This window comes from Mesorhizobium sp. ES1-1, assembly GCF_020164785.1.
GTDB lineage: Bacteria > Pseudomonadota > Alphaproteobacteria > Rhizobiales > Rhizobiaceae > Mesorhizobium.
In genome coordinates this window covers 115344-173014 of sequence record NZ_JAIUGX010000012.1, presented here as the reverse complement: position 1 = coordinate 173014, position 57671 = coordinate 115344, and the positions used below count along the sequence as shown (strand labels likewise).

Sequence of the window (57671 nt, the reverse complement as noted above, 5' to 3'; positions counted from 1 at the left end):
GCGGTTGGCGCGCGCCAGCAGGTCCTGCCGCCGCTCCGCCGACAGCGGCACCATGGTCGGGCAATGATGGCTGGGCGTGACGAACACGAAGCCGGAATCATTGGGAATTGAAGCAGTTACGATGCCGGACTGGTCGACCGGCACCGGCTGGATCTCGGCGCCGGCGAGGCGGAAGATCGAGCGCGCGTCGGGATAGCCCGGGTCCTCCATCGCAACCTTGGAGCCCTTGGTCATCAGCAGGCTGGCCAGCATGTAGAGCGCGTTCTGTGCGCCAAGCGTGACGATGATCTCGTCGGGATTGGCGAAGATGCCGCGCCGGGGCAGAAGCCGCGCCTGGATCTGCTCGATCAGCAGCGGATCGTCGCGGTCGACCATGTCGGACGCCCAGTTGCGGATTTCGAGCACCGCCAGCGCCATGCGATTGCACTCGCGCCACTCGGCGGTCGGGAACAGCGCCGGGTCGAACTGGCCGTAGACGAAGGGGTAGGAGGACTTGATCCAGTTCTCGTGCTTGGCTGGCGGCGGCATGTCGCTGGCCGCGATCTGCCGGCGTGCCTTCCAGTCGATCTCATTGGCCTGGTCGGGCGCCTTCTGGTGTGGCTTGGCCGGTGTCGCCAGCACGTCGGGATTGACGAAATGGCCACGCCGCTCGCGAGCCACGAGGAAACCCTGGTCGACGAGTTGCTGGAACGCCAGCACCACGGTTCCTCGCGCCACGCCCAATTTCTCGGCCAGGATTCGGCACGAGGGAAGCGGCATCGAGGCGGCGATCTGGCGGTCGAGGATAGCGGCAACGATGGCCTGGCGGATCTGCGCCTGCAGGGTCTGGCCGGATTCGGCCGAGATCCGGAACAGGCCGGACCATATCGCCGTGTCGTTACGCTGTGGCATGAAGGATGTCCTCGATGGCCAGCTTTTTTCGTTTGGCTGGACCAGTCGAATGTAACGGTGGCACAAGGGTTTGCGCCAATCAATTTTTCTGATCGCTGGGATTTATGCCAGTGATCCTTCCACCCAAGTGAGGCGCTGCCAGCGCGTCGGCGAGACATTTTATCATCGCATCGTGATGCGATGCGTCATCGCCGCGTATTGACCGGATTGAATTCGGCTCAATAGTGGTGGCGCGACGACACGTGCCGGAAACATCCGGTCTGATATGGTGTGCCGAAAACTCCAGGAGTCCCCCGCCAGTGGATCAGCCAGCCTTCCAGAAACAGCTCGCCGCCCTGCGAGAACATCGAGCCGCGGCGCCCTCCAGCATGCGTCAGGCTTTTGCCTCTGACCCAAGCCGGTTCGAGACGTTTTCCGCCCAGGACGACGATATGCTGCTCGACTGGTCCAAATGCGCCGTCGACACGACCACCATGGAGCTGCTCGAGAAGCTTGCCGAGGCGGCGGACCTCGACGGACGCCGCGCGGCTATGTTTGCCGGCAAGAAGATCAACGTCACCGAGAACCGCGCCGTTCTGCATACCGCGCTGCGCGACCTGACCGGCGAGGGCGTCACCGTCGACGGTCAGGACGTCAAGGCTGATGTCGTCGCCGTGCTCGACGCCATGGGCGCCTTTGCCGATGCCGTGCGCTCCGGCAAGGCGGCCGGCGCCACCGGCAAGGCGATCACCGACATCGTCAATATCGGCATCGGCGGTTCGGATTTGGGGCCGGCAATGGCCACCCTGGCTTTGGCGCCGTACCACGATGGACCGCGCGCGCACTACGTCTCGAACATAGACGGCGCCCATATCCACGACACGTTGAAGGGCCTCTCCGCAGAGACGACCCTGTTCATCATCGCTTCGAAAACCTTCACTACCGTCGAGACCATGACCAATGCCGCGACCGCGCGCAAATGGGTTCAGGATGCTCTGGGCAAGGAAGCCATTGGCAAGCACTTCGCCGCGGTCTCGACCGCACTCGACCTGGTGGCGAAATTCGGCATCGAAGCCGATCGTGTCTTCGGTTTCTGGGACTGGGTTGGCGGCCGCTATTCGCTCTGGGGCGCGATCGGCCTGCCCGTGATGATCGCCGTGGGACCGAGGAATTTTCGTGCTTTCCTCGATGGCGCGCATGAAATGGATGAGCATTTTCGCACCGCGCCGGTGCGGCAAAATCTGCCCGCGCTCCTTGGTCTGGTCGGCTGGTGGCACAGGGTGATCTGCCACTATCCCGCGCGAGCGGTCATCCCTTACGACCAGCGCCTGTCCAGGTTGCCAGCCTATCTGCAGCAGCTCGACATGGAATCGAACGGCAAGAGCGTCACGCTTGAAGGCGCGGCGGTGACGACGCCTACCGGGCCCCTGGTCTGGGGGGAGCCCGGCACCAATGGCCAGCACGCCTTCTTCCAGCTGCTGCACCAGGGCACGGATTTCATACCCGTCGAATTCCTTGCCGCGGCCGAAGGACATGAGCCGCAGCTCAAGCATCAGCATGACCTGCTGCTCGCCAACTGCCTGGCGCAATCGGAAGCCCTGATGAAGGGCCGCACCCTGGAGGAGGCGCGCGCGCAGATGCTGGCCAAGGGCGTCCAGCCTGCCGAGATCGACAAGATCGCGCCGCACCGGGTCTTTTCCGGAAACCGCCCGTCGCTGACCATCCTCTACCGGAAGCTCGACCCTCGCACGCTTGGCCGGCTGATCGCGCTTTATGAGCACCGCGTCTTCGTCGAGGGAACGCTCTTCAACATCAACTCCTTCGACCAATGGGGCGTCGAGCTCGGCAAGGAACTCGCCACCGGCCTCCTGCCTGTCGTCGAGGGCACGGAAAGTGCCGCTGGGCGCGACGCCTCGACCGCTGGGCTCGTGGCACACATCCACCATTTGCTGAAGGCGGAGTGAAAAGCTTGGCGGATATCAAGGGCATCCTGTTCGACAAGGACGGAACGCTGGTCGACTTCAACGCCACCTGGCTCGGGGTGGCCGACTTCATGGCCATGGACGCGGCCGAAGGCGACCGCTGGAAGGCCGACAGGCTGCTGGCGGCGGCGGGTTTCGATTTCGCTGCGAAGCGCTTCAAGCCGGATTCGATCTTTGCGTCGGGCACCAATCTCGATGTCGTGGAACTGTGGTTTCCGCGGCTTTCCGATGAAGACCAGATGCTTGCCGTCAAGCGGTTCAACGCGATCACCTCGGTGCAGGGGTCGGCCATGGCGGTGGCGCTGCCGGGGATCGTCGAGACGCTCAGCGTCCTGCACAGGAAATCCTACCGGCTTGGCGTCGCCACCAATGATTCGACCAGTGGCGCAGAGAAGACGTTGGTCACGTTGGGCGTCGCGCAATTGTTCGACGCCGCCTATGGCTATGACGCCGTCGCCAACCCCAAGCCGGCGCCCGATACGATCATGGCCTTCTGCGACCTGACCGGCCTCAAGCCGTCGGCCATCGCCATGGTCGGCGACAACAGACACGATCTGGAAATGGCGCGGGCCGGCGGCTGCGGACTGGCGATCGGCGTGCTCTCCGGCACGGGCACGCGTGAGTCCCTCGGCGAGATCGCCGACATCATCCTGGATTCGGTTGCGGACCTGCCGGACTTCCTGTCGGCCCGGGTTGGGGAGACGGTTTGACGGGCCGGTGCTAGCAGTCTTCTTGCGCAAACGAGAAGACGCCGCTCGGCAGACCCTTCGCGTGGCCGAAATCCGGCACCTGATATTCCGCCAGCAAGCGCAGCCGGGGCAGCGGAAGGTCGCTGCGGCGGGGATCGCCGACAAGCACCTCGATGCCGGCTGCCAGGCACCGATCGAGGAAAGGCATCATTCGTCTGGCAACATCGGGGTCGTAGAACACGTCGCCTGCGAGCACCAGATCGACGGCTGGCGGCGGATCCACAGTGATGTCCTTATCGACGATGGTGATCCCGACGCCGTTCGCCGCCGCATTGAGGCCGATCGCCGCGACGCCGTTAGGGTCGATTTCGGCGGCGATCACCGTGCGCGCGCCAGCCCTCGCCGCTGCGATGCCGACAAGGCCGGAGCCAGCCCCGAGGTCCAGCACGCGGCGGCCAGCAACGGTTTGCGGATAGTCGAGTATGTAGCGTGAGAGCACCGTTCCACCGGCCCAGGCATAGGCCCAATAGGGCGGCCGCGGCTCGATTCCATCCTCCGTCTGCGTGTCGTCGTCCGCGTCGCGCGGATCGACCAGCCGCCCGAGGCCGCTCGCCGGATGTGGGGTATAAAGCCTTATCTCCGGAAGCGACGGGATGGCGACAAGATTCATGTTCGCTCTGATGAAATCCACCGGATCCGGGCGCGAGCCGGGGTCCGGCCTGTCCATGCAGACAGGATCGCCGGCCACTATTCGCGTAGCGCCCGGCGCAGGATCTTGCCGACCGGGGTCTTCGGCAGTTCGGTCCTGAACTCGATGAATTTGGGCCGCTTGTAACCAGTCAGGTTCTCGCGGCAATAGGCGGTGACGGCTTCGACGGTCAGCGCCGGATCTTTCTTGACGATGAACAGCTTCGGCACTTCGCCGGAATGCTCGTCCGGTACGCCGATCGCGGCCACTTCGAGCACGCCCGGATGCTGGGCAACAACCTCTTCCAGTTCGTTGGGATAGACGTTGAACCCGGAGACGAGGATCATGTCCTTCTTGCGGTCGACGATCTTGGTGTAGCCGCGCTCGTCCATGAACCCCATGTCGCCGGACTTGAAATAGCCGTCCCTGGTCATGACCTTGGCGGTCTCGTCAGGCCGGTTCCAGTAGCCCGCCATAACCTGCGGTCCCCGGATGCAGATCTCGCCCACCTCGCCGAGCGGCAGGTCGTTGCCATCATCATCGCGGATGGCAATTTCCGTCGACGGCAGCGGCAGGCCGATCGTGCCGGTGAAGCCGCCGCCGCTGAATTTGTTGGCGGTGGCCACCGGCGAGGTCTCTGAGAGACCGTAGCCTTCCGTGACCGGACAGCCGGTCAGCGCTTTCCAGCGCTCGGCAACCCCTTTCTGAACCGCCATGCCGCCGCCCAGCGTCAGGATCAGCGGCTTGAAGTCGAGCTTGCGGAAATCCTCATTGTTGAGCAGCGCGTTGAACAGCGTGTTCAAGCCCGGAAAGATGTGGACCGGGTATTTCGACAGTTCCTTGGCGAAACCCGGAATATCACGCGGGTTGGGAATGAGCACGTTGCGGGCGCCTTGCTGCATGCCCATCAGTGCGTTCACCGTCAGCGCGAAAATATGGTAGAGCGGCAGCGCGCATACAAAATTTGGATGCGCCGGCTTCGGCTTGACCGTGTAGGCGTCCTCCATCCACTGCGCATTTTGCACGACGTTGGCCAGCACGTTGCGGTGCAGCAGCGTGGCTCCCTTCGACACACCCGTGGTGCCGCCCGTATACTGCAGGAAGGCGACGTCGTCGGCCGTCACCTTGGTGGGCTTGAACCCCAGGCCGGCTCCGGCCTTCACCGCCGCGTTGAACTTGACGTGGCCGGGCAGGGACCAGGCCGGCACCATCTTCTTCACGCGGCGCACGACGAGATTGACGAGCGTGCCCTTCAGCCCGCCCAGCATGTCGCCCATGGCGGCGACCACGACATGCTTGATCGGGGTCCGGGCAATCACCGCCTGCAAGGTGCTGGCGAAGTTCTCCAGAATGACGATGGCCTGTGCGCCGGAGTCCTTCAACTGGTGCTCCAGCTCGCGCGGCGTGTACAGCGGATTGACGTTGACCACGGCGTATCCGGCGCGCAGGACCGCCATCATCGCCACGGGATATTGCAGCACGTTCGGCATCATCAGCGCGACACGCGCGCCCTTCTCCAGGCCTTTCGATTGCAGGTAAGCGCCGAATGCCGCCGACAGCCGTTCGACATCGGCGTAGCTGATCGACTTGTCCATGCAGGTGAAGGCGGGCTGGGCGGAAAACTGCTTGCAGGCGGCGACGAGGAAATCGCCGATGGAGCTGTAGGGCAAGTCCCCGATTTCAGCCGGCACGTTCTTGGGGTAGCTCTTCAGCCATGGCTTTTCCGGCAGGCCGGCGGCCAGCGCCGTCAGCGCTTTCGGCAGTCGCTTCTCAGCGGCGGGCTTTGTCGCCAGCGCGGCCTTTGTCGGCGCAGGCCCGGTCGGTTCGGACTTGGTCGGTTCAGACTTGGCCGGTTCAGACTTGGCCGGTGCGGCCTTGGCGGTGCGCTTTACAACCGCGGATTTAACAGTGGAGGCCGTCTTGGTTGGCGCGGACTTGTCCCGCGCCTTGACCGAAGGCTTTGCACTTGCCTCCGGCACGGCCTTTTTCACGATGGCTGCTTTCGGCTTGGCGGCTTGCGGCTCGCCGGCAGGGGCTTTGTCGGCAGAAGTGTTGGCAAGTTGTGCTTTGGCAATAGGAGGCTTGCCAGCTGATGCTTTTGCAGATGGCGCCTTGGCAACCGGCGCTTTGGTCACCGGGGTTCCGGCCGCCGCTTCTGCAGGGGCTTTCGACGGCGCTTTCGACGGCGCGGTCGTCTTTGATGCTTTTGCCACCCGTTCCTCCTAGACAGCTCTCGTTCGACCGCGCGCCTCTGGTGACAGAGACATCCCCCGCTACTGGCCGGCTTCCATCTATGTATTGCCTCTATCCGCGGCGGTGCAAGTCTTGCCCCTGCGGCAAGACCCCAAAGATTGCCGCTGGAACCCGCCTCTCCGCCGGACGTCGTTGAGCATGGCAAGTCGCGTGCGGGAAAGTTCGAGCAATCCAAGGGTCAACAAGAAAATACAATCGCGAAAAATCTCGTGAAGAGAATAAACTGCTAATTCTTTTCACAATCCGGCAGAATTCTGGATTTTTGTCCCGCTTCCCGAGGGGTAAGCAAACGGGGTGTTCCAAAGCCGGGAAAACGGTGCTTATATGCGGGCTTCGCGAGCCTGATAGAGGGGCTTGGAAGAACATCAGGGAGTGCTCAATGAAAATGAAACTGACTTTTGCAGCCGCGTTGCTGGCTGCAAGCGTCCTGGGCGGCGTGGCCAACGCGAAAACTCTGGTCTATTGCGCGGAAGCATCGCCGGAGGGTTTCGACCCGGCGCCCTATACCGCCGGCCAGACGTTCGACGCGTCCTCGCGGACCGTTTTCAATCGCCTTGTCGAATTCGATCATGGCAAGACCACCGTCTCGCCGGGCCTGGCTGAAAGCTGGACGATCTCCGACGACGGCAAGGAATATGTCTTCAAGCTGCGCAAGGGTGTGAAGTTCGCACCAACCGACTATTTCACCCCGACGCGCGACCTCAACGCCGACGACGTGGTGTTTTCGTTTGAGCGTCAGGTCGACAAGAACGGCCCCTGGTTCCAGTATATCCCGGGCATTGCCTACCAGTATTATAATGATCAGTTCGGCGAAAACATCACTAAGGTCGAGAAGGTCGATGACCTGACCGTGAAGTTCACGCTCAAGGATCCGGCGATCACTTTCATCCCGACACTGGGAATGGATTTCGCCTCGATCGTCTCCAAGGAATATGCCGACAAGCTTCAGGCGGACAAGACCCCTGAACTGTTCAACCAGAAGCCGATCGGCACCGGCCCGTTCATTTTCGTCGACTACCAGACGGATGCGGCCATCCGCTACAAGGCCAACCCGGACTATTGGGGCGGCAAGCAGAAGATCGACGATCTGGTGTTCGCCATCACCACCGACCCGGCTGTCCGCGCGCAGAAGCTGAAGGCCGGCGAATGCAACATCATGTCTTACCCGGCGCCGGCTGACATTGCCGGTCTCCAGGCGGATGCCAACCTCAAGGTGGACGAGCAGGAAGGCCTTAACGTGGGCGCGCTGATGTACAACACTCAGCAGAAGCCCTTCGACGACGTACGCGTTCGCAAGGCGCTCAACATGGCCATCAACAAGAAGGCCATCATCGATGCCGTCTTCCAGGGTGCCGGCCAGGTAGCGATCAACCCGATCCCGCCGACCATGTGGTCCTACAACAAGGACGTGAAGGACGATCCGTATGATCCGGATGCGGCCAAGAAGATGCTCGAAGAGGCCGGCGTCAAGGACCTCAAGATGAACGTCTGGGCCATGCCGGTGTCGCGTCCTTATATGCCCAACGCGCGCCGCACGGCCGAGCTGATCCAGGCGGACTTCGCCAAGGTCGGCGTCACCGTCATCATCGTCAGCTACGATTGGGGTGAATATCTCAAGCGCGCCTCAGCGGTCGATCACGACGGCGCCGTCATCGTTGGCTGGACCGGCGACAATGGCGATCCGGACAACTTCCTCGGCGTGCTCCTGAGCTGCGCTTCCGTCGGTTCGAACAACCGCGCGGAATGGTGCAACAAGGACTTCGATGCGCTCATCAACAAGGCCAAGACGGTTTCGGACCAGGCTGAGCGCACCAAGCTCTACGAACAGGCACAGGTCATCTTCAAGGAACAGGCACCGTGGGCGACGCTCGCCCACTCCAAAGTGTTCATGCCGATGCAGAAGACCGTCACCGGCTTTGCCATGGATCCGCTCGGTATCCATCGCTTCGACGGCGTCGATATCGCCGAATAAGGTTCGCGAAACGGGGACGGCGCCACAGGCGCCGCCCCCACTCGCCCGCCATGCTGCGTTATATCCTCGGCAAGCTCGCCCTCATCATCCCGACCTTCATCGGGATAACCATCCTCGCCTTTGGCTTCGTGCGCATCCTGCCCGGTGATCCGGTGCTGGTGCTCGCGGGCGAACGCGGCCTGTCGCCCGAACGCCATACGGCACTGATGCATCAGTTCGGCTTCGACCTGCCGATCTGGCAACAATACCTGACCTATCTGACCAACATCCTCAGCGGCGATTTCGGCACGTCGTTCTCCACCAAGACGCCGGTGCTCAAGGACTTCCTGGTGCGGTTCCCGGCTACGGTCGAACTCGCCATCTTCGCCATGATCTTCGCCATCGTTCTGGGTGTCGCGGCCGGCATCTTCGCCGCGATCCGGCGCGGTTCCTGGTTCGACCAGCTGACCATGGGCACCGCGCTGGCGGGCTACTCCATGCCGATCTTTTGGTGGGGACTGCTGCTCATCATCGTGTTTTCGGGCACGCTGCACTGGACGCCGGTTTCCGGCCGCATCGACCTTCTCTATTTCTTCAAGCCGGTGACCGGCTTCATGACCATCGACGCCCTGATCTCGGGCCAGAAGGGCGCGTTCCGTTCGGCCCTGTCGCATCTTGTCCTGCCGACAATCGTGCTGGGCACCATTCCGCTCGCCGTCATCGCCAGGCAAACACGCTCGGCCATGCTCGAAGTGCTGGGCGAAGATTATGTCCGCACCGCCCGCGCCAAGGGCCTGAGCCCGTTCCGCGTCGTCGGCCTGCACGCTTTCCGCAACGCCCTGATCCCTGTTGTCACCACGATAGGTCTGCAGGTCGGTACGCTTTTGACCGGCGCCATCCTGACGGAGAGCATTTTCTCCTGGCCCGGCATCGGCAAATGGATGATCGACGCCATTTCCAAGCGCGACTATTTCACCGTACAAGGCGGCCTGCTTCTGATCGCGCTGATCGTCATGTCGGTCAATCTCATTGTCGACGTGCTCTACGCGGTCATCAACCCGCGCATACGGGTCAACTGACATGACCAATGAAGGCCCAGCCACCATCGAAGCCGCGACCGTCATCAAGCCGAGAGACGCCCGGCTGCAGATGTTCGGCGAGTTCTGGCACTATTTCTCCATCAACAAGGGCGCGGTGATCGGGCTCTTTGTCTTCGCCCTGCTCATCCTGGTCGCCATCTTCGCGCCGCTGCTGTCGCCGCATTCGCCCGACGACCAGTTTCGCGATTTCTTCCTGACCCCGCCTGCCTGGCAGGAGGGCGGCAACGCGCAATTCCTGCTCGGCACTGACGCCGTCGGCCGCGATATGCTGTCGCGTCTGATCTATGGCTCGCGCTTCTCGCTCGCCATCGGCTTCGTCGTCGTCACGACCGCGCTCATCTCCGGCGTCATCCTCGGCCTGCTTGCCGGCTACTGCCGGGGCTGGGTCGACACGCTGATCATGCGCGTCATGGATATCATCCTGGCCTTCCCGTCCCTGCTTCTGGCGCTTGTGCTGGTAGCCGTACTCGGGCCTGGCCTCGTCAATGCCATGATCGCCATCGCCTTCGTGCTGCAGCCGCATTTCGCCCGGCTCACCCGCGCCGCCGTAATGGCGGAAAAGAACCGGGAATACGTGATCTCGGCCAAGGTCGCCGGCGCCAGCCATCTCAGGCTGATGCTGGTCACTATCCTGCCCAACTGCATCGCCCCGCTGATCGTGCAGGCGACATTGTCCTTTTCCAACGCCATCCTGGAGGCGGCGGCGCTTGGCTTCCTCGGCATGGGCGCGCAACCGCCGACGCCTGAATGGGGCACGATGCTGGCCGAAGCACGCGAATTCATCCTGCGCGCCTGGTGGGTGGTGACGTTTCCGGGTCTCGCCATCCTGATCACTGTCTTCGCCATCAACCTGATCGGCGACGGCCTGCGCGATGCGCTCGATCCCAAGCTGAAGAGGTCGTGAGCATGCCCCTGCTCGAGATCAAGAACCTCACTGTCTCCTTCGACACCGCGGCCGGACCGTTCATGGCCGTGCAAGGCATCGACCTGTCGATCGAGCCGCGCGAGGTGCTGGCGATCGTCGGTGAATCCGGTTCTGGCAAGTCGGTGGCGATGCTGGCGGTGATGGGCCTGCTGCCCAACACGGCGACGGTCAGAGCTGACCGCATGGCTTTCGATGGCGTCGACCTTCTGAAACTCAGCCCGTCCGAGCGGCGCAAGATCGTCGGCAAGGACATCTCGATGATCTTTCAGGAGCCGATAGCCAGCCTCAACCCGTGCTTCACCGTCGGCTTCCAGATCGAGGAAGTGCTGCGCTTCCACCTGGGCATGGATCGTGCCCAGCGTCGCGCCCGGGCCATCGAACTGATGACGCTGGTGGGCATCGCCGATCCGGCGGAGCGGCTGAACTCTTTTCCGCATCAGATGTCCGGCGGACAGTGCCAGCGCGTCATGATCGCCATCGCCATTGCCTGCAACCCGAAACTGTTGATCGCCGACGAGCCGACGACCGCGCTCGACGTCACCATTCAGAAGCAGATCCTCGACCTGCTGGTCTCGCTGCAGGCCAAATACGGCATGGGGCTGATCATGATCACCCACAATATGGGCGTGGTCGCCGAGACCGCCGACCGCGTCATCGTCCAGTACAAGGGCCGCAAGATGGAAGAGGCCGACGTGCTGTCGCTGTTTGAATCGCCCAAAAGCAACTACACGCGCGCGCTGTTGTCGGCGCTGCCGGAGAACGCCGTCGGCGACCGCCTGCCGACCGTGTCCGACATGCTGTTCGAGCCCGCTCCCTCGGCCGCGGGAGCCTCGGCATGAGCACCACGGTCCTCGAGGGCAGGAACATCGTTCGCGACTATCATATCGGCGGCGGGCTATTCAGCGGACCGCGCACCGTGCACGCGGTCAAGGGCGTCTCGTTCAAGGTTGAGAAGGGCAAGACCCTCGCCATCGTCGGTGAGAGCGGTTGTGGCAAGTCGACGCTCGCCCGCATCATCACTCTTATCGATCCTGCAACGGCAGGCGATCTGTTCATCGACGGCAATAAGGTCGACATCGCCAGGGGCGGATTGACCAAGGAGATGCGCCGCAAGGTGCAGATCGTCTTCCAGAATCCCTATGGATCGCTCAACCCACGCCAGAAGATCGGTGACGTGCTGGGCGAACCGCTGTTGATCAACACCGACAAATCGGCCGCCGAACGGCGCGATCTGGCGATGAATATGCTGAAGAAGGTCGGCCTCGGCCACGAGCACTACAATCGATATCCGCATATGTTTTCCGGCGGCCAGCGCCAGCGCATCGCCATCGCCCGCGCGCTCATGCTCAACCCGAGCCTGCTGGTCCTGGACGAGCCGGTCTCGGCGCTCGACCTCTCGGTGCAGGCGCAGGTTCTCAACCTGCTTGCCGACCTCCAGGACGAGTTCCAACTGACATACGTCTTCATCAGCCACGATTTGTCGGTGGTGCGCTACATCGCCGACGATGTGATGGTGATGTACTTCGGCGAAGCCGTCGAATACGGCTCGCGCGACGAGGCCTTCTCGGACCCCAAGCACAGCTACACCAGGACGCTGTTCGCCGCGACACCACGTGCCGACGTCGCCTCGATCAAGGCAAGGCTGGCAAAGAAGAAGGCGGCTTGAGAGAGCCGCCCTTCGCCAGGGGCAGCTAGACTGTTGCCTCAGGCATCAGCGTCTTCGCCAGCAGGACATTGGCGTGGCCGCGAGGGAAGTCCTCGAGTTGCACCAGCCTCTGAAATCCATGTTTCTCATAGAAGGCCGGTGCCTGAAAGCTGAACGACGCCAGGTGGATGACATGGCAGCCGCGCCGCCGTGCCTCCTCTTCGGCGGCGGCCAGGAGGCGCGACCCCAAGCCCTTGCCGCGCTCGCTGTCGGCGATCCACAGCGTCTTGATTTCGCACACGCCTGCCCAGCTGTGCCCGTGAAGGCCGGCATAGATCGTTCCGTCCTCCCTTTTCAGGAAGATCGACAGATAGCGACCATCGTCGACGCCGGTGGCCGCGACGTTGAAGCCGTAGAGGCGATCCTCGAGCGCGACGATGTCTTCGGGATCGGGATCGCCGAGGACCACGAAAGGCGCGTCACGATCCGGTTCATCGAAGCTCACAGCGCTGGTCATCTCACGACAGCTTGGCGATGATGGCGCGCAGCGCTTCGCCGAAGCGGTGGATTTCCTCGACCGTGTTGTAATGGACCAGCGAGGCGCGAATGGCGCCGCTGGCCATCGACAGGTTGAGGCGCTTCATGAGCCGCGGCGCGTACATGTGGCCGTCGCGGATGCCGATCTGCATCTCGGCCATTTCCTCGACGATCCGCTGAGGCGAAAGCGTGCCGATGTTGAAGCAGAAGGTCGGTACCCGCTCGTTGATGCGGGCCTCGTCGGCAACGCCATAGATGGTGGCGCCGCAGCCTTTCAGCACGGCGAGCATCTCGCGCGCCAGTACCAGCTCGTAATCGCGAATGGCGCCCATGCCGGCGACGATGTTTTCGCGCCGCGAGCGGTTGTTGGAGGGCGCCAGATTGCGGCCGATCATTTCCAGATACTGCACGGCCGCTTCCATGCCGGAGACATTCTCGTAGATGAAGGTGCCGGCCTCGACCTTGTAGGGTGGTTCGTCCGGGATGAAATCCTCGCGGAAGGTCGGCAGCCGCTTCAGCGTTTCGAAGCGTCCCCACAGAAAGCCCATATGCGGCGAGAAGTTCTTGTAGCCGGAACAGACGAGGTAGTCGCAATCCCAGGCCTGCACGTCGATCAGCCCGTGCGGGCCGTAATGGACGCAGTCGAGGAACACTTCGGCGCCCGCCGCATGCGCGATCTGGGCCACGGACGCCACATCGACGATCGAACCGATCGAATGCGCCGTCACAGTGCAGGCGACGAGCCGGGTGCGGTCGGAGACGAGCGGGCGCAGATCATCGACATGCAAATTGCCGTCCTCGCGCATGCGCCACCATTTGAACTTGGCGCCGGCCTGCTCCAGCGCCAGCCAGGTAGCGATGTTGGCGTCATGGTCCATGTCGGTGATGACGATCTCGTCGCGTTCGGTCAGCATCTGGCCGATACCGAGGCTGACCAGGCGAATGAACGAGGTGGCGTTCATGCCAAAGCAGATTTCCGCCGGGCTGTAGGCATTGATCAGCAGCGCCACGCTTGTCCGGGCATCGGCGACCGACTGGTCGACGGTGACACTACGGCCATAGCGGCCGCCACGCTGGACATTGTGCGACACCAGATGGTTGGTGACCGCGTCGAGCACGCTTTGCGGGATCTGCGCGCCGGCGGCGTTGTCCAGGAAGATGAAATCCCCGGCGCGTTGCAGGGCAGGGAACATGGCGCGGATCGCGGCGACGGGGAAGCCGCCTCCGGCTTTGGTCGGGGAAGTGCTCAAAATGGTCTCCTGCGACATCTGGCGATTGGTTGGGTGGTCAGCGCGTCTTCTCGGTCTTGAAGCGGCGTTCAAGCAGGCTGACGAGACGGACCATCGGCCAGAGGAAGATGAGATAGACAAGTGCTGCGCCGATCAGCGGCGAGGGGTTGGCATAGAGCGATTGTGCGTTCGTCGCTTCCTTCAGCAGTTCCGGCAGCGCCACCGTCGAGGCCAGCGAGGTGTCCTTGAACATCGAGACGCAGTTGCTGGTCATCGGCGGGATGACGACGCGGATCGCCTGCGGCAGCACCACTTTGCGAAGGGTCAGCAGGAACGGCAGGCCAAGCGCCTGCGATGCTTCGAACTGTCCGCGTGGAATGCTCTCTATGCCGGAGCGGAACACCTCGCTCGAATAGGCCGACATGATGAAGGCGAAAGCCGTCACCGCGGATGCCCAGGACGACAGGCGTATGCCGAGGAACGGCAGCGCATAGTAGATCAGGATCAGCACGACCAGCACGGGCAGGGCTCGAAAGATATCGGTGTAGCCGACCGCCAGCCATCGAAACGGCTTCGGCGCATAGAGCCGCAGCAGGCTGATCACGAGACCCACCGGGATGCCGATACCGATGCTCAATATGCCGAGCAGCAGCGTGTTCAGGAAGCCGCGCAGCAGAGCCGGCAAGCTGGACATGATCACGTCGGGATTGAAGAAAGTGTCCAGCAGCGACATGGGAGCGTTTCCGAACCGTTTTGCGTCCCGTGACGCCAAGGCAGAGTGCCTGCTTGAGCTTATCACCGCAGCAGCAGACGTCAGGCATAGAATGGATCGTGCCGACTCTTGAATCGGCACGATCCCTCTGGATTGCCGATCAGGCCTTAGGCAGCGGCATTTCCTTCATGGTCGCCGAGTCGGCCGGCGCGTCGCTGCCGAACCATTTTTTGTGGATCGCCGCCAGCGTGCCGTCCTTCTTCATCGCGGTCAGCGCATCATTTAGTTTGCCGAGCAGCGGATGGTCCTTGGTCATCATCAGACCGTATTGTTCGCCGGTCTTGATGCGTTGCTTGACCTTCAGGTCCTTCATCTTGGTGAAGGAATATTCCATGCCCGGAATGTCGCTCACCGCGGCATCCACGCGGCCCGCGCTGAGGTCGAGCAGCAGGTTCTGCTGGGTGTCGTAACCCTTCACGTCGCTGAAGCCATCGGCCTCTTGGTGCGACTTCACCCAGGTCTCGCCGGTCGAGCCCGACAACACGCCGACGATTTTGCCCTTGAGGTCGGCCTCGGAAGCGATGGCGCTGTCTGTCTTGGTCGCGATGCCCATGTCGGAATCATAATAGGGCTGCGTGAAAGACTGGGACTTCAGCCGCTCCGGCGTGATGGTTATCGACGAGATGGCGACATCGATGCGCTTCGACGTAGTGGCTGCGAACAGCGCCTGGAATCCGAGGTCGGCGATATCGGTCGTCATGCCGATGCGCTTGGCCGCTTCATTGATGATGTCGACTTCAAAACCTTCGAAGGTGCCGCTTTCGTTCTTGTATTCGAAGGGCGGGTTGGTCGGGTAGGCGCCGACATTCAGCACGTCGGCGGCAAAGGCCGAAGCCGGTCCTGCGGCGATGCCGATCGCGGCGGCGAGAAGCATGAGATTGCGACGATTCAGTTTCATTGGTGTTCCCTCTGGGGTGTTCCCTCTGGTTGTTGATCGGGCGGAGCTGGCCCCGCACGGTTTCTTGCCGTCCCGCTCGGTGCGGAACGTCAATTCATAGCGGCGACCATGCGCGCGTGTTTGTCGATGTTCTCGGAGTGCGGGGCCTGGGCCTACCCGCAAATGCCATCGAGCGCTTAGGGAGCGCTGAACGGCGACTGGGGCAGCAAGACGACAAGGACCGAACCCTCTTTTATTCCAGCCGCTGCAGCGATAGACGGCAGCAAGCCAATGCAGCACGACCGTTACATTCGATCCTGGAATGCTTATCCAAAGTGCGAGGCTTTTCAAGGCGAAAGTTTTAAGCTTAAAAAACTTGGCCTGCCGCGCTTTGGCGGCGTGTTCCGTCAGCCGCGCTCCCCCAGGCCCAGTTCGGCGCGCGCGGCGGTATAGTTGGCTGCGGCACCAGCGCCAAGGAACATCGTGTCGCTGGCCAGAACGAAAAAGCTCACGCCGATCGCCGCCCATCGGCCCGCTGTCTGAGGGCTGGCGCAGAATATGCCTGGTATTTTGTCCTGCGCGATCGTGGCGCCGATGATTGCCCGGATCGCGTCATCCAGCCTGTCGGCGCCCTCCGGGCCGATTGCGCCGATCGATACCGATAGATCGCCGGGCCCGACGAAGATGACGTCCACGCCGTCGACGGCCGCGATCTCATCGATGTTGGCCAGACCTTGGGAAGTTTCGACCTGCACCGCGACGACGATTCTGTCGTTCGCGCCGGCGAGATATTGCGGAATGCGATAGCCATAGCCGGCTGCGCGCCCAGGCCCGACACCGCGCTCGCCTTGCGGCGGGTATCGCGATGCTGTCACGGCCGCCTGCGCTTGGGCGGCGGTCGAAACGCGTGGCACCAGCACGCCCTGCGCCCCGCTGTCTAGCGCCGCCTGGATCGCCTCTGGTCCATGGCCGGGAACGCGCACCATTGCCGGCACGCTATGCAGATCGGCCGCCCGCACCATGGTCTCGATCATGTCGCGCGAGATCTGCGCATGCTCCGAGTCGATGCACAGGAAGTCGAGACCGGACTGAGCCATGACCTCGACGGCGACAGGATGCGGAATGGCGGCAAAGGAGCCGACGAGATTCGTCTTGCCGATGCATTTCTGTCGGAACTCGCTCATGTTCACTCCTTTTCCACGGGCTCTGAATTCATATCGTCGAACCCTGGCGCGACGAAGCTCTTTCATGCTTGAAATATTTTAGCGGGACCGTAGCGTGCGTTCTTCGCCGGGAGGTCGCGACGTGAACAAACCCCATCCCATGCACGGGCAAAACAAGCTGAAGCTTGGCGTCTTTTCGACCAATGCCGATGGCGGGCTCGCCATCACGGATGTGCCGGAGCGCTGGACGGCAAGTTGGCAGGACAATCTGACGGCGGCCCAGATCGCTGATCGCGCCGGCCTTGAGTTCATGCTGCCGATCGCGCGCTGGCGCGGTTTCGGCGGCCGCAACAAGGTGCGCGAATGGTCGTTCGAGACCTTCACCTGGGCGGCCGCGCTCGGCATGGCCACCGAACGGATCGGTCTGTTCATGACCGTGCATGTCCCGTTGGTGCACCCGCTCTATGCGGCCAAGGCGCTGGCGACGGTGGACCATATCAGCCAGGGCCGCGCGGGCCTCAACATCGTTTGCGGCTGGAACCCGAAGGAATTCGGCATGTTCGGCACGCCTTTGGTCGAGAAGGGTTACGACCAGGCGGCCGAGTGGATCGAGATCCTTGAAAAACTCTATGCCTCGGCCGAGCCGCTCGACTATGAAGGCACGTATTACCGCCTCAAGGAAGCGGTCAGCCGGCCGGCCAGCCTGCAGGTCCCCCGCCCGGTGACGATGAACGCGGCTTTCGGTGGCCCGGGGCGCGACTTTGCTGCCGCGAGATGCGACTACCTGTTCACGACATTTTCGGAGATGGATGACACCGGCAAGCATGTGGCCGACATAAAGGAGCGCGCCGACAAGGCCGGCCGCGATGTCGGCGTCTACACGGTGGCCCATGTCGTCTGCCGCCCAACCATGGAGGAAGCGCAGGCCTATTATAACCGCTACGCCGTCGCCATGGCCGACCACGCGGCGGTCGATGCCCATATGGCGGGCAAGAAGGAATTCTCGCAATCGCACGACCAGCACGCCTATGACCGCTACCGCCAGCGTTTCGCCGGCGGCGCCGGCACCTACCCTCTTGTCGGCACGCCGGAAACGATCGCAGCCGACATGGCCGCCATATCGGGCCACGGCTACCAGGGCATCGCGCTGTCCTTCGTCAATTATACGCAGGAGCTGCCCTATTTCTGCGACCACGTGCTGCCGATTTTGAGGAATTGCGGGCTGCGGGAATAGTCTCGGTCAGTCCGGAATGACGGCGGTCGCCTGGATTTCCACCTTGGCGCGCTCCTCCACCAGCGCCACCACCTGCATGGCGGCCATAGCCGGGAAGTGCCGGCCGATCACCTCGCGATAGACCTCGCCGATACCCCTGAGATTGGCGAGGTATTCGGCCTTGTCGGTGAAATACCAGGTCATCGAAGTGATGTGCCGGGGCTCCGCGCCGGCCTCGGCCAGCACCGCCACGATGTTCTGCAACGTCTGTTTCACCTGGCCGACAAAGTCGTCGGTTGCGAACTGGCATTGCCCGTTCCAGCCGACCTGACCACCGATAAACACAAGCTTCCCATGCGCTGCGACGCCATTGGCGTAGCCGACAGGTTTGGCCCAGCCTTCCGGCTGCAGGATCTCATGCATTAAAAAAACCTCCCGGTCGTCCAAACCACTATTTGAAAGCGAATTCGCTCAAATTTCTACGTCACGCCGCGCCCATCACTTGCCGCGCGATCACCACCTTCTGCACGTCCGACGCTCCCTCATAGATGCGCAGTGCGCGGATCTCGCGATACAGGCTTTCGACAATATGGCCTTTGCGCACCCCGTCCCCGCCATGCAGTTGGACCGCTCTGTCGATCACTTCCTGCGCCTTGTCGGTGGCGAACAGCTTGGCCATCGCCGCTTCGCGGGTAACTCGCGCCGCGCCCATGTCCTTTGTCCACGCCGCGCGATAGACCAGCAGGGCCGCCGCATCGACGTCCAGCGCCATGTCGGCGACGTGGGCCTGGACCATCTGCAGTTCGGCCATCGGCGCGCCGAACAATTTGCGCTCGGCCACTCGCTTGATGCTTTCATCCAGCGCGCGGCGGGCAAACCCTAGTGCCGCCGCACCAACCGTCGAGCGGAACACGTCTAGTACCGACATGGCGATCCGAAAGCCGTCGCCGGGCCTGCCGATCAGAGCCGAGGCGGGAAGCCGGACCCGGTCGAAGGAGAGCCGCGCCAGCGGATGCGGCGCGATCACTTCCAGCCGTTCGGCGATGCCCAGCCCACTCGCGTCACCAGGCACCAGGAAAGCGGAGAGCCCCTTGGCGCCCGGCGCCTCTCCGGTACGGGCGAACACGACGTACATGTCGGCGATGCCGCCATTGGAAATCCAGGTCTTTTCCCCGGAAAGGATGTAGTCGCCACCGTCGCGGATCGCTGTCATCTCGGTGTTGGCGACATCCGATCCTGAGCGAGGTTCGGAAAGGGCGAAAGCGGAAATCGCCTGGCCCGCACGCGTCCTTACCAGCCACTGCTGCTGTTCCGGCGTGCCGAAAAGGCTAAGCGCTCCAGTGCCTAGCCCTTGCATGGCAAAGGCGAAGTCGGCGAGCCCGTCATGACGCGCCAGCGTCTCGCGCGTAATGCACAAGGCGCGCACGTCGAGTTGGCCTGGGTTGTCGGTGTCGATTGCCGTCGGCCTCAGCCAGCCGTCGCGGCCGAGCTTTTGCACCAGCGCGCGGCAGGCGGCATCGACGTCGTGATGGTCGACGGGGAGGTTTTTCGCACACCACGCTTCCAGGCTTTCGGCCAGTGCGCGGTGACGGTCTTCGAAGAACGGCCAGTCGAGGAAGGAGCGATCAGGCATGAAAGTGACCTTCCGCGTCTCGGTGCGAAGCACCCCCCTCTGTCCTGCCGGACATCTCCCCCGCAAGGGGGGAGATTGGCCGCCTTGCCGACGGTTTCGACCTGGAAATTCTGGAGATTGGCGAAAACAGAACGTACAACTGATCTCCCCCTTTGCGGGGGAGATGGCCGGCAGGCCAGAGGGGGGTGCCTGGGCGAAAATCGATCATCCTCAATTCCCCTCGAACACCGGCTTTTCCTTGGCCACGAAGGCCCTATAGGCACGCTCGAAGTCGCGTGTCTGCATGCAGATGGCCTGTGCCTGCGCTTCCGCTTCGATCGCCTGGTCGAGGCCCATCGACCATTCCTGGTTGAGCTGCGTCTTGGTGATGCCATGCGCGAAGGTCGGCCCGGAGACGATGCGTGCCGCCATGTCGAGCGCGTCGGCCTCGAGCGAGGCGGCGTCGATCAAACGGTTGTAGAATCCCCAGCGCTCGCCTTCCGCGGCCGTCATGGTGCGCCCGGTATAGAGGAGCTCCGCGGCGCGACCCTGGCCGATGATACGCGGCAGGATCGCGCAGGCGCCCATGTCGCAGCCGGCAAGGCCGACGCGCGTGAACAGGAACGCCGTCTTGGCTTCCGGCGTGGCGATGCGGATGTCGGAGCTCATGGCGATGATGGCGCCGGCGCCGACCGCAACGCCGTCGACCGCCGCGATGATCGGCTTGCCGCAGTTCAGCATTGCCTTGACAAAATCGCCGGTCATGCGCGTGAAGGCGAGCAATTCCTTCATGTCCATCTTGACCAGCGGGCCGATAATATCGTGGACATCGCCGCCGGAGCAGAAATTGCCGCCATTGGACAGGAAAACCACGGCGTCGACATCGTCGGCATAGACGAGGTCGCGGAACGTGTCGCGGAGTTCCGCATAGCTGTCGAAGGTCAGCGGGTTCTTGCGCTCCGGACGATCCAGCCGGACCTTTGCGATCCTGTCCTCGACCTCCCAAAGGAAATGCTTCGGCTGGAGTGCGGCCATCTTCGTCATTCGCGTCCCTCCCAGTTGCTGCGGAACGAGGTCAGCATGCCGGTCAGTCGCCGCGCGTCTTCCTCGCTGACCTTGGCCAGCAATTCACCGATCCAGCCCTCATGGGCGGCGGCGATGACGGCAAAGGACTTCGAGCCTTCCTCGGTTAGACGCACCATCGAGGTCCGGCGGTCGCCATTGCGGCGCGCGCGCGTCACCAGCCCCTCCGAAACCAGCCGATCGACAATGCCCGTGACGTTGCCGTTCGACACCAGCAGGAAGCGCGACAGATCGCTCATCAACATGCCGTCCGGCGCCCGATAAAGCGCTGCCATCACATCGAAGCGCGGCAACGTCGTGTTGAATTCCTTCTTGAGGCGCTCGCGCAGTTCCGCCTCGACCGTGCGCGACGCACGCAGCAGCCTGATCCACAGGCGCAGCCGGTCCTTGCCGGGACCCGCCGGCGCGGGCAGGAGGCCGGCTACCATGTTTCGCCTCCCGAGATGGAGATCGCCTGTCCGGTGATGGATTGCGCCGCGTCACCACACAGCCAGAGCACGGCAGCGGCGATTTCCTGCGGCTGGATGAAGCGGCCCTGCGGGTTGGTCGACGCCAGGCTCGATCGCGCCTCCTCCACCGACCGGCCGGTCTTCTCGATGATGCGCTGGATGGACTCCTCCAGCATATCGGTCTCGACGAATCCCGGGCATATGGCGTTGACGGTCACGCCCGATTTCGCGGTCTCGGCGGCGAGTGCCCGCATCAGCCCGATAACGCCATGCTTGGCCGCGACATAAGGCGCGACATAGGCATAGCCTTTCAGTCCCGCCGTGGAGGCGATGAAAACAATCCGTCCCGCCTTGCGCGCGGCCATGCCGCCCAGCGCCGGCTTCACCGTCAGGAAGGCTCCGGTCAGATTGACATCGAGCGTGCGCTGCCAGTCGGAACGCGTAGTCCTGTGCGCCGGCGCGCTGCCCGCCATGCCGGCATTTGCCACGACCATATCGAAAGGCCCGCGCGCGGCTTCGGCTTTCTGATAGAGATCGGCCATTTCGGCTTCGTTCGTGACGTCGGCGGCGAGGCCAGAGATGCGGTCATTTTTCTTCGCAACTTCGGCCAGGGCTGCTTCGCGCCGTCCGCAGATGGTGACCGCGATGCCTGCCTCCGCGAGCGCCAGAGCGATGGCTTTGCCAACGCCAGAGCCACCGCCGGTAACCAGAGCGTGCTTGCCCGCGATCATGCTCCCGTCCTCGAAGCGTGGCGCTGCCCCTCATCCGCCTGCCGGCACCTTCTCCCCGTGAAGTACGGGGAGAAGGGCAAAACTCCAGCGCTTGCAACCCCCTCTCCCCCTTCTTCACGGGGAGAGGGTAAGGGTGAGGGGCGGCGCTTACGTATGAAGGTTGAAGTACTCATACTTTCAGGCCCGCAGCCGAATCTCGCTCGGCCAGCCGGTAAAGCTGGTCGCGACCGGGCAGATAGGGATCGGGCCATTTGACGCCCCGATCGCCGAGCGTCACCGCCGCATGAAGCGTCCAATAGGGATCGGCCAGATGTGGCCGCGCCAGCGCGACAAGGTCGGCGCGACCGGCCATCAGGATCGAATTGACATGGTCGGGCTCATAGATGTTGCCCACCGCCATCGTCGCCATGCCGACCTCGTTGCGGATACGGTCGGAAAACGGCGTCTGGAACATGCGGCCATAGACCGGCTTCGCGGCCGCCGAGGTCTGCCCGGCCGAGACGTCGCATATGTCGACGCCGGCTTCATGCAGCAGCTTCGCGATCTCGACCGCGTCGGCGGGCGTCACGCCTTCGATGCCGACCCAGTCATTGGCCGAAATGCGCATCGAGATCGGCTTGCCCCCTGGCCACGCGGCGCGCACGGCGCGGAAGATTTCGAGCGGGTAGCGCATGCGGTTTTCCAGCGAGCCGCCATACGCGTCGGTGCGTCGGTTGGTGACCGGCGTGATGAAGGACGACAGGAGGTAGCCATGCGCGGCATGGATCTCGAGCATGTCGAAGCCACAACGATTGGCCATCTCTGCAGAGGCCACGAATTGCTCGCGCACCAGATCCATGTCGGCGCGGTCCATCGCCTTCGGAACCTGGTTCTGCGGTGACCACGCGACGGCAGAGGCCGCCACGACAGGCCAGTTGCCCGAGCCCAGAGGCACGTCGGTGCCTTCCCAGCCGAGCCGCGTCGAACCCTTGGCCCCGGAATGGCCGATCTGCGCACAGATCTTCGCCTCGGTCTCGGCATGCACGAAATCGACGAGCCGCTTCCACGCCACTTCATGTTCGGGCGCATAGAAGCCGGGGCAACCGGGCGTGATCCGGCCCTCCGGACTGACACAGGTCATCTCGATATAGACCAGGCCCGCGCCGCCCTTGGCGCGCTCGGCATAGTGGGCGAAATGCCAATCGGTCGGGCAGCCGTCCACGGCCTTGTACTGCGCCATGGGCGAGACGACGACGCGGTTCTCAAGCCTCATGTCGCGAAGTTGGAACGGCGCGAACATCGGCGCGCGGCGCAGGCTGTTGCCGCCGGCGCCAGCCTGCCGCTGAAACCACTCTTCCGCCTCGCCCAGCCATTCGGCATCGCGCAGCCGCAGATTCTCGTGGCTGATGCGCTGCGAGCGGGTCAGCAGCGAATAGTTGAACTGCACCGGATCGAGGCCGAGATAGCGCTCGACCTCCTCGAACCATTCCAGCGAATTGCGGGCCGCCGACTGCAGCTTCAGCACCTCCGTGCGGCGCGCGTCCTCATATTTGCGGAATGCGGCCTCGAGGTCCGGTTCGGTCTCGACATATTCGGCCAGGGCCACGGCGCTTTCCAAGGCGAGTTTGGTGCCGGAGCCGATCGAGAAATGCGCCGAGGCCGCCGCGTCGCCCATCAGTGCCAGGTTCTTGTACGACCAGCGCTCGCACAGCACGCGGGGGAAGTTGATCCAGGCCGAGCCACGGATGTGGTTGGCATTGGTCATCAGTTCGTGGCCGCCGAGATGCCTGGCGAAGATGCGCTCGCAGGTGGCGATAGATTCCTGCTGCGTCATCGCGCCGAAGCCGAAGGCTGCCCAGGTCCGTTCGCTGCACTCGACGATGAACGTCGCGGTCTCGCTGTCGAACTGGTAGGCATGCGCCCAGACCCAGCCATGCTCGGTCTTCTCGAAGATGAAGGTAAAGGCGTCGTCGAATTTCTGCCTGGTGCCGAGCCAGACGAACTTGCACTTGCGGGTGTCTATATCGGGCTTGAAGATATCGACGAAAGTGTTGCGGGCCCTGGAATTCAGGCCGTCGGCGGCAACGACCAGGTCGTGCGTCTCCATGTAGGGACGGGGGTCGGCGATGTCGGTCTCGAACATCAGCTTGACGCCGAGTTCGCGGGCGCGGCGCTGCAGCAGGATGAGCAGCCGCTTGCGGCCTATGCCGCAGAAACCGTGGCCTGACGACACCGTGCGCACACCATCATGAATGACCGCGATGTCGTCCCAATAGGCGAAGTGCTTCTTGATCCACACGGCGCTGACCGGGTCGTTCCTGGCAAGATTCTCCAGCGTCTCCGCCGATAGCACGACGCCCCAGCCGAACGTGTCGTCGGCGCGGTTGCGCTCGAAGACCGTCACATCATGTGCGGCGTCCCTGAGCTTCATCGAGATGGCGAAGTAGAGGCCGGCTGGTCCGCCGCCGAGAACCGCAACCTTCATCCGTGCGATCTCCTCTTCGCTTGCTTCCTCTCGACTATCGCCCCGCAGACCAGATATTTCAAGCTTAAAGTTTCCCGTAATTACCGGTGGTCGGGGCCGCGGGCGCGCTTGCAGATCGCCCGCAGGCGCGCCACGACGAGATCACTTTTCCGGGTTCTTCGGGCTCCACAGCACCGTATCGGCGCCCTTCTCGTAGGCCATGCCATTGGGATAGCTGATGGCTTCCAGCTGCAGGCCCCACGGGGCCTGGAAATAAAGGATGGTCTGGCCGGCGGCGGGGCCTTCCTTGACCGGCAGCGGCCCCATCCTCGTCTTGACGCCCTTGCCATCGAGATAGGCCTTGGCTGCCGCGACATCGTCGACGTAGAGGGCGATGTGGAAGCCGCCAATGTCGCTGTTCTTGGGCGTCAGGTCCTTTTGGTCCGGCGCGGTGTATTTGAACAGCTCGATATTCGATCCATAGCCGCAGCGGATCATGGTGACCTGCTCGATGACAGCCTTCGGATCGACGCCCAGCAAATCCTGCATGAAGGTTCCCTTGTCGTCGGCGAAGGGGCCGAACGACATCGCCTTCTTGCAGCCGACAATCTCCGTGAAGAAGTCGACGGCCTGCTTCATGTCGGGCACGGTGATCCCGGTGTGATCGTGCCCGCGCATGCCGGGGATCGAATCCGCCGAAGCCATGCCGGCGCTGCCAAGCATGGCGGCGGCCAGCGTTGCATTGCGAAGTGTGGTTTTCATGTCAGTCCTCTCCATTAGGCGGGACCATGTCGTTGGGGTCGCACGTCCGAGGCCCGCGTCCCGGCGCGCGTATGGGTTCATGGTGATCCTTTGTCGGCCGACGCACCGCCCAGCCAGCCCGCGTCGATCTCCGGCAAGGGAATGGCCGCGATAAGGTCGCGCGTATAGGCTTGCCGTGGAGCGTCGAACAAAGCGTCGGTGGCGCTCGCCTCGACGATCATGCCTTCACGCATGACGATGACTTGCCTGCACAGCCGCCGGATTACCGAGAGATCGTGGCTGATGAAGGCGACGGTCAGGCCCATCTCCGCCGCGAGCTTCTCCAGCAGGGTCAGGATTTGCGCCTGCGTCGATACGTCGAGCCCGGAGACGATCTCGTCGGCCAGCACGAATTTCGGCGACAGCGCTAGCGCCCGTGCGATGCCGACGCGCTGGCGTTGCCCGCCCGACAATTCGTGGCGGTAGCGGCTGGCGAAACTCTGCGGCAGGCCGACGCGCTGCAACGCCTCGGCGACGCGTGCCTTCAGATTGTCACCCAGCCCATTCTGCTTGAGAGGCGCTGCTATGATGCTGGCAATCGTGCGGCGCGGGTTTAGCGACGACATCGGATCCTGGAAGATCATCTGCAGGTTGCGCCGCAAGGGTCGCAACTCTGCCTCGGCAAGATGCGTGATGTCGCGGCCATCGAAGGTGACGGTGCCAGCGCTGGGCTCCAGCAGCCGCACGAGGGCGCGGCCAAGCGTCGACTTTCCTGACCCCGACTCGCCGACGATGCCGGTCACCGAACCCTTGGGCAGGTCGAAATCCAGACCTTTCAGGATTTCGGCCAGCGGCGCGCGGCCGATCAGCGGCTTGCGCGTCATGTCTGGCAGCGCGACCTTCAGTCCGCGCACGGAAAACAGCGGCTCAGCCATGCGGCCGCCTCCAGGCTTTATCGGCCGAAGCGATCTCGGCCGCCAGCCCGGCCAGCACAGCCTCGTCCACCGGTTTCAGCGAGGCGAAGGGATCGGTGTAGCGCGGCGTCGCCGCCATCAGCGCCCTTGTGTAGGGGTGCTGCGGCGCTGAGAACAGGGCAGCCGTGTCGGCCTCTTCCACGACCTTGCCGGCATAAAGCACCGAGACCTTCTGGCTGATCTTGGCGACGACGCCCAGATCATGGGTGACGAACAGGATTGCGGTGCCGTGCTCACGCTGCAGCTGAGCGATCAGCCGCAGGATCTGCTTCTGAACGGTGACATCGAGTGCTGTCGTTGGCTCGTCGGCGACGATCAGCCTTGGTTCGGCGACGAAAGCGCCGGCGATCAGCACGCGCTGCCGCATGCCGCCCGAGAGCTCATGCGGATAGCATCTCAGCACCCGCTCGGGGTCGCGGATCTGCACCTCGTCCAGCAATTGGCGCACCCGCTTGTCCGCCTTCTCCCCGCTCCAGCCGAGAATGCGCACCAGCCGGTCGGTCATCTGGGGCCCGATGCGGCGCGACGGGTTGAGCGCGGTCAGCGGATCCTGCGGGATCAGCGCAGTACGCGCGCCGATCAAGGTTCGCCGTGCTTTGGGATCGAGCTTGCCGAGGTCTTCGCCTTCGAGCCGCATATCGCCTTCGACGATCCGCACGCTCGACGGCAAGACGCCTAGAACCGCCTTGCCGATCATCGTCTTGCCGGCGCCGCTTTCGCCGACCAGGGCACGCACCTCGCCGGGCTGCACGGTGAGCGAGACGGATCGCAGCACGCGCTGGCCGTTGGGCAGCACGGCGCTCAGCTTGGCGATATCGAGACAGGTGTTCACCACAGCACCGGATCGAAGCGCGTCTTTAGCGCCTCGCCGAACTGGCTGAACGACAGCACGGTGAGGATTAGCGTCACCAGCGGAAACACCAGCACCCACCAGGCCTGATGGATAGACAGCCGGCCTTCGGCGATGATGCCGCCCCAGGTCGGGTCGTCGGTCGAGATCGAAAGGTTGACGAAGGACAGGATCGCCTCGACGATGATGGCGATGCCCATTTCCAGCGACAGCAAGGCCACGATAGACGGCACAACATTGGGCAGGACTTCGCGCAGCATGATGCCGACGCGGCCATAGCCGGCGATGCGGGCGTTCTCGACATAGTCCATGCGCGACTGGCCCATCGCTTCCGCACGGATCACCCGGCAAAAGCGCGTCCAGTCGATGATGGCGATCGCGAGGACCACCGAGCTCAGTCCCGTGCCCAGCACTGCGACCAGCAGGATCGCGAACAGAACCGGGGGAAACGCCATCCAGACATCGACGATGCGCGAGATGACGCGGTCGGCCCAGCCGCCGAAATAACCGGCCACGAGCCCGAGCGCCGAGCCGACCAGGCACGCGGTGCTGGCGGCGGCAAAGGCGACGATGAACGCGATGCGGCCGCCGAAGATCAGCCGCGAGAGCAGGTCGCGCCCCAGACTATCGGTTCCGAGCCAATAGCCAGGCTCGGCTCCATCGATCCAGAAGGGCGGCAGCCGCTCCAGCATCAAATCTTGGGCCAGCGGATCCTGCGGTGCGACCAATGGCGCCAGGATGGCCGCCAGCAACGCCAGCAGCAGCCAGCCGCCGGCCAGCCACAGCTTGGCGCCCGCGCGATGTCTCGAAACGCGGCCCTCATCCATGGCGCAGCCTCGGATTGAGCAGGGCGTACATCATGTCGACGGTGAGGTTGATCAGCACGAACAGCAGCGCGAAGACCAGCACGATCCCCTGGATCAGTGGCAGGTCGCGATTGATGACGGCGTCGATCGCCATATTGCCGAGGCCTTCATAGGAGAACAGCCGCTCGACGATGACCGTGCCGCCGATCAGGAAGGTGAATTGCACACCGACCAGGGTGAGCGTCGGCAAGGCCGCGTTCCTGAGGGCTTCGCGCAGGATGACCTGCGTTTCCGAAAACCCCTTCACCCGCGCCAGCACGACATAGTCGAGGTCGAGCACTTCCTTCAGCGATTGTTTCAGAAGCTGCGAGATGATCGCCGCCAGCGGCAGCGCCAGCGCGACGGCCGGCATCAGCATGTGCTTCAACAGGTCAAAGGTCAGGTCGAGGCGCAGGCGTAGAATGCTCTCGAACAAATAGAATTGGGTCACGAAGGGCAGGTCGAGCTGCGGCGAGACACGGCCGGAAATGTCGAAGATCGGCACCAGCACGCCGAACAGTAGGATCAGCACCAGGCCCCAGAGGAAGTCGGGAATTGAGAGTGCTGCCCCGCTGACGATATCGATGCCGGTCTCGACCATGGTGCCGCGCTCGCGCGCGCCGAGAACGGCCGTCGTGCCGCCCAGCACAATTGCCATGGCCAGGGCGACGACGGCGAGTTCCAGCGTCGCCGGCAGCCGGTTGAAGACGAGGCCAAGCACGTCCTGCCGCAGCGAGATCGAGGTTCCGAAATCGCCCCTGACGACGCCGGCCAGCCAGATGAAGAACTGCTGCACGACGGTCTTGTCGAGGCCGTAGAGCGTACGCAGCCGCGCAATGTCCGCATCGGTCGCGCCGGGCGGTAGCATCATCGCGATCGGATCGCCGGGCGCCACGCGGATCACGACGAAGACGACGACGGCCACGCCGAACAGCGTGACCACCATCGTCAGCAGTCGAATCAGGAATCGTTGCAGGAGCATGTAAATCTTTGCAGGAGCCCGCAGGCTCATGTGCCTGATGGAAAAATGCGCGCCGTCGCACGGACGGCGCGCGGAACGCCTCGGGCTGCTTGTCAGGCCGGGGTCATAAGGGCCGGCAGCAGCGCGCCCGAAACGTGCTGGACGACATTGACGCCCTTGGCATGCACGATGGGCTGCGCATACTGGATCAGCGGCAGCACATAGGCCTGTTCGGCGATGTATTTGTCGACCGCCTTCCAGCCGGCAATCCGCTTGGCCTCGTCCTTTTCGCCCCACAGCGGGTTGATCATGTCGATCAGGTCCTGGCTGTCCCACACCGAATGCGGGCTCGGGCCGTACATGGCGAAGCCGGTGGAGGTGGTCGGGTCGCCGATGGCATTGCCCCAATTGTAGAAGGCTGCCGGCGCCAGCTTGTCTGCGGCGCGCAATTCATAGTGCTTGGCGATCTCGTAGACTTCGATCGTCGCCTCGATGCCGACCTTGCGCCACATGCCGACGATCGCTTGGATCATCTCATAGTCCTTGGGCTTGAAGCCCTTGGTGGTCTGGATCGTGAACTTGACCGGCTTGTCCGTCGAATAGCCGGATGCGGCGAGCAATTCCTTGGCCTTTCCAGGATTGTGCTCGACCTTGATCGACGCATCATAGGCCGCGTATTCCGGTGTCTCCAGCGTGTCGATGGGCAGGCCGTAGCCGCGCAGCAGGCGGTCGACGAGCAGTTTCTTGTCGATCGCCATGACAGCCGCCTGGCGGACGTTCTTGTCCAGCATCACATCGATGTCATTGAAGAAGATCATGCCGATGTCGGAGACGTTCTTGCACGAACCGGCCAGCCCGTCCTTCGCGATCAGCCGGTCATACTCCTCATAGGGAATTTCGAGCGTGACCTGCGAGGAACCGGACTCGATCTCGGCGACGCGGCTGGCCGCGTCGGTGACGAACTTGATCGTTACATTCTCGAAGGCAGGCTTACCGCCCCAGTAGGTCGGGTTTGCCTTCAGCCTCAGGAACGCGTTGCGCTCGAACTTCTCGACCATGTAAGGCCCGGTGCCGATCGGCGCCTTTTCGAAGCCTTCGGCGCCCACTTTTTCGTAATAGGCCTTGGGCAGGATGTAGCCGGTCAGGAACGACATCCATTTGAAGTAGGTCGGGTCGAACTGCACGACGTCGGCGGTGATCTTGTTGCCGTCGATCTTGAAGTTGGTGACGTTCTTCCAGACGAACTGGATCGGGTTGCCGGTCTTTTCGTCACCCGCCCGCTGCAGCGACCAGACCACGTCTTCGGGCGTGAACGGCGAGCCGTCGTGCCAGGTCACGCCTTCGCGGACGGTCATCATCACCTTGGTGCGGTCTTCGTTCCAGCCCCATTCTGTCAGCAGGCCGGGAGTGAAGGACAGGTCCGGCTTCTGCGGAATGAACTGGTCGAACACGGACTGGTAGAGGCCCTGGATCGTCGGGTTAACGGCCGAAGGCCCCGTCGTCGGATCCCAGGACGGCAGATTGACATTGTAGGCAATGGTCAGTTCGCCCGCGGCCGCCTTGGCTATCTCCGGCAGGCCGATGGCGGCCACCCCGAGTGCCGCGGCACCGTAACCGAGCAATTCGCGTCTGTTGATTGTCATGGTCGTTCCCCTTGTTGGTCGTATTTTCTTCGCGCGCCGATGTCAGTCTATTGGTTCAGGCTCCTAGGGCAGCAGCGCCTGCCTCCTTCACCACTCAGATTTTCGGTTCCTACCTCCCGCCGAGCTGTTGTGCGAGCATGAAACCGGAAGCTGCGCCCGTTCCGGCGCCAGGCCACGTCGCAGCTCCCGTGAGATGCAGATTGCCGATGGGCGTATTCCAGCCGGCATACCCTCGCGCCGGACGATAAAGGAAATTCTGCGACAGATGGTGACTACCGCAGATCTGGTCGCCGCCGACGAGGTTGGGATTCTCGCGCTCGAGATCGACGGGTGAAAACACGGCCCGGCCAAGGATCTTGCCGCGCAGCCCGGGCGCATAGACCTCGATGATATCAAGCACGCGCTCGGCATAGATCTCCCTGATCTGATCCCAATGTGCCGGCGCGATCTTGCCGGCCGCATCGCCAAGGATCTCAGCGGGCAGCATGCGCACCTGAACCCACAGCACATGCTTGCCTTCGGGTGCGCGCGAGGGATCGATCGCCGTCGGCTGGCCGACGACCAGCACGGGCTCGTCCGGCAGCATGCCGGCCATCGCCTGCTGATAGGTGCGCGACATCGCATCGAGGGAGGGCGACAGATGCACATAGGCAAACCGCCTGAGCTCCGCGCCGGCGCGCCAGTCGGGCAGGTCGTCTAGCGCCAGATGGATCATCATCGTGCCCGGCGCGTGCTTGAACTTTCTCATCGCCGTATCGAAGCCGGCGTTTCCCGAACCATTGGGCAGCAGCTTGCCGGTCAGCGCCATCGGCGCAACGCCGGCGATGAGGGCCTTGGTGGCGGTATGGGTCTCGCCCGACGCAAGCCGTATGCCGGATGCCTTGCCGGAGGACACAGTGATCTCAGCCACTTCGGCTCCGGTGAAGCTCTGGCCGCCGGCTGATGTGATCATGCCCGAGAGCGCCCGGATGATGGTGTCGGCGCCACCCTTGCCCAGCACCATGCCAAAGCTCTGGTTGGCCATCGATTCCAGATAGAGGAACACGGCGCCGCCGGCGATATCGGGAGCGAAATCGAGATGCATGCCCCAGGTCGCGAGCGTTGCACGCACATGCGGAGATTCGAAATTCTCCTCCAGCCAGGCGCGCGGCGACGACAACAGCAGACGAATCGTGTCGAGCGCGCCGGACATGCCCTTCTTGCGCCAAAGGTTCCAGCCGGTGCCCGCCAGCGCGCGCGCGCTCATCGGCGACCCAAGCACCCGGAACAGGTGCTCGGCCTCCGAGGGGAAGGCGGCGACCAGCCGGCGCCACGCCGCGGCATCGGCGGCGGAGAAAGCGGCGATGCGCGCGGCGGTCTTTTCAAGGTCGGTGCCGACACCCAGCCAGCTTCCATCCGGGAAGGCGCTGGCGAAACAATCGGCGACCGGCGCGAACTCGAGGCCCTGCGCTTTCAATTCATTTGCATATTTCCGGTGGAAGGCCGAACCGGCGAACAGGCTCAGATTCATCGCGCCGAAATCGTGGCGGAAGCCGGGAAGCGTGAATTCACGGGTCTGAACGGCGCCTCCGATCGTGCTGTTGCGCTCGAAAACCCCGATTTTCCAGCCTTTGATCGCCAGATGCGCGGCGCACGCCAGACTGTTGTGGCCCGCCCCGATAAAGATGGCGTCGAACTCGCTCACACCCCGTTCCCATTTTCTTTATGCTTAAAGATAATTGCAGATGCATATGTTTTCGTCTAGTGCGATATTAAGGGCCGAGACGAGCCTTGATCATCACCGCGAAAGAGGGAACAAGAAAAAATGGACACCCAGGAACTCCTCGGCGAAGTCGCCGGCCAGCTGCTGTCGGGCGCCATCAAGGTGGTCGACCTTTCAGCCCCGCTTGGGCCCGACACGCCGCTGATCAAGCTGCCGCCGGAACTCGCCGTCGACACGCCGAAAGTCGAGATCCACAACATCTCGCGTTACGACAAGAACGGTCCCTGGTGGGCGTGGAACTGGCTGAAGCTCGGCGAGCATTCGGGCACGCATTTCGATGCGCCTCAGCATTGGATCAGCGGCAAGGATTATCCCGACGGCGCCACCGACACCATTCCGGCCCAGAACTTCGTCGGCCCGGTCAACGTCATCGACTGCTCCAAGGAAGCCGCGGCAGACCCCGATTTCCTGCTCACCGTCGACCATATCAAGGCCTGGGAAGCCGAGCACGGCGCCATCAATGCCGGAGAGTGGGTGGTGATGCGCACCGACTGGTACAAGCGCAACGGTTCGGAGGCCGAGTTCCTCAACGCCAATGAGACCGGCCCGCACACGCCCGGCCCGACGGCCGAAGCCATCCAGTTCCTGATCAGCAAGGACATCAAGGGCTGGGGTTCCGAGACGATCGGCACCGATGCCGGAAAGGCCGGCGGCATGGAACCGCCATTCCCGGCGCACACACTGATGCACAAGGCCAATCGCTACGGCCTCGCCAGCCTCTGCAACCTCGACCAGCTGCCGCCGAAAGGGGCGATCCTGATCGCCGCGCCGCTCAAGATCGAGCATGGCACCGGCAGCCCGATCCGCGCCCTGGCGCTGGTTTCGGGTAGATAGAGCGGAATGGGTCTTCGGGAGAAGATCATGCGGGCAGGCGATGGGTTGATGGCGGGTGAAGTGTGGCAGCCTTGCAGCGCTGGCGCTCACGCCCCTCTGTCCTGCCGGACATCTCCCCCACTTGGGGGGAGATTGGCAGCCTCCGCGACGGCTCCTTTCTTGCGACATAGAAAATTGGCGAAGGCCCAGATTGTATCCGATCTCCCCACTCGTGGGGGAGATGTCCGGCAGGACAGAGGGGGGCGCCGTAGAGGGCTGACCTCGCAAGCGTCCCCGCTGCCCAAAGGCGTCCACCAATGACCGCCCCCGATCACATCATCGTCGGCAGCGGCATCAACGCGCTTGTCTGCGCCGCGATGCTGGGCGGCAAGGGCGCGCGCGTGCTCGTCCTCGAGCGCAACGATCGCATCGGCGGCTGCATGCGTACCGAGGAGATCACGGCCCCCGGCTTCATCCATGACGTGATGGCGACGACTTTCGTGCTGTTCATCACCTCGCCTGCCTTTGCGGCTCTTGGCGGCGATCTTGCCCGCCATGGCCTGGAGTTCTGCCACACCGACACACCGACCGGCGTACTCACGCCCGACGGCAGCCATGCCATATTGCGTACCGACCGTGCCGCCAACGTCGCCGCGCTCAACGCGATCGCTTCTGGCGATGGTGATAGCCATGCACGCGATGTCGGTGGCATCGAACGCAATGCCGGCCTGCTGTTCGGCCTGCTCGGTGGTGCCCTTTGGTCATATCCGACGGCGAAGCTGCTGGCCGGCGACGCCTGGCGGCGGAGCCCGCGTGGCCTCGCGGCGTTCCTTGGCGAAGCGCTGGTGCCGGCGCGCGGCTGGCTTGAAACCACCTACCAGTCCGATACCGTCAAGGCGCTCTGGGCGCCCTGGGTGCTGCATGCAGGTCTGGGCCCGGAAGATGCGTTCTCCGGCCAGATCGCCAAGGTCATCGCCTTCGCGCTCGAAGCCGCTGGCGCGCCTATCGTAAAGGGAGGCGCGAAGAACCTGCTGGCGGCTTTCGAGGCCCTGATCCGCGAACGTGGCGGCGACATCCGCACATCAGCCGATGTTGCGTCGATCGTGCAGGGCGGCGGTCGCGCGACGGGCGTCAGGCTGGCGTCGGGCGAGACCATCTCAGCGAACAAGAGCGTCATCTGCTCGGTGACGCCGACGCAACTTTATGGCCGGCTGCTTGGCAACGACGCTCCCAGGGACGACGTCGAGGCAGCGCGGACATACCGCTACGGCAAAGGCAATTTCCAGATCCACTATGCTCTCGACAAGCCGCCGTCCTGGCGCGGTGATGGCTTGGACAAGGCGGCCCTGCTGCATCTGACGCCCGGACTGGACGGCGTGTCGAAGTCCTGCAACGAGGCCGCGCGCGGCATGCTGCCGGAAGTGCCGACCATCTGCGTCGGCCAGCCGCATGCACTCGACCCGTCGCGCTGTCCGCCCGGCAAGGCGATCCTGTGGCTGCAACTGCCCGAGGCGCCCCGCCACATCAACGGCGATGCAGCAGGCAAGCTGCAGGCACCTGCCGATGGACGTTGGACCGAAGCGTTGCGCGAGGCCTATGCCGATCGTGCCGAAGACATCCTCGCCGGTCATATCGACGACTTCAAGGACAGCGTCATCGCGCGCCGCGCCTATTCGCCGGCCGATCTCGAAGCGATGAACATCAATCTGGTCGGCGGCGACCCCTATGGCGGCTCCTCGACCATCGACCAGTCCTTCCTGTGGCGGCCGTTCAAGACCAGCCGCAACCATCAGACCGGCATCAAGGGCCTCTACCATATCGGCGCCTCTACCCATCCGGGCGCCGGCCTCGGCGGCGGCTCGGGGTTCTTGCTGGCGGGGAGACTTTGATGGAGCAAAAGCTCGCGGAAAGGCGCCAGCGCATTTCGACCCTCGGCCAAATCGGCCTGCAGCAATTCGCGCCCTATCTGATGAACCGCATCATGGGCCGCTACAACGCCACGTTGCGCAACGATTTCCGCAAGCAGGGCCTGACCATTCCTCAGGTCCGCACGCTGGCCGTGCTGTCGGTCACGGACGGGATCACCGTCAACGACCTCGCCGTCTACACCGTGATCGAACAGTCAACCTTGAGCCGCACGCTGGACACGCTCGAGGGCCAGGGCCTCGTGCGGCGCGAACAAGGCGTCACGGACAGCCGTATCCGCCATGTGTTCCTGACCGACGATGGCCGCGCCGAGTTCACGCGCGCCTGGCCGGCCATGCATGACGCGTTCGAGGCGATGTTCGAAGACATCGACGATGCCGAATATGCCACGCTCATCGCCACGCTCCTGAAGATGCTCAACAATATTCGCAAGCACGACATCTAGACCTACGCGCCGCCGGCAATTGGCGGTAACGGAAGGAAAGAAACAATGGCCGAACGGTCTTTTGCCAAGGAAGTCGAAAAGCTCCGGCTGGGCGCCGGCGAAGAGTTTTCCGGCGAAGGCATCCTCGCTATCACCAAGGCGCTCCTGCAATGCGGTGTCGGCTATGTCGGCGGCTATCAGGGCGCACCGATCAGCCATCTGATGGATGTGCTGGCCGACGCCCAGGATATTCTGGGCGAACTTGGCGTGCATTTCGAAGCCAGTGCCTCGGAGGCCACTGCGACGGCGATGCTCGCCGCCTCGGTGCACTACCCCATCCGTGGCGCCGCGACCTTCAAGTCCACCGTCGGCACCAACGTCGCTTCGGATGCGCTGGCCAATCTCGCCTCCGGCGGCGTCACCGGCGGCGCGCTGATCATTGTCGGCGAGGATTATGGCGAGGGCTCCTCGATCATGCAGGAGCGCAGCCACGCCTTCGCCATGAAGAGCCAGGTCTGGCTGCTCGACCCGCGCCCCAACCTGCCTTCGATCGTCAAGGCGGTGGAGGACGGTTTCGAGCTGTCGGAGATATCCAACACGCCGGTCATGCTGCAGGTGCGCATCCGCTGCTGCCACGTTCATGGCCACTTCATCGCCAAGGACAATAAGCGGCCGCCGATGACGGTGGCCGATGCGCTCGACGCGCCGCGTCGCGACACCGGCCGCATTGTGCTGCCGCCGGCCTCCTTCCTGCACGAGAAGGAAAAGGTGCAGAAGCGCTGGCCGGCGGCCGTCGACTTCATCCGCAACAACAAGATCAACGAATTCTTCGGTTCTGACCATGGCTCGGTCGGCGTCGTCATGCAGGGCGGCATGTACAATGCGGTCATTCGTGCGCTTCAGCGTCTCGGCCTCGCCGACATTTATGGCGACACGGATGTCCCGCTCTACGTGCTCAATGCCGTCTATCCGCTGATCGATGACGAGTTCCTCAGCTTCTGCGAAGGCAAGCAGGCGGTGCTGGTGGTCGAGGAAGGCCAGCCCAACTACATCGAGCAGGCCTTTGCTTCGATGCTGCACAAGGCCGGCCGCGGCGCCAGGCTGGTCGGCAAGGAGTATCTGCCGATGGCCGGCGAATATACCGGCCAAATCATGCTCGACGGCATCGGCAGCTTCCTGCGCGCCGAGGCGCCGCATCTCCTGCCGGGCGAAGTGCGGGCGCCCAACAAGGTCGGCGATGGCGTCGACACGGCCGATTTGATCAATGTCGTGCCCGGCAGGCCGCCCGGCTTCTGCATTGGCTGCCCGGAGCGGCCGATCTTTGCTGCCACCAAACTGGTCGAGCAGGAACTCGGCAAGCATCATATCGCTTCCGACATCGGCTGCCATTTGTTCTCGATCATGCCGCCTTTCGAACTCGGCGCCACCACCATGGGCTATGGTCTGGGTCCGGCCTCGGCGTCGGCTTTCAATTCGCCCGAGGCAAAGCGCCGCTCGATCTCCTTCGTCGGCGATGGGGGGTTCTGGCACAACGGCCTCACCTCCTCGATCGGCAATGCGGTCTTCAACAAGAATGACGGCGTCATCGTCATCGTCGACAATTTCTATTCCGCCGCGACCGGGGGGCAGGATATTCTCTCATCCCGCGCCGGCAACAAGACCAAGTCGACCAAACATCCGATCACCGAGGCGGTGAAGGGGATGGGCGTCAAGTGGCTGCGCCATGTCGACCGAACCTATGATGTCGGCAAGATGCAGGACACGCTGCGCGAGGCGCTGACGACCGAGGAGAAGGGTCCGAAGGTCATCGTCGCCTCGTCCGAGTGCATGCTCAACCGCCAGCGCCGCGAAAAGCCGCTGATCGACAAGGCGATCAAGGGCGGCGAACGCGTCGTCAAGCCGAAGTTCGGCGTCGACGAGGACATCTGCACCGGCGATCATGCCTGCATGCGGCTGTCGGGTTGCCCGTCTCTCTCGGTCAAGTCACTCGACGACCCGCTGCGCGACGATCCGGTGGCATCAATCGACCAGAACTGCGTCGGCTGCGGCAATTGCGGCGAGGTGGCCGATGCGGCGGTGCTGTGTCCGTCCTTCTACCGCGCCGATGTCGTGCACAATCCGGGCCGCTGGGACCGCTTCGTGGAAACTGCGCGCCGCGCCGCCATCGGCCTGCTGCAGCGCCGCCGCGAGAGCCGGCGCCTGACCTTCGCCGATGCTTGACGCCATCCCGCCATTGCGCGCCCGCCGGGGTGCAGCGGATGACGAGCGCGTCATCAAGCTGGCGGTGCTGGCCGTCGGCGGCCAGGGCGGCGGCGTGCTGGCCGACTGGATCACCGACGTCGCCGAACGCAATGGCTATGTCGCGCAATCGACCTCAGTCGCAGGGGTCGCCCAGCGCACCGGCGCCACGATCTACTACATCGAGATGGCGCGCCACACCGGCCGGCTGCCGGTCTTCGCGCTGTCGCCGGCGCAGGGCGACGTCGATATATTGATCGCGGCGGAATTGATGGAGGCCGGCCGCGCCATCATCCGCGGCTTCGTCACGCCCGAGCGCACGACGCTGATCGCGTCCTCGCACCGCATCGCAGCGGTATCGGAAAAGATCGAGCCTGGCGACGGCCGGGCGTCGTCATCCAAGGTGCACGCGACGGCGGAAGCCGCCTCGAAGCGGTTCATTGCTTTCGACATGGAAAGGATCGCAGCCGAGAACGGCTCGATGATCTCGGCCAGCCTGCTCGGCGCGCTGGCCGGCTCCGACGCGCTGCCCTTCACCCGCGAAACCTACGAGCAGGCGATCGGTGCCGGCGGCCGGGGCGTCAAAGCCAGCCTCGCCGCCTTCGGCGCCGCCTATGACCGCACGCGGGGCACGCCCGCGCCGGCGCAAAGCGCCATCCTGCACAACGTGGTCGAACCTACTCCGAATGCCGGGTCGGTCAGCGGACCGGAAGCCTTGATGCAAGGCTGGCAGCAACTATCGGCACGCGTCGTTGCCTTGCCGGAGCCGGTGCGCGACATGGCGCTTCTGGGTCTGCGAAAGGTGGTCGACTACCAGGACATCGCCTATGGCGGCGAGTATCTCGACCGGCTGGACAAGGCCGTGGCGCTGGACAACGTCGGCCATGCCTATGCGCTGTCGATCGCGGCCGCCAAGCATCTGGCCAACGCCTTGTGCTACGACGACATGATCCGCGTCGCCGATCTCAAGACACGCTCGACGCGCGACAGGCGGGTGCGCCGCGAGGTCGGCGTCAAACCCGGCTCGATCCTGCAGGTGACCGAATATTTCCATCCGCGCATCGAGGAGTTCTGCGGCACGCTGCCGGCGGGACTGGGCAAGTACATCGAGAACCGGCCGAAACTCGCCGCCTTTCTCGACCGCCGCATCAACCATGGCCGACGCATCCGCACGGACAGCCTTGCCGGCTTTGCCGCGCTCTGGTTCATCGGTGGCCTGCGCCGCTGGCGTCGCAGCCTGTTGCGCCACAAGGTCGAAATCGCGCATCTCGACCGATGGTATGCGCTGGCGCTCAGCTACGTCCCGCGAGATTACGCGCTGGCCGTCGAGATCCTCAACTGCCGCCGTCTGATCAAGGGCTACAGCGACACCCATGTCCGCGCCCAGTCGAAATTCGACCGCGTGCTGTCGGCGCTCGATCTCGTCAAGGGCCGAGCGGATGCCGCCGACTGGCTTCGCCGCCTGCGCGAGATGGCCCTGAAGGACGAGAAGGGCGACATGCTCGACGGTGCGCTGAAGACCGTGGCGACGCTGGGGCCGGATCCGATGGGCTGAATCCTGCTGGATGGCTGCCGCAGACTGAGGCAACGGCGCAGGACCGTGCAGCGGAACAGCTTGCGGGAACAGCGCTCGGTCTCGGCATCTGGATGAGAGCCAAGGCGAGCGTTTGATTTGATCAAGCGGAGGCTCTACCTCAGACGTTGGTTCTCATAAGGATTTGCTCTGGTTATACTGGTCAGCGATATGCCAAGCGCCGATTATAATCCAGACGGACCGATGCGCTGAATGCCGGGTAGATAAATCGGAAGATGTTCTGTTCCGAACCGCAGGCAAACGGAAACGGTGGAAGGTCGAGAGGGTGCGCCTTCATGGCACGGCGATACTCGCTCCACATGGGTTCGTTCGCGGAGACATAGCGAGTTGCGGCCCGCAGGAACTCGACTAGTACGCGCCGTCTGGCAACATAGACCCCGGCGTTGAGATGGATGTCGTGAGACGCCCCCCAGCCCGCAGTTTCCGCTTCAGCCAAAAAACGAAATCCGATGTCGGGCATAAGGTCATAGTCGCCATGACCGGTGGTCGAGAACAGGATGTCGCCGCCGCTGTCCTCAAGAAGTTCCAAGGCCTTGCGCGGGTCGCCGATAAGGACCGAATCGTCGGCATCGATACAGAAGACGAACTCGCTGGTGCTGGTTTCAGCGAAATGCAGAGCTGCCGGTATCTTGTAAGTGTTTCGCCAGACGCCGTGGGGAAGGTGAGGCCGGACCACTGCGTGGTCAAGGATCCCGAGGTAAGCGAGGCTCTTTTCCAGGATAGTCTGTTCGGTCCGATTGTGGATCAGCAAGAGATCCATGTTAGCCGGTCTGGTGAGCCTGCCTTGGTGGGGTCGGCACAAGGCGCCAATCAGGAGTGATGAGGGAACGTTGTCGGTGAACCAGTCGTTGTGCAGCACCAAGGAAGCTTGGATCGACCTTCTGATCTTGAGCAGATGCAGTGATCGTGACATTCGCCTGCGGAAGGACGGCCGAGGCTTTCTAGCAAGGGGGGGAGCAATCACGATCAGATCTCGAGGCATGTCGGTCAACGCCTGCCTTATACTCTCCTAGTGGGCATTGCACAGCCGTTTCTGGCGCACCGGCAATGCAGGCAAGATTTTGGACCGGTCCGTCTGGCGCAGTACGTGAAGGGCCCGCGCCCGGTCGATCTAGGTTCAGGCTGCAACGTGCCATATGCGGCAATAACCGCACTCGGATCTGTGTGTGCCTCCAGGTTTCGCGAGCGCCAAGATCGTAGCCGCGTCGATCTCGGGAAATCGTTTGTGCCGAATTGCAAGGAACTTTCGACATTTGCAACAAGCCTTGGCTGGGCTTGTGCAATTTCCACGACAGGTTAAAGAGTTTTCATCTATACCGCGTACCGCCGGGAGCGGCTGACATAGGACGTCACATCGCGATGCACTACTTCGTCATGCCGCTCAGATCGGTTGAGACGGTCAAGGATAGGCACTTGTTTTCGTCTCTCCTCAGGCGAACGATCGAGAACGTCCTTTGTCAGACGGTCAAAAATTTTCGTCTCATACTCGTATGCAGCGAACGACCTGAACTCGGCTACGTGCCAGCCGACAGGATAACGGTAGTCGAGACGAACCTGCCGATCCCGACGGATATAGCGGCACGCCGGCGCGACATGAACCAGAAGATTGCGATAGGCGCCGAGCAGGCTTTCCTGCTTGCCGGGAACGACGATTTCTCGATCATGAAGATTGACGGCGACGACCTGCTCGCTGCCGATCTTCTGGAAAAGGCCGGGCTATTTGCGGAGAGCAATGGCTTCGTGATCAACAAGGGCTATCTTCAGCGACTGGGATCCCGGATTCTATGGAAACACTACAGGTTTCATGAAATCTGCGGCTCATGCGCGTCGGTGACTATGCGGCGAGGGGGTAAGGCGCTGATGGGTGCGGGCGAGTTCGCCGACCTCTACATCAAGAGCATCCATCCCAAAATCCCCGGGCTCCTCGAAGCCACCGGGAGGCCGCTTCACTTTCTTCCGCACTGGGGCGCCATCTACACGATGGACCACGGTGACAATAGTTCCGGAAACAGGCTTGGGTTCAAATGGCGTCCTTGGCGGATTCAGCCGGTCAACGAAGGTATTGCGCGCCAGTTTCCAGGCTCCTCCGAAATCTTTCGGAACTGAACCGGCAAGCTGTGCATTGCTGCTGCGCTGTTGAGGGGGTCAAAGCAAAATTGCAAATGCTGCACCTAGCACTGAGACTGCTGGACAAAGGGATCGTTGCTTGTCCGGTCCTCCCGGGGTCGAAGTTCATCGATTTTACTGCCATGGGCGGCATGCCGGGGGCCCAAATCAACGATGAAAAGTGGCGCCGGAAGCTTGCCCATACGAGCACAGCCTTCATCATGTCGATACGGCCAACCAGCCCCAGCGATGTCGAAGCATGGTTTTCAGCGGCTGGCGACAGCGCGAACCTTGGCATCGTGTGCGGACTGGGCAGCCTAGTCGTCCTCGACTTCGATGATGACAACGCCTTCGACCGTTTCAGGAGGGCCAATCCGACCCTGGCCGACCGCACGCCGGTCGAGAAAACTCCAAACGGCTATCACGTATATCTGAAGGTCTCCGGCGTTGTGTTTAGCACCAGCCTCTATATTGGGATAAGGAAAGGCGGGCATGTGTCGGGTGTCGGCGGCTTTGTGACTTGCGCGCCCTCGACGCTTGAGGATGGTCGAGCCTATCGTTGGCTGCCCGGGCAGAGCATATTCGATGTCGACCCGCAGCCCGTCGACGACCTGCGCCAGCTTGGCGTCTCGACCAGCCGCGCCCGCGCTGTGCTGCAGACTTTGATCAAACCCTTTCGAGCGCGCACGCATGGGGGAGCCGAGACTAAAATCGGCAGGCTATGAAGATATGCATCCTGAACTACACCGGCGACAGGGGGAACTGGGGATGCCAAGCCACCAGCGAGAATCTGGAGCAGTTTCTGGATCGCACCTTCGGGAACACGGGCCCGGTTGAAATCAACACTGTTCCGTTTCCCCGAGAGCACAAGATCGATCGTCTGCATGAAGCCATCCATGGGGACAGGATTCGGGCTGTTTATGCCGGCGACGCAGTCGATGAACGCTCGCTCGCGTTGCTCGAGCATCTCACAGTCGAGAGGTTTGGACGATTCACCGAGATTGTACATTCGGCCGACATGGTCGTTTTCCAAGGCGAAGGGACCGTCGGCCCCTCCTCCTATCTTCGGAACACTCGGCTGTTCGGGCTACCCTTTGTTGCGGCAAAGCGCTGGAATAAGCCGGTCTATTCGATGAACCAAAGCATTTATGCCGCCAGCGAGGCTGATGGCCGGGTACTTGCCAACTTGTTCAATTCATTTGCGCTCGTGTCGGTGCGCGAGATGACATCCCTAGCGTATGCGGATCGCATCGGTATCAGGAACGCGATCATCTGTCCGGACATGGCGTTTGCTGAGCATGCGGCTGCAGAGGTCCTCGTACCAAGCGAGCGGTATTTCTGTGTGAGCGGATCGGCTGCCTCGGAATATTACGACCATGATGCGTTCGTGGGCTGCGTCCGACGGATCAGCGATACCCTGTCGCTGCGCCCCCTGTTCCTCTATTCTCGGGGCAACGACCGTCGCCTCGCCGACGCTGCACTGAGCGCCGATGATGTTTTTGACGGCGCGGCCATTCCGCACTATTCGCAGTTGGCGGGCCTTCTGAGGCACGCGAGTTTCGTGTTTGGTGGCAGATACCACACTGCCATCACTGCTCTTGCGCAGGGGACGCCGGCCATTCTCCTGCCGGGCAATACATTCAAGTCAGAGGGGATCGGACCGATGATGGGCGTCGCGTGTCCGGTGTTCGACGTCACCGAGACCGAGACCGAGGCAATTATCGAAGCGGCAGTAGCAATCACCAGTAACTTGTCGCTTCGGCGAGCGGAAATAATGACGTCTGTCATCCGAATGCGCGAGGCCCAGCGGCAATTCGGCCGACTGCTGCTTGCATTGATCGGCCACGACAGCGTCGCCCAGCAGGAAGCGTGCACCGCAATTGAGCGCATGATCCCTTCTAGCCCGGTCGACACACGGTTCGACGAGATCTACCGCAATAAGAACGCTTCGGCGGCGCGGCGCGGGGGCATCGTGCAACGCGCAATGCTGTGGGGTCAAAGGTCCATGCCGGGCTTCGGGAACCGCATCGCCGGTACATTCGCCAACCTGACATGAGTTCGTCGCAGCCCAGCGCGGGAGCGGCCATGTCTGTCGCCGGTGACGACGGCCGTGGCTGAGGGAATGGAGTAATGCGAAAGATACCTTTGAAGAGCGCCATAGGGAGCCTTCCGGCTTTCATCGGCTATCTGCGGCTGAGGTGGGCTTGCAAGCGATTTCGCACTTTCCATGCTCCAGACTACGGAACCGCCAGCGTGTATTGCGTCGGTTCAGGCCCGTCGCTGGATTTGTTTGACGTCTCCACCGTCAAGAACGCGACCGTGCTGCTGCTAAACGGCGCCATCGATGTCCATTCGCGCTTCGACCCATCGAACAAGCTGCTCTGGGTCTGCCAGGATACGGGTGCGATCCGCTCCACCTATGCCCGGGTGCCCGATCACGTCGGCAGGATCGTGACCGTTCATATGTACGAAGGTGCCGGCCGCATTCTTCGCCTCTTGCGGAATTCCGATTTCTTCTTTCTGGCCGCCCCGATCTTCCGTGCCAAGTTTCCGACGAAGGAACAAGCGGCGAAAGACCGGCTGTACTTTCGTCCGCGGCTCGCGGGCTTTGACGGCCAGCCCTTGGTGCTGGCGTCCCTCAATGATGGATGCGTTTATCCGGTCAGCGTGATGCTTCTGGCAATTGCCATCGCTCTGATGATAGCGCAGGACGAAGTGCATCTGCTTGGCTTCGACATGGGACATGGCCCCGCCGAGGCAAAGAATAACTATTCGGCTTTCGTAAAAAGCAAAACGGCAACCGGACCGGATCGCTTTCCCGTTCACGCCGTCGAGCGCTACCTCAAGGCCTTTAGAGAGCAAGCGGAAACAACCAACCGGCAGATCTACAACCACTCGCCTTATGCGCCTGAAACCGTCCTTTTGCGTAAGCCCTGATCGATGGTCTTTAGTCGTCAGGTGCATGACATTTGAGCCGCCAAAGCCGAGCTCCTTTGACGTCACCAGTAGACGCAAGCCGACAGCATCCAAGTTTTTCGATCCTTGTCGCCGGGCTTAATGGCGCGAACGGCGTCGTCTGTAAGGGTCATCCTGCGGGAATCGCTTCGGGGTTGCTCAACCCAATACCCCGAACGATCTCCCCATCTTTGTTGCATGCAACCGGCCATCGTTGGAAGCGGCGAACGGTGTATTTCGCTAAACCGCAGAAATTGCAGCGATATCCGGGCGGTTTCGACGTCAGTGGATGGGGAAGTGGTGCCGCTTGCGTGACTCGAACACGCGACCCCCGCATTACGAATGCGGTGCTCTACCAACTGAGCTAAAGCGGCCCGGGAGGCCGAGGTCTCCAGGATGCGGTGGGTGATAGCCTCAACCGGCGGCGAATTCAAGATGCGGCGTGGCAATTCATGCGGGCGTCTGTTCAGCTCTGAAACGGAAGGCCTGGCAGCACTCGACGCGTTTGTTGGCTGACGTTTCGACCACGCCGACCTGGTCCCGTCGGCTGGAAATCGATGAAACACGCTGATTTCGTTGCACAACGTTGCAGGAATGGACTTTGCACGCCCTCTCGCGGCAGAATGCGGCCGCTCGCCCGTTGATTGATTGGTCGCCTGCGGCTAACGATCATGGCCAGCTTACGCGAACGGACAGAGGGACTCGCTTGGACGCGATCGAAACAGCGATCCGGAACGCCTTGGAGAAGGGCAATGCCGAGGACCGCGCGTTCCGCGAACGGGTCTATCGCTCGGCCTTTGCCGCGCTCGACCGCGCGCTCCAGGCCAATCCCGGCGTCACCGTCGAAGTCGCCATCAAGCGCCGCAAGGCGGTCCAGGCGAAAATCACTGAAATCGAATCCGAGTTTCTGCCTGCGGTGGCCGATGCCGGTACGCAGGGCAATGCGCCGGTGGTCGAACTCGGGACTGGCGCTTCGCCGGCCGGGACCGGAGAGCCGACAGCTTCACCAGAGATCGTCGCCGAGGGGGCTGAGGGGGCCGGTTCCGATGAGCCGCGTTCTCGCGTGCTGCCTGTCGTTCCGGACATCATGCCTGACGCGACGCTGCCCGCCGCCCCTTCCATCGACATGTCGTCGTCCGGCTACGCCGGTGCGGCGACGGATGTGGCGCCCGATCGCGATGAACGGCGCATCAGGGGCCGGCGTCTGCCGCTGACCGCCATCTTCCTGACCGTGACGCTGCTTGCCGCTGTCGGCATTGGCCTGTTTTTCGCCGCCCAGACCGGCGTGTTCAAGACGCAGGCGCAGCTCGACACCGCGCCGCCGCAAGCGCCTCCGACAGTCGACGACGATGATTTCACGCCGGCCGACAGCGGTGCGGAGCCGGCAAAGCCCGGTGCCGCCGACCAGTCGCGCGACTGGATCAGCGTGTTTACTCCGGCAGACCCGACGCATGTCAGCGCGCCTTCGGATGCCACTGCCGAGGTGATGAAGGACGACACCGGATCGTTCCTGCGGATACGATCGGGCGCTTCAGGTTCGGCGATCAGCTTCGACGTAGGGCAGGGCGTGCTTGAGAAACTCGCCGGCAAGCATGCCGTGTTCGATATTGTCGCCCGTTCCGAGGATGGCAAGGAGACGCAGCTGTCCGTCGATTGCAATTTCGGCGAGCTGGGCGACTGCGGGCGCAAGCGTTACGCCGTCGGCCAGCAGCGCAACGAATATCTGTTCGACGTCCGCTTTCCCGACAAGCAGCCCGGCGCGGCCGGCACGATCGCCATCAATTCCGACTTCGACAAGCAGGGCAAGGCGGCCGACATCTACGAGATTCGGGTTTCCGTCGAGCCGTAGCGAAGTCGCCCGCAGGACATCCCGCAAATCAGCGATCGAGCAGGGCCTGTAGCGTTTCGATGCGGTCCGCCTCGTTGGTGGGCTTGTCCCAGCGCAGCCGCGACACACGGGGAAAGCGCATCGCGACACCGGATTTGTGCCGCGTCGACCGGTTGAGCCCTTCGAATGCGACCTCCAGCACCAGGCCATTGTCGCGGTCGGCCCGGACCGAGCGCACCGGTCCGAAGCGTTCGATCGTGTTGTCGCGCACATATTTGTCGATCTGCTTCAGTTCTTCGTCGGTGAAGCCGAAATAGGCCTTGCCGACCGGCACCAGCTCTTCCTCGCCCTCCGGGCCGGACCAGACGCCGAACGTGTAGTCGGAATAGAAGCTCGAGCGCTTGCCGTGGCCCCGCTGCGCATACATCAGCACGGCGTCTACCGTATGCGGATCGCGCTTCCACTTGAACCACGGACCTTTCGGCCGGCCGGCGACATAGGGCGAATCCCAGCGCTTCAGCATCACCCCTTCGATGATCGGATGGGGGGGCGCCCGGCGCAATTCCTCCAGCGTGTCCCAATCCGTGAAGTCGACAAAGGGCGAGAGGTCGAAGCGGCTGGGGTCGAGTGTCTTCATGAAGCTCTCGAGGCGGCCGCGCCGGTCGCGAAACGGCAACGCGCGCAAATCCTCATCGCCGATCTGCAGCAGGTCGTAGCAGCGCATGAAGGCTGGATATTGCTGCTGCATCCTGGGCGTCACCGTCTTGCGGTTCAGCCTCTGCTGCAAATCCGAGAAGCTTCGCGTGCCCTGCCGGGGATCGCCGACAAGCAGTTCCCCATCCAGCGTTGCGGAAAAATCCATCGCGTCGGCGAGATCTGGAAAGGCGCCGGAAACATCGTCGCCGGTGCGCGAATAGAGCCGGCGGATGCCCCCCTCGGCCACCGCTTGAACACGGATGCCGTCCCATTTCCACTCGGCCGCGTAATCCGCCGGATTGAGCTTTTCGAGATCGCCGTCATTGACCGGATTGGACAGCATCACGGGCCTGAACAGGGCGAATGCCGTGTTTCGCGGCTTCTCGGCCTTGCCCTCGAGCCACGCGAACAGCGCAAGGTAGGGTGCCGACAGCCCGTGCCAAAGTTCCTCGATCTCGGCGACGTCGACATTGCCGAAATCCGCCAGCGCCTGTTTGGCCAGCCGTGCCGAGACGCCGATGCGCAGTCCGCCGGTGACAAGCTTGATGATGGCAAAGCGCGCCGAGCTGCCGGAACTGTCGAGCAGCCCCGCCAGCACCTTCGGCCCATCGGAACGGCTGGCCGATTGAAGTTTCGCCACGACCTCGCCAAGCGTCGGATCGCGGTTGGGGATATGTCCCGGCGAGGGCGGCCAGACCAGCGAAACCGTCTCCGCAAGATCGCCGACATAATCGTAGGAATAGCCGAACAGGACCGGGTCCATGCGTTCGGTGACCAGGCTGCGCAGCATCGCCGGCTTGACCGCGGCAATGGTGAGATCGCCGGTGATGGCGGCCAGCGCCAGGCCCCTGTCCGGATCTTCGACGGTGCGGAAATAATCGGTCAGCAAGGTCAGCTTGCCGTTGCGCGACGGCGTCAGCACCAGCCGGTCGAGAAGTTCGGCGAAGCGGTTCATGCCATCAGTCGCCTTCGTCCTCGTAGCCGACCAGATGCAATGGCCGCGCGGTGATGCCTTCGAGCTCGCACCAGCGGACCAGCGCCTCTTCGCGGCCATGCGTCACCCATATCTCCTCGGCTCCCGTCTCGTGGATGGTGGTGGTCAGCTCGTCCCAGTCGGCGTGGTCCGAAATGATCAGCGGCAGTTCGACACCGCCTTGCTTGGCGCGCTGGCGGATGCGCATCCAGCCGGAGGCGAAGCATGAAATCGGATCGGGAAAGCGCCGCGCCCAGCGATCGGCGAAAGCCGATGGAGGACCGACGACAATGGCGCCGGCGAAACTACCCTTGCCGCCCTCAACGGTTGCCGGCTGCAGGGTCCCCAGATCGATACCTTGGCCTTGGTAATATTCGCTGAGCTTGGCCAGTGCGCCATGGATGTAGAGCGGCCGGTCGTAACCCGCATCGCGCAACAGCCGCATTACCCGCTGCGCCTTGCCGAGCGCATAGGCGCCGACCAGATGCGAGCGTTCGGGAAACTGGTCGACCGATTTGAGCAGGCGCGCGATCTCCTCCGTGTCCGGAGGATGACGGAAAACCGGCAGGCCGAATGTGGCCTCGGTGATGAACACATCGCAGGCCACCGGCTCGAACGGAGCGCAGGTCGCATCCCGGCGCCGCTTGTAGTCCCCGGAGGCGACGATGCGGACGCCCTGGTGCTCCACGGCAATCTGGGCGGAACCCAGTACATGGCCTGCCGGGTGGAAACTGACCTTGACCCCGTTGAGGTCGATGATCTCGCCCAGCCGTGCCGTCTGTGTGGCCGCCGCGAAATCCTCGCCGTAGCGCAGGCCCATGATGTCCAGCGTCTGCTTCGTCGCCAGCACCGAGCCATGCCCCGAACGCGCGTGGTCGGAATGGCCATGCGTGATGAGCGCGCGATTAACCGGGCGCACCGGATCGATGAAGAAATCGCCCGGCGGGCAGTAGAGGCCCTGGGGCCGGGGATGAAGCAGATCGCTGGCGCGCATGCCCCTAGAGATAGGATACAATTCCGGCGCGGAAAGGCTGTTGTCAGTGCCTGCTGACTACCGCATAGCATGGTCGTCTCGATCCTCCGATAGGGCCCGACACGATGAAACCGTTTCAGACGTCGTCCGGCGACCTGAACGCCGACCGCCGCGCCGACTATGCCGAGATGCTCCACGCGGACGGCGATCATGCCCAGGCGGCCGAACTTCTGCTTGGCGCGCTGGAACTGGTTCCGCAATGGACGGCCGGCTGGTTTCGCCTCGGCGAGTTTCAGGAATCGGCCGGCGCGTTGGAGCTGGCCGCGCAGGCCTGGACAATGGCGCTGAAGCTCGAACCGGCGGATCGCCTGGGTGCTGCGCTCAAGCTGCAACTGATCGGCAAGGCGCCGCCGACAAGCGGGCCGCCCGGCGCCTTCGTAGAGGCGCTGTTCGACCACTACGCCGACAGCTTCGATGAATCGCTGGTCGACAAACTCGGCTATCGGGTGCCTGAACTGCTTGAGCGGGCCATACGAACAGCGAGGCCCGGCCGCTTTGCCCTCGTGCTTGATCTCGGCTGTGGCACCGGCTTGATGGGGCAAAGGCTGCGGCCGATCGCCGATAGGCTCGAAGGATATGACATTTCGGCCGGCATGCTCAGGCGGGCGCGGGCCAAGGGGATCTATGACGAAGTCGCAAAGGCGGACCTGCGCGACTTTGCCCGTGCCGGCCCGAAAGCCGATCTGGTCACCGTCACCGATGTTTTCATCTATATCGGCGCGCTCGGCGGCGCGGTGAACAGGATCGCCGGCCTGCTGGTCGACGATGGCCTGTTCGCCTTTTCGGTCGAGAAGCTGGACGGCGATGGCGATTTCGTATTGCAGCCGTCGCGTCGCTATGCGCATTCGGAACGCTATGTCAGGGAGGTCCTGGCTGCCAACGGGTTCTTGGTCCTGTCGCTGGAAACCACTGTCATCCGTCAGGACCGCAGGGAACCTGTCAGTGGGCTGGTCATTCTGGCGGTCAGGTCGCCGCATGCTTGAGCCCGCGTGTTACCATCCGGCACGCAGGGTCGGTGGTTCGAAAAAGCCCCAGTCGCAGGCGGGGTGATGTAGGCCGCGGGATATCGGGAAAGGGAGACATACGATGCGCTGGAACCTGATTGTCTTGGCATCCTGTCTGGCCACCGCGGGCTGCGTCGGCAATTCGACGTCCGAGCGGCAGGACGACAATGTACAGTCGTCGCTCCGCTACGACGCCGTTCCCTGCGATGAACTGTTGGCCCAGCGCGACGGGCTGGCGCAGCAATACAACCTTTCGACACAGGTCAAGCCGACATTTTCCAATCCGGCGATGGGGTTCGGCCCATTCACGCCGGACATGCGCTCGCAGCGCCAGCGCGACATCGACAGGGCGACCGGCGAAATCGACGCCATGAACCGGTCGATCAATCGCCGCGACTGCGACAAGCCTGACGAGCAGAAGAAGTTCGTCCTGCCCGGCTGACCCCTCAAGCTGAGGCCTCGCTCACGCCCCCGGAGTTGGGTTAGTAACCCGCTTTGCGATCGACCAGGTTCTCCAGCGTCTCGCCCCGTTCGAAAGCATCCATCTGGCGCAGCATGATCGGCGCCAGGTGGACCGGATCCGAGGTCGCCGCTGCATGCGGCGTCACGAACACCTTGGAATGGCTCCAAAGCGGGCTGGTCTTCGGCAACGGCTCGACCTCGAACACGTCGAGGCTCGCCTCTTTCAGCGTGCCGTCATCCAGCGCCCGCACGATATCAGCGTCCTTCTGCAGGCGACCGCGCCCTGCGTTGATCAGCACGGAGCCGCCCAGCCCGTTGCGCTTGCGCAATTCCTTCAGCACGCCGTAATCGATGATGCCTTGTGTGTCGGGGGTCAGCGGCAGCAGCACGACCAGTATGTCGGTGGCGTTGAGGAACGGGATAAGTCCTGCCTCGCCGGCATAGGTGGAAACGCCTTGCATCGGCCGATCGCCGCGAGACCAGCCGTTGACGGCGAAGCCAAGCGACAGCAGCACCGAAGCCGCCGCGCGCCCCAGATTGCCGAGCCCCATAATGCCTACGGAAATGTCGCCGGCCGGTCTTTGCGGCGGCTCGTGCCAGATCTTTTTCGATTGCTGCGACCGGTAGAGCAGTCCTTGCCGGTGGTGGTCCAGAACGCGCCAGACGACATATTCGGTCATGTACTGGGTCAGATTATCGGCGACAACCCTGACGATCGGCACGTCCGGCAGGCCGGGATCGGCGAAAATATGGTCGACGCCGGCGCCGATCGAGAAGATGGCGCGCAGGTTGGGCAGGGACGACAACAGGTTCGGCTTCTGTTTCCACACCACCGCATAGGTTATCGACGGGTCGCCGGCGCCATTCGGCTCCAGCACGACGTCGCGCTCGGCCGACAACAGGTCGCGCCAGCGCTGCGGATGGAAGCCGGTGACGGCAAGCAGGATGCGGCCTTTTTCCATGGCAGTCTTGTAGTCCCTCTTATGCAATCACTGGCTGACGATGCCGACCGGCGCCGTCTCGATCTTGAACGCTGCCGAGATCAGCGCCCGAGTATAGTCGGTTTGCGGATCTTCAAAAATCTGCCGGGAGGGGCCTGCTTCGACGATCTTGCCGTTGCGCATGACGATGACGTCATTGGCGAGCGCCCGGATAACCCTGAGGTCATGGCTGATGAAGAGATAGGCGAGGTCGTGCTTGGCCTGCAGATTGCGCAGGAGGTCGACGACCTGCGCCTGCACGCTCATGTCGAGTGCCGAGGTCGGTTCGTCCAGCATCACGAAGCGCGGCTTCAGCACCATGGCGCGCGCGATGGCGACGCGCTGGCGCTGCCCGCCGGAGAACTCGTGCGGGTAACGGTTGCGGGTGGCCGGGTCGAGGCCGACCTCCTTCAGCACGGCGGCCACCTTGTCGTCGCGTTCGTCGGCCGACAGCTTCGGCTCGTGGATTTTCAGACCTTCCTCGATGATCTCGGCGATCGACATGCGCGGGCTCAGCGACCCGAAAGGGTCCTGGAAGACGATCTGCAATTCGCGCCTGAGTGGCCGCATGGCGTCGAAGGAGAGCTTGTCGATGTCGTGCCCATTGAACCGGATCGTTCCGGTCGACGAGATCATGCGCGCCAGCGCCAGGCCCAGCGTCGTCTTGCCCGAACCGGACTCGCCAACCACGCCGAGCGTCTGGCCGGCGCGCACGGTGACGTCGATGCCGTCGACCGCCTTCACATTGTCGACGGTGGTCCGGAAAAATCCCTTCTTGATCGGGAACCAGACCTTGATGTCCTTGCCGGTCATGACAGGCTTGGCATCGGCATTGGAGGCCGGCGGCTTGCCCTTCGGTTCGGCCGCCAGCAAGTGCTTGGTATAAGCATGCTGCGGATTGGCGAAGATCTCCTTGGTCGGTCCGGTCTCGACGATCTTGCCCTTGGTCATCACGCAGACGCGGTCGGCAATCTTGCGCACGATGCCGAGATCATGGGTGATGAACAGCATCGACATGCCCTTGCGGCTCTTCAATCCGGCCAGCAATTCCAGGATCTGCGCCTGCACGGTGACGTCGAGCGCCGTCGTCGGCTCGTCGGCGATCAAAAGTTCAGGTTCGTTCGCCAGCGCCATGGCGACCATGACGCGCTGGCGTTGGCCGCCGGAGAGCTGATGCGGATAGGCATCGAGGCGTTTTTCCGGCTCGCGGATGCCCACTTCGTTGAGCAAGGCCAGTGTGCGTTGCCTGGCCGGGCGGTCGGCCATGCCCTGATGCAGTTTCAGGATCTCGACAATCTGATGCTCGATCGTGTGCAGCGGATTGAGCGATGTCATCGGCTCCTGGAAGATCATGGTGATCTTGTTGCCGCGCACTTGCCGCAACTGCTTTTCGCTCATCGCGAGCAGGTCTTCGCCCTGGAACAGGATCTTGCCCGAGGGGTGGCTGGCGCTTGGATAGGGCAGCAGCTTCAGCACCGAAAGCGCCGAGACGGATTTGCCGGAGCCGGACTCGCCGACCAGCGCCACGGTCTCGCCCTTGGCGATGTCGAATGAAATGTGGTCGACGGCTATCGATTGGTTGCCGCCTTGGGTGAAGGCGACGCTGAGATCACGCACAGAAAGGAGGACTTCGCTCATCTGAACGCCTTGCGCGGATCGAACGCGTCGCGCGTCGCTTCGCCGACGAACACCAGCAGCGACAGCATCAGCGAAATCACCACGAAGCCGGAAATACCCAGCCATGGCGCGTTGAGGTTGCGCTGCGCCTGCTTCAGCAATTCGCCGAGCGAGGCCGAGCCGGGCGGTAGGCCGAAGCCGAGATAGTCGAGCGAGGTTAGCGTCGAGATCGAACCTGACAGCAGGAAGGGCATGAAGGTCAGTGTCGCCACCATGGCGTTGGGCAGCAGGTGCCGAAACATGATGGTGCGGTTGGGCACGCCAAGCGCCCTGGCCGCGTTGACATATTCGAAATTTCGGGCGCGCAGGAACTCCGCCCGCACCACGCCGACCAGCGCCACCCAGGAAAACAGCAGCATCAGGCCGAGCAGGATGAAGAAGCCCGGCGGCAGGATGGCGGCAACGATGAGCAGAAGGTAGAGCACCGGGATGGCGGACCAAATTTCGATGAAACGCTGGAACAAGAGATCCGTCCAGCCACCGAAATAGCCTTGAAGGGCGCCGGCCGCGACGCCGATAGCAGCCGAGCCTGCGGTCAGGATCAGGCCAAACAGCACCGAGATGCGGAAACCGTAGATGACGCGCGCCAGCACGTCGCGCGCCTGATCATCCGTGCCGAGCCAATTCCAGTTGCCGACGATGCAGGCCGGATCGGCAGCCCCTTGCGGATACTGGTTGCAGCGCGTCTTGGCGTCGTATTCCCAGGACGGCTTGGCGGGTGCCGCTTCCGGAATTGCGTTGTTGACGGTCTGGTAGGAGTAGCGCACCGGCGGCCAGATCATCCAGCCATTGGCGTTGATCTCGTCCTGGATGACCGGGTCGCGATAATCGGTGACGGCATAGAAACCGCCGAATTTTTCCTCGGGGTAGGCGACCAGGACCGGAAACAGGATTTCACCCTTGTAGGAGGCGATGATGGGCTTGTCGTTGGCGATGAATTCGGAGAACACCGACAGCACGAACAAGAAGAGGAAGATCCACAGCGACCAGAAGCCTCTACGATTGGCCTTGAAATTCTGCAGGCGGCGCTGGTTGAGCGGCGACAGGAAAGGCCGCTTGATCCGGGCGGGCGCAGTGTCGCCGGTGACGGTGGCCTCCGACATCAAATGTCTCTCCGCTCGAAATCGATGCGCGGATCGACCCAGGTGTAGAGAAGGTCGGACAGCAATCCGACGAACAGCCCAAGCAGCGAGAAGATGTAGAGATTGGCGAACACCACGGGATAGTCACGCTCAACTACGGACCGGAAACCAAGCAGGCCGAGGCCGTCCAGGGAGAAGATGTTCTCGATCAGCAGCGAGCCGGTGAAGAAAGCCGAGATGAAGGCGCCGGGGAAGCCGGCGATGACGATCAGCATGGCGTTGCGGAAGACGTGGCCATAGAGGACCTGCCGTTCGGACAGTCCCTTGGCGCGGGCCGTCACCACATACTGCTTGCGGATTTCTTCGAGGAACGAGTTCTTGGTCAGCAGCGTGGTCGTCGCGAAAGCCGACAGCACCAGCGCTGTCAGCGGCAAGGTCATGTGCCAGAAATAATCTACGATCTTCCCCCACCAGGACAGCTGATCCCAATTGTCCGAGGTGAGACCCCGCAACGGGAACCAGTCCCAGAACGATCCGCCCGCAAACAGCACCATCAGCATGATGCCGAACAGGAAACCCGGAATGGCGTAGCCGACGATGACGACGCCGCTTGTCCAGACATCGAACGGCGTGCCGTCCTTGACCGCCTTGCGGATGCCGAGCGGGATCGAGATCAGATAAGACAAAAGCGTGATCCACAGCCCGATCGAGATCGACACCGGCATCTTTTCCAGGATCAGGTCGAGCACCGAAATGTCGCGGAAGTAGCTGTCGCCGAAGTCGAAGCGGGCATAATTCCACAGCATCATGCCGAAACGCTCAAGCGGCGGCTTGTCGAAGCCGAATTGCTTTTCCAGCTTCTTGATGAATTCGGGGTCGAGCCCCTGCGCCCCACGGTATTTCGAACTTACATCGCCAGACACGTCAAAATTGGCGCCGCTGCCTGCATCACCGCCGCCGCCGCCGAGGCGATCGCTGCCGCCCTGGTTGGTCAGTCGGGCGATGACCTGTTCGACCGGGCCGCCCGGGGCGAATTGAATGACGGCGAAGGAGATCGCCATGATGCCGAACAGGGTCGGGATCATCAAAAGAATGCGGCGCAGAATATAGGCGCCCATCAGGCCTTCTGCCCCCGTCGAGCGTACATCTCAGCCTTTGCCAATTCTTGCCGCCTTGCCCTTATCGAACCACCACAGCGTCTCGACCGGAAAGCCGAAATCAGGCTTCTGTTCGGGAAAGCCGAACATGTCCCAATAGGCGCTTCGGTGATTCGCCAGGAACCAACTAGGAATCCAATCGAACCGCGCGCGCAAGACCCGGTCCAGCGCCCGCATCGCGACCGTCAGCGATTCTCGATCCGTTGCCTTGCCCACGGCGTCGATCAGTGCGTCGACTGCAGGGCTCGCGATACCCGGCAAATTGCGCGAACCGGAGACGTCGGCGGTATTGGAATGGAAGAAGACTTCCAGATCGTCGCGCGTCGGGGTGGCGCTGAACGAGAAGGCAGCCGACAGAAGATCGAAGTCGAACGTCGCTTGCCTGGCCTGGTATTGCGCGGAATCCACCAGCCGGATCGATGCATCGATGCCGATCGCCCTCATGTTTGCCACCCACGGCGAATAGACCTGCACGAAGGTCTCGTCATCGACCATGAATTCGGCCGACAGCCTCGCCCCTTTCCCGTTGACGACGAAATCGCCCGACCGTTTCCAGCCGGCTGCTGCCAGAAGCTTGACAGCTTGCCCAAGCAGTTTGCGGTCGCGACCGGATCCATCGGAGGTCGGCAGGCTGACAGCTTGACCGAAGACCTCGGGTGGAAGCTGGGCACGGAGGGGTTCTAGCAGAGCCAGTTCCTGCAACGATGGCTGTCCTTCGGCGCGAAAGTCCGATTTCTCGAAGCAGGATTGCGAGCGCTCATACGAGCCGTAGAAAAAATTGCGTCGTGTCCACTCGAAGTCGAAGCAGAGAGCGATCGCCTGCCGCACCCGCGCGTCACGAAACTGTTCGCGGCGCTGGTTGACCGCGGTTCCCTGCATTGTCGGACGCCTCTCGGCAGGAAACTCGTGCTTGACTACCTTGCCGGCGGTCAATGCGGGGAAGTCGTAAGCAGTCGCCCAGACGCGTGAGGTAAACTCCTCGCGGTAGGTAATCTCGCCCTTCTTGAAGGCTTCGAAGGCGGCGGCACGATTCTGATAGAACTCTATGCGGATGACGTCAAAATTGTTCTGGCCCCGATTGACCGCAAGGTCGCGCGCCCAATAATCCGGCACGCGGTGGTATTCGATCCATGCGCCGGCCGAGAAGCGGCCGACCTTATAGGCCCCGGAGCCGAGCGGCGGATTCAACTGCGAGGAATCGAATGGATTGGCCGTGTAAAAGGCCTTCGACAGGATCGGAAACTCCACGATGTTGAGGACCGTTCGAGCCGATTGCTTCCCGGAGAAGGTGAGCCGAAGCGTATGGTCGTCCAACGCAGCCGCGTCCGCCATATGTGTCAGCGGCAGCGACAGCTGAGGATGACCCTTGTCCTTGTAAAGGTTGAAGGTGAAGGCTGCATCTTGTGCAGTTAGCGGCGAACCATCATGGAAACGCGCTTGCGGGCGCAGCGAAAAGGTGAAGCTGTTGCGATCGTCGGAAAGCGTCACGCCGTCGGCAAGCTGGCCGTAGACCGTGTCGGGTTCGTCGAGGGCCCTCACCATCAGGGCATCGAAGCACATCTCCATGCGCGGTGGTGCGTCGCCCTTGTCGGCGAAAGAATTCAACGTGTTGAAAGTCTGCGTATCCTGGTTGTAGCCCCAGTTCGGCGGCGAGAAGTTGAAGATGCCGCCGGCCGGAGCGTTTACGTCTGCATAGTCGAAGCGGGCAAAGTCGGGTTTGTACTTAAGGTCGCCAAACGCCGACAGGCCGTGCAGCTTGGTGCCGGTGGCAAGATCGGCAAAGGCCCGGCCCGGAAGCAGGGCAATGAGTGCCGCTGAGCCGCTCAATGCCAGAAAGCTGCGGCGAGGCAGGAGCGCCATCAATTGCTGCTCTTGTACTTGGCGGCGAGCGCCTTTTCCTTGTCAGGGTCGATCCACCAGGAATCGAGGTCCGCGCCGACATAGCCAGGCTGCCTGTCGGGCAATTTGAACTTGTCCCAATAGGCCAGCCACACTGCGGAGCGATGATATTGAGGCACAACGTAAAAGTTCCACAGCAGCACCCGGTCTAGCGCATGGGTGGCGGCGATGAGGTCCTCGCGACCCGTTGCAAAGATGATGCGGTCGACCAGCGCATCGACGGTCGGATTCTTGATGCCCATCAGATTGCGCGAACCAGGCGCGTCTGCTGCCTTCGAACTCCAGAAATCGCGCTGCTCGTTGCCGGGCGAATCCGACTGCCCGAACAAGCCGGTGACGACATCGAAATCGAAATTGCTGACGCGATTGACGTACTGGGTCTGGTCGATGTTGCGTAGCGAAGCGTCGACACCGATCTTGCGCAGATTGGCTATATAGGGGCTGGCGATGACCTGGTCGGTGTCATTCCAGCCGAGGATCTCGAACTTGAACGGCGTGCCGGTCTTGGCGTTGACCATTCTGCCGCCCTTGATGACCCATCCCGCCCTGGCGAACAGATCGACAGCCTGCTTCAGGTACTTTCGCTCGGATTGCTGCGAATCGTAGACCGGCAGCTTGAACTCCTGCGTGAACAGTTCTGGAGGCAGCGTGTCGCGGTATTTTTCAAGGATCTCCAGCTCCTTGCCCTGCGGCAGTCCGCTCGAAGCCATTTCGGTACCTTGGAAATAGCTTGATGTGCGTGTGTTGAAGCCGAAGAACAAGGTGCGATTCATGCTCTCGAAATCGAATGGTAAGGTCAGTGCCTCGCGAACCAATCGATCTTGGAAGAGCGGCTT

50 protein-coding genes and 1 tRNA gene (2 of these 51 cut by a window edge) are annotated in these 57671 nt (G+C 62.8%); 20 read left to right on the top strand and 31 right to left on the bottom strand.

Annotated features, from left to right (window positions below):
• Positions 1 to 891, bottom strand: the 5' portion of a protein-coding gene (locus tag LB513_RS20645) for a PLP-dependent aminotransferase family protein (RefSeq protein WP_224665361.1). The gene continues 603 nt to the left of window position 1, outside the view; the window shows 891 of its 1494 coding nt (coding positions 1-891); it begins with the start codon at positions 889 to 891; the stop codon falls past the left edge of the window.
• Between the two features lie 299 nt (positions 892 to 1190).
• Here LB513_RS20645 and pgi point away from each other — a divergent pair, with 299 nt between their 5' ends.
• Both pgi and LB513_RS20635 read left to right on the top strand, forming a co-directional pair.
• Positions 1191 to 2834, top strand: coding sequence for a glucose-6-phosphate isomerase (gene pgi / locus LB513_RS20640; protein WP_224665360.1), 1644 nt, complete (start codon positions 1191 to 1193; stop codon positions 2832 to 2834).
• A 5-nt stretch (positions 2835 to 2839) separates the two neighbouring features.
• A complete protein-coding gene (locus LB513_RS20635) occupies positions 2840 to 3562 on the top strand; it encodes an HAD family hydrolase (RefSeq protein ID WP_224665359.1) in 723 nt (240 codons plus the stop codon).
• A gap of 10 nt (positions 3563 to 3572) precedes the next feature.
• Here the strand turns inward: LB513_RS20635 and LB513_RS20630 are convergent, their stop codons facing one another.
• Positions 3573 to 4268 carry a class I SAM-dependent methyltransferase gene (locus LB513_RS20630; RefSeq protein WP_224665358.1) on the bottom strand — a complete coding sequence of 232 codons (696 nt, stop codon included), beginning with the start codon at positions 4266 to 4268 and terminating at the stop codon, positions 3573 to 3575.
• A 20-nt stretch (positions 4269 to 4288) separates the two neighbouring features.
• On the bottom strand, positions 4289 to 6442 hold the full coding sequence (locus LB513_RS20625; protein ID WP_224665357.1) for a long-chain fatty acid--CoA ligase: 2154 nt from the start codon (positions 6440 to 6442) through the stop codon (positions 4289 to 4291).
• 419 nt (positions 6443 to 6861) lie between these two features.
• On the opposite strand from LB513_RS20625, the gene LB513_RS20620 reads away from it, so the two are divergent.
• From LB513_RS20620 to LB513_RS20600, 5 genes are all read left to right on the top strand, one after another.
• Entirely contained in the window at positions 6862 to 8454 is a 1593-nt protein-coding gene (locus tag LB513_RS20620) for an ABC transporter substrate-binding protein (RefSeq protein WP_224665356.1), read from the top strand.
• A 50-nt stretch (positions 8455 to 8504) separates the two neighbouring features.
• Positions 8505 to 9512 (top strand): ABC transporter permease subunit, encoded by a 1008-nt coding sequence (locus LB513_RS20615; protein WP_224665355.1) that lies wholly within the window; start codon positions 8505 to 8507, stop codon positions 9510 to 9512.
• A 70-nt stretch (positions 9513 to 9582) separates the two neighbouring features.
• Complete coding sequence (locus tag LB513_RS20610) at positions 9583 to 10437, top strand: ABC transporter permease subunit (protein ID WP_224665413.1); 855 nt, start codon at positions 9583 to 9585, stop codon at positions 10435 to 10437.
• Positions 10438 to 10439: 2 nt separating this feature from the next.
• Positions 10440 to 11297, top strand: a complete 858-nt coding sequence (locus tag LB513_RS20605) for an ABC transporter ATP-binding protein (protein WP_224665412.1) — start codon at positions 10440 to 10442, stop codon at positions 11295 to 11297.
• Positions 11294 to 12124, top strand: a complete 831-nt coding sequence (locus LB513_RS20600; protein ID WP_224665354.1) for a dipeptide ABC transporter ATP-binding protein — start codon at positions 11294 to 11296, stop codon at positions 12122 to 12124. The genes LB513_RS20605 and LB513_RS20600 overlap by 4 nt, the downstream gene beginning before the upstream one ends.
• Before the next feature lie 25 nt (positions 12125 to 12149).
• Here LB513_RS20600 and LB513_RS20595 read toward each other — a convergent pair whose 3' ends face one another.
• From LB513_RS20595 to LB513_RS20575, 5 genes are all read right to left on the bottom strand, one after another.
• On the bottom strand, positions 12150 to 12620 hold the full coding sequence (locus tag LB513_RS20595) for a GNAT family N-acetyltransferase (RefSeq protein ID WP_224665353.1): 471 nt from the start codon (positions 12618 to 12620) through the stop codon (positions 12150 to 12152).
• Position 12621: 1 nt separating this feature from the next.
• Positions 12622 to 13890 carry a cysteine desulfurase-like protein gene (locus LB513_RS20590; RefSeq protein ID WP_224665352.1) on the bottom strand — a complete coding sequence of 423 codons (1269 nt, stop codon included), beginning with the start codon at positions 13888 to 13890 and terminating at the stop codon, positions 12622 to 12624.
• Between the two features lie 37 nt (positions 13891 to 13927).
• Complete coding sequence (locus LB513_RS20585; protein ID WP_224665351.1) at positions 13928 to 14602, bottom strand: amino acid ABC transporter permease; 675 nt, start codon at positions 14600 to 14602, stop codon at positions 13928 to 13930.
• 139 nt (positions 14603 to 14741) lie between these two features.
• Entirely contained in the window at positions 14742 to 15539 is a 798-nt protein-coding gene (locus tag LB513_RS20580) for an ABC transporter substrate-binding protein (protein WP_224665350.1), read from the bottom strand.
• A 386-nt stretch (positions 15540 to 15925) separates the two neighbouring features.
• The gene (locus LB513_RS20575) at positions 15926 to 16702 is read right to left on the bottom strand and encodes an HpcH/HpaI aldolase family protein (protein WP_224665349.1); all 777 of its coding nucleotides are present in this window, start codon (positions 16700 to 16702) and stop codon (positions 15926 to 15928) included.
• 121 nt (positions 16703 to 16823) lie between these two features.
• Here LB513_RS20575 and LB513_RS20570 point away from each other — a divergent pair, with 121 nt between their 5' ends.
• Positions 16824 to 17915: an LLM class flavin-dependent oxidoreductase gene (locus tag LB513_RS20570; protein ID WP_224665348.1), complete on the top strand. Its 1092-nt coding sequence runs from the start codon at positions 16824 to 16826 to the stop codon at positions 17913 to 17915.
• A 6-nt stretch (positions 17916 to 17921) separates the two neighbouring features.
• Here the strand turns inward: LB513_RS20570 and LB513_RS20565 are convergent, their stop codons facing one another.
• From LB513_RS20565 to LB513_RS20505, 13 genes are all read right to left on the bottom strand, one after another.
• Positions 17922 to 18317, bottom strand: coding sequence for a RidA family protein (locus LB513_RS20565; protein ID WP_224665347.1), 396 nt, complete (start codon positions 18315 to 18317; stop codon positions 17922 to 17924).
• Between the two features lie 61 nt (positions 18318 to 18378).
• Positions 18379 to 19527: an acyl-CoA dehydrogenase family protein gene (locus LB513_RS20560; protein ID WP_224665346.1), complete on the bottom strand. Its 1149-nt coding sequence runs from the start codon at positions 19525 to 19527 to the stop codon at positions 18379 to 18381.
• Between the two features lie 210 nt (positions 19528 to 19737).
• The gene (locus LB513_RS20555) at positions 19738 to 20550 is read right to left on the bottom strand and encodes an enoyl-CoA hydratase family protein (RefSeq protein WP_224665345.1); all 813 of its coding nucleotides are present in this window, start codon (positions 20548 to 20550) and stop codon (positions 19738 to 19740) included.
• Complete coding sequence (locus LB513_RS20550) at positions 20547 to 21017, bottom strand: MarR family winged helix-turn-helix transcriptional regulator (RefSeq protein ID WP_224665344.1); 471 nt, start codon at positions 21015 to 21017, stop codon at positions 20547 to 20549. The genes LB513_RS20555 and LB513_RS20550 overlap by 4 nt, the downstream gene beginning before the upstream one ends.
• Positions 21011 to 21769 carry an SDR family NAD(P)-dependent oxidoreductase gene (locus LB513_RS20545; protein WP_224665343.1) on the bottom strand — a complete coding sequence of 253 codons (759 nt, stop codon included), beginning with the start codon at positions 21767 to 21769 and terminating at the stop codon, positions 21011 to 21013. The genes LB513_RS20550 and LB513_RS20545 overlap by 7 nt, the downstream gene beginning before the upstream one ends.
• Before the next feature lie 169 nt (positions 21770 to 21938).
• Positions 21939 to 24233 carry a bifunctional salicylyl-CoA 5-hydroxylase/oxidoreductase gene (locus LB513_RS20540; RefSeq protein WP_224665342.1) on the bottom strand — a complete coding sequence of 765 codons (2295 nt, stop codon included), beginning with the start codon at positions 24231 to 24233 and terminating at the stop codon, positions 21939 to 21941.
• 141 nt (positions 24234 to 24374) lie between these two features.
• Entirely contained in the window at positions 24375 to 24974 is a 600-nt protein-coding gene (locus LB513_RS20535) for a VOC family protein (protein ID WP_224665341.1), read from the bottom strand.
• Between the two features lie 77 nt (positions 24975 to 25051).
• Positions 25052 to 25888 carry an ATP-binding cassette domain-containing protein gene (locus LB513_RS20530; RefSeq protein ID WP_224665340.1) on the bottom strand — a complete coding sequence of 279 codons (837 nt, stop codon included), beginning with the start codon at positions 25886 to 25888 and terminating at the stop codon, positions 25052 to 25054.
• On the bottom strand, positions 25881 to 26759 hold the full coding sequence (locus LB513_RS20525) for an ABC transporter ATP-binding protein (protein ID WP_224665339.1): 879 nt from the start codon (positions 26757 to 26759) through the stop codon (positions 25881 to 25883). Before LB513_RS20525 ends, LB513_RS20530 begins: the two co-directional genes overlap by 8 nt.
• Positions 26756 to 27604, bottom strand: coding sequence for an ABC transporter permease (locus LB513_RS20520; RefSeq protein ID WP_224665338.1), 849 nt, complete (start codon positions 27602 to 27604; stop codon positions 26756 to 26758). Before LB513_RS20520 ends, LB513_RS20525 begins: the two co-directional genes overlap by 4 nt.
• Complete coding sequence (locus LB513_RS20515; protein WP_224665337.1) at positions 27597 to 28604, bottom strand: ABC transporter permease; 1008 nt, start codon at positions 28602 to 28604, stop codon at positions 27597 to 27599. The genes LB513_RS20520 and LB513_RS20515 overlap by 8 nt, the downstream gene beginning before the upstream one ends.
• Positions 28605 to 28696: 92 nt before the next feature.
• Positions 28697 to 30226, bottom strand: coding sequence for an ABC transporter substrate-binding protein (locus LB513_RS20510; RefSeq protein ID WP_224665336.1), 1530 nt, complete (start codon positions 30224 to 30226; stop codon positions 28697 to 28699).
• Positions 30227 to 30335: 109 nt separating this feature from the next.
• Positions 30336 to 31910, bottom strand: a complete 1575-nt coding sequence (locus LB513_RS20505) for a phytoene desaturase family protein (RefSeq protein ID WP_224665335.1) — start codon at positions 31908 to 31910, stop codon at positions 30336 to 30338.
• Between the two features lie 120 nt (positions 31911 to 32030).
• Here LB513_RS20505 and LB513_RS20500 point away from each other — a divergent pair, with 120 nt between their 5' ends.
• From LB513_RS20500 to LB513_RS20480, 5 genes are all read left to right on the top strand, one after another.
• The gene (locus LB513_RS20500) at positions 32031 to 32822 is read left to right on the top strand and encodes a cyclase family protein (RefSeq protein WP_224665334.1); all 792 of its coding nucleotides are present in this window, start codon (positions 32031 to 32033) and stop codon (positions 32820 to 32822) included.
• A gap of 296 nt (positions 32823 to 33118) precedes the next feature.
• Positions 33119 to 34690 (top strand): phytoene desaturase family protein, encoded by a 1572-nt coding sequence (locus tag LB513_RS20495; RefSeq protein ID WP_224665333.1) that lies wholly within the window; start codon positions 33119 to 33121, stop codon positions 34688 to 34690.
• Positions 34690 to 35172, top strand: coding sequence for a MarR family winged helix-turn-helix transcriptional regulator (locus LB513_RS20490; protein ID WP_224665332.1), 483 nt, complete (start codon positions 34690 to 34692; stop codon positions 35170 to 35172). The genes LB513_RS20495 and LB513_RS20490 overlap by 1 nt, the downstream gene beginning before the upstream one ends.
• A gap of 45 nt (positions 35173 to 35217) precedes the next feature.
• Complete coding sequence (locus LB513_RS20485) at positions 35218 to 37371, top strand: indolepyruvate ferredoxin oxidoreductase subunit alpha (RefSeq protein ID WP_224665331.1); 2154 nt, start codon at positions 35218 to 35220, stop codon at positions 37369 to 37371.
• Positions 37364 to 38944: an indolepyruvate oxidoreductase subunit beta family protein gene (locus tag LB513_RS20480; protein WP_224665330.1), complete on the top strand. Its 1581-nt coding sequence runs from the start codon at positions 37364 to 37366 to the stop codon at positions 38942 to 38944. The genes LB513_RS20485 and LB513_RS20480 overlap by 8 nt, the downstream gene beginning before the upstream one ends.
• 181 nt (positions 38945 to 39125) lie before the next feature.
• Here LB513_RS20480 and LB513_RS20475 read toward each other — a convergent pair whose 3' ends face one another.
• A complete protein-coding gene (locus LB513_RS20475) occupies positions 39126 to 39743 on the bottom strand; it encodes a hypothetical protein (RefSeq protein WP_224665329.1) in 618 nt (205 codons plus the stop codon).
• 599 nt (positions 39744 to 40342) lie between these two features.
• Here LB513_RS20475 and LB513_RS20470 point away from each other — a divergent pair.
• The 4 genes from LB513_RS20470 (at position 40343) to LB513_RS20455 (ending at position 44026) form a co-directional block, all read left to right on the top strand.
• The gene (locus tag LB513_RS20470) at positions 40343 to 41089 is read left to right on the top strand and encodes a glycosyltransferase family A protein (protein WP_224665328.1); all 747 of its coding nucleotides are present in this window, start codon (positions 40343 to 40345) and stop codon (positions 41087 to 41089) included.
• Between the two features lie 56 nt (positions 41090 to 41145).
• Positions 41146 to 41814, top strand: a complete 669-nt coding sequence (locus LB513_RS20465; protein WP_224665411.1) for a bifunctional DNA primase/polymerase — start codon at positions 41146 to 41148, stop codon at positions 41812 to 41814.
• A complete protein-coding gene (locus LB513_RS20460) occupies positions 41811 to 43145 on the top strand; it encodes a polysaccharide pyruvyl transferase family protein (protein WP_224665327.1) in 1335 nt (444 codons plus the stop codon). Before LB513_RS20465 ends, LB513_RS20460 begins: the two co-directional genes overlap by 4 nt.
• Positions 43146 to 43219: 74 nt before the next feature.
• Positions 43220 to 44026, top strand: a complete 807-nt coding sequence (locus LB513_RS20455) for a hypothetical protein (protein WP_224665326.1) — start codon at positions 43220 to 43222, stop codon at positions 44024 to 44026.
• Between the two features lie 316 nt (positions 44027 to 44342).
• Here LB513_RS20455 and LB513_RS20450 read toward each other — a convergent pair.
• Positions 44343 to 44418: transfer RNA gene (locus tag LB513_RS20450), tRNA-Thr, on the bottom strand.
• 332 nt (positions 44419 to 44750) lie between these two features.
• On the opposite strand from LB513_RS20450, the gene LB513_RS20445 reads away from it, so the two are divergent.
• Positions 44751 to 45893, top strand: coding sequence for a hypothetical protein (locus tag LB513_RS20445; RefSeq protein ID WP_224665325.1), 1143 nt, complete (start codon positions 44751 to 44753; stop codon positions 45891 to 45893).
• Between the two features lie 28 nt (positions 45894 to 45921).
• Here the strand turns inward: LB513_RS20445 and LB513_RS20440 are convergent, their stop codons facing one another.
• On the bottom strand, positions 45922 to 47523 hold the full coding sequence (locus LB513_RS20440; RefSeq protein ID WP_224665324.1) for a cisplatin damage response ATP-dependent DNA ligase: 1602 nt from the start codon (positions 47521 to 47523) through the stop codon (positions 45922 to 45924).
• Positions 47524 to 47527: 4 nt separating this feature from the next.
• Positions 47528 to 48535 (bottom strand): ligase-associated DNA damage response exonuclease, encoded by a 1008-nt coding sequence (locus tag LB513_RS20435; RefSeq protein WP_224665323.1) that lies wholly within the window; start codon positions 48533 to 48535, stop codon positions 47528 to 47530.
• Positions 48536 to 48639: 104 nt separating this feature from the next.
• On the opposite strand from LB513_RS20435, the gene LB513_RS20430 reads away from it, so the two are divergent.
• On the top strand, positions 48640 to 49557 hold the full coding sequence (locus LB513_RS20430) for a class I SAM-dependent DNA methyltransferase (RefSeq protein ID WP_224665322.1): 918 nt from the start codon (positions 48640 to 48642) through the stop codon (positions 49555 to 49557).
• A 103-nt stretch (positions 49558 to 49660) separates the two neighbouring features.
• The gene (locus LB513_RS20425) at positions 49661 to 50020 is read left to right on the top strand and encodes a hypothetical protein (RefSeq protein ID WP_224665321.1); all 360 of its coding nucleotides are present in this window, start codon (positions 49661 to 49663) and stop codon (positions 50018 to 50020) included.
• Between the two features lie 40 nt (positions 50021 to 50060).
• On the opposite strand, the gene LB513_RS20420 is transcribed toward LB513_RS20425, so the two are convergent.
• The 6 genes in view from LB513_RS20420 to LB513_RS20395 are tightly spaced (at most 30 nt apart) and all read right to left on the bottom strand, a layout consistent with a single transcriptional unit that may run on beyond the window.
• Positions 50061 to 51002: a 2-hydroxyacid dehydrogenase gene (locus LB513_RS20420; protein WP_224665320.1), complete on the bottom strand. Its 942-nt coding sequence runs from the start codon at positions 51000 to 51002 to the stop codon at positions 50061 to 50063.
• A gap of 27 nt (positions 51003 to 51029) precedes the next feature.
• Positions 51030 to 52658: an ABC transporter ATP-binding protein gene (locus LB513_RS20415; protein ID WP_224665319.1), complete on the bottom strand. Its 1629-nt coding sequence runs from the start codon at positions 52656 to 52658 to the stop codon at positions 51030 to 51032.
• Positions 52655 to 53800: an ABC transporter permease gene (locus tag LB513_RS20410; RefSeq protein WP_224665318.1), complete on the bottom strand. Its 1146-nt coding sequence runs from the start codon at positions 53798 to 53800 to the stop codon at positions 52655 to 52657. The genes LB513_RS20415 and LB513_RS20410 overlap by 4 nt, the downstream gene beginning before the upstream one ends.
• On the bottom strand, positions 53800 to 54897 hold the full coding sequence (locus LB513_RS20405; protein ID WP_224665317.1) for a microcin C ABC transporter permease YejB: 1098 nt from the start codon (positions 54895 to 54897) through the stop codon (positions 53800 to 53802). The genes LB513_RS20410 and LB513_RS20405 overlap by 1 nt, the downstream gene beginning before the upstream one ends.
• A gap of 30 nt (positions 54898 to 54927) precedes the next feature.
• The gene (locus tag LB513_RS20400; protein ID WP_224665316.1) at positions 54928 to 56796 is read right to left on the bottom strand and encodes an extracellular solute-binding protein; all 1869 of its coding nucleotides are present in this window, start codon (positions 56794 to 56796) and stop codon (positions 54928 to 54930) included.
• Positions 56796 to 57671, bottom strand: the 3' end of a protein-coding gene (locus LB513_RS20395; protein ID WP_224665315.1) for an extracellular solute-binding protein. It continues 1002 nt past the right edge of the window; 876 of the gene's 1878 nt are visible here — the last part of the coding sequence; its start codon lies off the right edge, out of view; its stop codon occupies positions 56796 to 56798. Before LB513_RS20395 ends, LB513_RS20400 begins: the two co-directional genes overlap by 1 nt.

Coding starts and splice junctions, on each gene's coding strand:
- LB513_RS20465 (WP_224665411.1), top strand. CDS start 41,146: ATGCTGCACCTAGCACTGAGACTGCTGGACAAAGGGATCGTTGCTTGT.
- LB513_RS20560 (WP_224665346.1), bottom strand. CDS start 19,527: ATGCCTGATCGCTCCTTCCTCGACTGGCCGTTCTTCGAAGACCGTCAC.
- LB513_RS20630 (WP_224665358.1), bottom strand. CDS start 4,268: ATGGACAGGCCGGACCCCGGCTCGCGCCCGGATCCGGTGGATTTCATC.
- LB513_RS20530 (WP_224665340.1), bottom strand. CDS start 25,888: ATGGCTGAGCCGCTGTTTTCCGTGCGCGGACTGAAGGTCGCGCTGCCA.
- LB513_RS20485 (WP_224665331.1), top strand. CDS start 35,218: ATGGCCGAACGGTCTTTTGCCAAGGAAGTCGAAAAGCTCCGGCTGGGC.
- LB513_RS20515 (WP_224665337.1), bottom strand. CDS start 28,604: ATGCTCCTGCAACGATTCCTGATTCGACTGCTGACGATGGTGGTCACG.
- LB513_RS20490 (WP_224665332.1), top strand. CDS start 34,690: ATGGAGCAAAAGCTCGCGGAAAGGCGCCAGCGCATTTCGACCCTCGGC.
- LB513_RS20550 (WP_224665344.1), bottom strand. CDS start 21,017: ATGGTAGCCGGCCTCCTGCCCGCGCCGGCGGGTCCCGGCAAGGACCGG.
- LB513_RS20600 (WP_224665354.1), top strand. CDS start 11,294: ATGAGCACCACGGTCCTCGAGGGCAGGAACATCGTTCGCGACTATCAT.
- LB513_RS20495 (WP_224665333.1), top strand. CDS start 33,119: ATGACCGCCCCCGATCACATCATCGTCGGCAGCGGCATCAACGCGCTT.
- LB513_RS20410 (WP_224665318.1), bottom strand. CDS start 53,800: ATGTCGGAGGCCACCGTCACCGGCGACACTGCGCCCGCCCGGATCAAG.
- LB513_RS20440 (WP_224665324.1), bottom strand. CDS start 47,523: ATGAACCGCTTCGCCGAACTTCTCGACCGGCTGGTGCTGACGCCGTCG.
- LB513_RS20615 (WP_224665355.1), top strand. CDS start 8,505: ATGCTGCGTTATATCCTCGGCAAGCTCGCCCTCATCATCCCGACCTTC.
- LB513_RS20565 (WP_224665347.1), bottom strand. CDS start 18,317: ATGCATGAGATCCTGCAGCCGGAAGGCTGGGCCAAACCTGTCGGCTAC.
- LB513_RS20575 (WP_224665349.1), bottom strand. CDS start 16,702: ATGAGCGAGTTCCGACAGAAATGCATCGGCAAGACGAATCTCGTCGGC.
- LB513_RS20470 (WP_224665328.1), top strand. CDS start 40,343: ATGCACTACTTCGTCATGCCGCTCAGATCGGTTGAGACGGTCAAGGAT.
- LB513_RS20510 (WP_224665336.1), bottom strand. CDS start 30,226: ATGACAATCAACAGACGCGAATTGCTCGGTTACGGTGCCGCGGCACTC.
- LB513_RS20430 (WP_224665322.1), top strand. CDS start 48,640: ATGAAACCGTTTCAGACGTCGTCCGGCGACCTGAACGCCGACCGCCGC.
- LB513_RS20555 (WP_224665345.1), bottom strand. CDS start 20,550: ATGACGAAGATGGCCGCACTCCAGCCGAAGCATTTCCTTTGGGAGGTC.
- LB513_RS20540 (WP_224665342.1), bottom strand. CDS start 24,233: ATGAAGGTTGCGGTTCTCGGCGGCGGACCAGCCGGCCTCTACTTCGCC.
- LB513_RS20475 (WP_224665329.1), bottom strand. CDS start 39,743: ATGGATCTCTTGCTGATCCACAATCGGACCGAACAGACTATCCTGGAA.
- LB513_RS20595 (WP_224665353.1), bottom strand. CDS start 12,620: ATGACCAGCGCTGTGAGCTTCGATGAACCGGATCGTGACGCGCCTTTC.
- LB513_RS20500 (WP_224665334.1), top strand. CDS start 32,031: ATGGACACCCAGGAACTCCTCGGCGAAGTCGCCGGCCAGCTGCTGTCG.
- LB513_RS20480 (WP_224665330.1), top strand. CDS start 37,364: ATGCTTGACGCCATCCCGCCATTGCGCGCCCGCCGGGGTGCAGCGGAT.
- LB513_RS20400 (WP_224665316.1), bottom strand. CDS start 56,796: ATGGCGCTCCTGCCTCGCCGCAGCTTTCTGGCATTGAGCGGCTCAGCG.
- LB513_RS20610 (WP_224665413.1), top strand. CDS start 9,583: ATGTTCGGCGAGTTCTGGCACTATTTCTCCATCAACAAGGGCGCGGTG.
- LB513_RS20435 (WP_224665323.1), bottom strand. CDS start 48,535: ATGCGCGCCAGCGATCTGCTTCATCCCCGGCCCCAGGGCCTCTACTGC.
- LB513_RS20405 (WP_224665317.1), bottom strand. CDS start 54,897: ATGGGCGCCTATATTCTGCGCCGCATTCTTTTGATGATCCCGACCCTG.
- LB513_RS20585 (WP_224665351.1), bottom strand. CDS start 14,602: ATGTCGCTGCTGGACACTTTCTTCAATCCCGACGTGATCATGTCCAGC.
- LB513_RS20605 (WP_224665412.1), top strand. CDS start 10,440: ATGCCCCTGCTCGAGATCAAGAACCTCACTGTCTCCTTCGACACCGCG.
- LB513_RS20415 (WP_224665319.1), bottom strand. CDS start 52,658: ATGAGCGAAGTCCTCCTTTCTGTGCGTGATCTCAGCGTCGCCTTCACC.
- LB513_RS20620 (WP_224665356.1), top strand. CDS start 6,862: ATGAAAATGAAACTGACTTTTGCAGCCGCGTTGCTGGCTGCAAGCGTC.
- LB513_RS20460 (WP_224665327.1), top strand. CDS start 41,811: ATGAAGATATGCATCCTGAACTACACCGGCGACAGGGGGAACTGGGGA.
- LB513_RS20455 (WP_224665326.1), top strand. CDS start 43,220: ATGCGAAAGATACCTTTGAAGAGCGCCATAGGGAGCCTTCCGGCTTTC.
- LB513_RS20425 (WP_224665321.1), top strand. CDS start 49,661: ATGCGCTGGAACCTGATTGTCTTGGCATCCTGTCTGGCCACCGCGGGC.
- LB513_RS20545 (WP_224665343.1), bottom strand. CDS start 21,769: ATGATCGCGGGCAAGCACGCTCTGGTTACCGGCGGTGGCTCTGGCGTT.
- LB513_RS20420 (WP_224665320.1), bottom strand. CDS start 51,002: ATGGAAAAAGGCCGCATCCTGCTTGCCGTCACCGGCTTCCATCCGCAG.
- LB513_RS20580 (WP_224665350.1), bottom strand. CDS start 15,539: ATGAAACTGAATCGTCGCAATCTCATGCTTCTCGCCGCCGCGATCGGC.
- LB513_RS20535 (WP_224665341.1), bottom strand. CDS start 24,974: ATGAAAACCACACTTCGCAATGCAACGCTGGCCGCCGCCATGCTTGGC.
- LB513_RS20520 (WP_224665338.1), bottom strand. CDS start 27,604: ATGGATGAGGGCCGCGTTTCGAGACATCGCGCGGGCGCCAAGCTGTGG.